Origin of the sequence: Cytobacillus sp. Hz8, assembly GCF_042263505.1 — a bacterium.
Classification (GTDB): domain Bacteria; phylum Bacillota; class Bacilli; order Bacillales; family Cytobacillaceae; genus Bacillus_BE.
Window position 1 is genome coordinate 57,672 of record NZ_JBHKFI010000018.1, and the last position, 44,968, is coordinate 102,639.

A 44,968-nucleotide genomic window follows, 5' to 3' on the forward strand; every position below is an offset into this window, starting at 1 on the left:
TTCAGTATGATGGGCGATAAATTCAATTTCAACTGTTTCATATTTTGTCCGCAAGAAGCGGGTCATCCAGAAGAAAAAGCTTCTCGCCATATATTTCTCCCATATTCCCATACTGCCACTTGTGTCCATCATCGCAAGGACGACCGCTTTTGAATCAGGCTTTACCACTTCGTTCCATGTTTTAAATTTCAAATCCTCCCGATAGATTGGATGGAAGGTGGGCTTTCCATTCATCGCATTTCGTTTAAATGCCGTCATCATCGTTCTTTTCTTATCAATATTTCCCATTAATCCGGTCTTGCGGATATCATTAAATTCTATGTTTTCAACAAGGTTTTCATCCAATTCTTTTCGTTTCAAGTTAGGAAGCTCTAACTCTTTAAACAGAGCCTCTTCAATTTCCATGAGGGACACCTCTGCTTCAAAATAGTCTTCCCCCGCTTGATCTCCTGCTCCTTGACCCTTTCCAGGTCCTTTTGCTCCACTATTTCCATCACGAGCGACAACATCACCAATTTGACTATCTCCATTTCCTTGGCCAACATGTTTGTTTTTATCATAGTTATATCGAATTTTGTACTCATCAAGTGATCGGATTGGAATTTTGACCACATCCCGACCATTTGACAGAATAATATTTTCCTCTGTTATTAAATCTGGCAAATTATTTCGGATCGCTTCTTGAACCTTTTCTTGATGGCGCTGTTGGTCATCCTGGCCTTTTCGATGGAGGGACCAATCTTCTTGTGAAATGACAAACTGATTATTATTTTTTTCGGTCATTCAAACCCCTCCTTAATTTTTTTGTCACACATTTCTTCTTATTTTCATAAGATATCCCGAGTGTCAATATAGAAGTATCAATTTTTTGATTACTCTATCTTATGCAAGCCTCTTAAAATAATTTACTAATTATTACGACAATTGGTTATTTGCCTAGTCATAAGACAAGCCCGATTTCCCTCCATCATTGGATTTTGAAGAGCAGAATATGCACACAATCCAAACGATTGGGTAAATACCTTAGATTTAAAAAGAGCTGACTCATTGAATCAGCTCTCTTTAATGGACAATCATCGATTTAACAAACTACCAACATAACGTAACAGCTCATTAGCTGATGTGGAATTATAACCATGCTCATCGATTAATCGAGCCACAACTTCATTCACCTTCTTAAGCTGCTGCTCATCTGGCGTCTTGGTTGAGGTTGTAATCTTAACGACATCTTTTAAATCGGCGAACAGTTTCTTCTGAATAGCCTCACGAAGACGATCATGGGAATTATAATCAAATCGTTTTCCCTTTCTTGCATACGCCGAGATGCGAATCAGAATCTCTTCACGGAATGCCTTCTTAGCATTTTCTGATATGCCAATTTGCTCTTCAATGGAACGCATTAATTTTTCATCTGGATTAATTTCTTCCCCTGTTAACGGATCACGAAGCTTCACTTTATTGCAATATGCCTCAACATTGTCAAGGTAATTATCCATTAACGTTTTAGCTGACTCCTCATAAGAATAGACAAATGCCTTTTGAACCTCATTTTTCGCAATGTCATCGTATTCCTTTCGGGCAAGAGAAATAAAATTTAAATAACGCTCCCGCTGCTCGTTCGTAATCGATGGATGTTGATCCAGTCCTTCTTTTAAAGAAAGCAATACATCTAAAGCATTAATAGATTTCATTTCTTTACGAATAATGGTAGAGGAAATACGATTGATGACATAGCGCGGATCAATCCCACTCATCCCTTCATCGACAAATTCTTTTTTCAATTCCTTAACATCTGCTGAATTATAACCTTCTACATTCTCACCATCATAAAGACGAAGCTTTTTCACTAAATCAATATCGCCCTTTTTTGGTTCCTTTAATCGTGTTAAAATCGTGAACATCGCCGCAACTCGCAGCGTGTGAGGGGCGATATGAACCTCAGCCACATCGCTTTCATTAATCATTTTTTCATAGATTTTCTCCTCTTCCGTCACTTTTAAATTATACGGAATCGGCATCACGATGATTCTAGAATGGAGGGCTTCATTTTTCTTATTTGAAATAAAAGAGCGATATTCTGTTTCATTAGTATGAGCAACAATGAGCTCATCTGCACTGATTAGCGCGAAACGCCCTGCTTTAAAATTCCCCTCCTGCGTTAAGGAAAGTAAATGCCAGAGAAACTTTTCATCACATTTCAACATTTCTTGAAATTCCATCATCCCACGATTGGCCTTATTTAATTCACCATCAAAACGATAGGCCCGAGGATCTGACTCTGATCCATATTCGGCAATTGTCGAAAAATCAATACTTCCCGTTAAATCAGCAATATCTTGGGATTTTGGATCTGATGGACTGAACGTTCCAATCCCCACCCTTCGATCTTCTGAGAAAAAGATTCTTTCCACAATCACATCTTCAATCCGCCCTCCGTATTCCTGTTCAAGGCGCATCATATTTAATGGAGATAAGTTTCCTTCAATGCGGATACCATACTCAGTATAGAAATCTTCACGTAAATTTTGGGGAATGAGATGAAGGGGATCCTCATGCATCGGGCAGCCTTTAATGGCATAAATGGCTCCCCGATCCGTTCGTGAATAGGCTTCTAATCCCCGTTTTAACATCGTCACTAATGTCGACTTTCCTCCACTTACAGGACCCATCAACAGCAAAATTCTTTTTCTTACATCCAAGCGTTTAGCGGAAGGGTGAAAATATTCTTCGACCAGCCTTTCCAATGCTTCCTCTAATCCAAACAACTGATTATTAAAAAATCGATACTGCTTTCTACTATTAACCTCTTCTACTCCCGCGTCTTTAATCATATTGTAAACACGTGAATGCGCTGACTGACCAATCCAAGGTTTTTCTTTGATAATCTCTAAATACTCACCAAATGTTCCTTCCCACTTAAGCTTTTCTTCTTCTCTGCGAAACATCGCTATTTTCTTTAAAATGTCCATATAGACCTCCCCCTGTGCTTGCTTGATCAGAGACGATTAATATAATCTATGCGGTTTTGTATATGAACATGCGTATTTTCATAAAGTGAAACTTCCATCAGTGGGGGTTTTCGACGCACAGGACGTGCTAGTGCAGACGTTGTGATTGACGTCGCGCTTTTAGTCTGCCATTCATCCCCCACTGATGGTTAGTTGAACTTATCGGACCTTTACGGACAGTTGATCTCCCACTTACCTTCTTCGTATTCTCAGATTCTTGAAGTGGGAGTTCTACTGTCCGTTAAGAGTGGGATAAAAGGAAGAGAGGTTGTCTCGCTTATCTTTCATGAAAAAAGAAGTAATTTGAATTGTCAGTCAGTTGTTCGAAAAAACTTCATACTTTTCATTCACAGTTTTTTATGGATAGGCTATAATAAGCATAGGATTCTATTTCTTGGGATTTAATGCTAAAAGGGGGTTTACATAAGCATGAAATTAATACTTATTTTAGGGGTTATGATTGCTTTCTTATCAGCTATTTTCACTGCTGGATATGAAGATAAACCAGATCTTAAATAAAATGTGCAAAAGAAAAGCTGCCTGATCAGGCAGCTTTTCTTTATTTGAACTATTTTTCTTTTATTATTTCAGCCTGAGTTTCTTTTCGCATACAAACATGCGGGAGCCCTAACATCTCGATTTGCCCCATGAGTCCAGATGGATGCAGGCTGATCAGTTTTTTGGCAAAAAGAACATATTTTAATGCAAATCCATTTTGATTTGCTGTAAAAAATCCTTCATATATATTCTTACATGCTGCTCAAGCATATTTCCCATCTGACTGGTCCAAGTATCCTTTCTTGCCCCATTGGTTCTTTCTTCATAATATTGAGCGATCAAGCGATTATATTCCTCAAGCTGAGTCTTTAATTTGACTTCATCTTGTTCATACTTATTCTCATGATAGATATGTTCAAATGGCAGGCGTGGCTTCTGTTCATTCAAATCTTTCGGGTAACCAATTGCCATGCCAAAAAGTGGGATGACATGCTCCGGTGTATGTAAAACCTCTCTGACTTCATTGAGTTGATTACGGATGCCGCCAATATAGCAAATTCCGAGCCCCATGGATTCTGCTGCAATGGCAGCATTTTGTGCAGCGAGAGCTGTATCAATTAAAGAAACCATAAATTTCTCCGTACTTTCAATCGAATACAGTACCTCTTTATTTTCCATTTTCCCTATCATTTCATGGCGATGCAAGTCTGCACAAAAGACAAAGAAATGACCATTATGTTCAACATAAGGCTGATTTCCTGCTAATTCAGCCAATTGTTTCTTCATTTTTGGATCAGTTACCCCAATAATCGAATAAGCTTGGATAAAGCTTGAAGTAGAAGCTGCTTGAGCACTTCTCACGATTATTTCAATTTGTTCTTTGGTTAATTTCTTTTCCTCAAAGCTTCTAACGGAGCGATGGTTTAGAATAGTTTCAATGATCGAATTCATCTCTTTTGATGACCTCCGTAATATAGCAAATATTAGGATTACTCCTGTTTCATGCGTAGGTTTGGATAATTTTGCTGACGTAATGCCTCATAGACTAAAATGGCAGCTGTATTAGATAAATTTAAAGATCGCACATTTCCATTCATCGGGATTCTTAAGCTCCGATCTTTATTATTATGGATGACATCCTTTGGAAGACCTGTTGTTTCTCTGCCAAATATAAAATAATAATCCTGCCCAGCGTCACTATAATCAAAATCAGAATAAGCCTGTTCGCCAAACTTGGTAATGTAGTAGAAGTTTCCACCTTGATTCTTCTCATAAAACTCATCTAATGAATCATAGTAAACAATGTTGACAAATTGCCAATAATCTAAGCCTGCGCGTTTTAACATTTTGTCATCTGTTGAAAAACCCAAAGGTCGTATTAAATGTAAAACGGTATCAGTCGCTGCACATGTCCGTGCAATATTGCCTGTATTCGACGGAATCTCTGGTTGATATAAAACAACGTGCACTGCCACTTTTTTCACCTCTATTAGTTTGTTTATTATGGATTAAATCACATGTTAGAAATGATAGCTCATCAAAAGGATGAGCGTTTTTTTACTCCAGATGTTATTATACCACTGTCTTCGTGAATTGGATAAGTGGAATCACCCATCGACAATCGTAAAGAATTTATATTTGATATTTGGTGTATACGCAGTTGAGTCTTCATATGCCCAATATCGCTGTCGGCTATTGGTTGTGTGGGCATTCACGAGCGGCATACCAAGCGCATCCATTCCTGTGATAATCGTGTTATGGTCAAATCGTCCATTGCCTTGAAAATCATAACAAATGACATCGCCTTGCAGTAATTCTTCCGGACTTGATACCTCTCTTGCTCGAAGTCCTTGTTTTGAGTTTGATAAATATAGGCGAAGTGCATTGGCAATGGCCCAGCTATAACTCCAATTATTTCCTCTAATCCACCAGCCCGTCCCTCGGTTTGGATAACCTCTCATTGGAGCTTCTCCAGCACGCAGGCATTGTGAAATAAAGTTTGTACAATCATTTTCAAATTTTTTATAGGCAGGATTATAACTATTCCACCATCTTTCTGCATACTGAATGGCCTTTCTACGATCATATTGATAGGATAATCGCTCAGATAATTCATCATCTTTTTTTAAAAAAAAGTCACGATCATTATCATCCTCTGAAGTAGGGGTTTCCCATTTTTCTTCCTGTTCAAAGGGATCGATTTCCCATTCTTTTAGAAGAATATTTTGCTGAAAGTTAGCCGCTCGGTTTTCAATCTCTTCCTCTAGGTACAGCTCTCCTTTTTGTTTAATCAAATATTGAAAATGAACTTGATAATACACGCTAGTTAAATCCTTTGTTACGTCACGATTTAAAATCTTCCCGACCGCTTTTGCCTTGACAATTTCTGCTTTTCGCTTTACCAAGCTTTCTTTTTTTCTTTCTATTTTAGGACAAAGCTCAGAAGTTTTTCTTATATGAGAAACACATTGCTGTACACGAATTTCTAATAGCTTCTGTAATTGGCTTTTCATAAAAAAAACCTCCTTTCATATTCATATGTATGAAGGAGGCTTTCATTTCATTTTATAAATAGGAAATTTGCTTATGATTTCGATGTTTTATTCTTCAAAATCATTTCTAATGCATGCTGAATCTCTTGTTGCACATTGGGATCCTGTTCAAATTCCGTTGCTTGTTCCAATCCTTCTTTTGCCCGTTGTCCACCAATTTTTCCAATCGCCCAGGCGCTTGTCCCTCTTATGACTGATCTTGTATCCTCTTTTAATAGATTGATTAAATCCTCTAAAGCAGATTCATCCTTAAAATGGGCTAAAGCGATAATGGCATTTCTTTGAATTGGCTTCTTTCCGCGCCAAGCACCAGCTAAATAGCCAAATTTTGTTTTAAATTCACGGTTACTTAAAGCAAGTACAGGCTTTAACAATGGCTTTATCTCCTCTGGATTAGGTTCCATCTCCTCGTGAAAATGGAAATCCTTCCCTTTATTTTCCGGACAAGCCGTTTGGCAAGAATCACAACCATAAAGCCGATTTCCGATTTTATCTCGATATTCCACCGGAATCAAATCCTTCGTTTGTGTTAAAAAGGAGATACATTTTTGAGCATTGATTTGCCCCCCCTGCACTAAAGCACCTGTTGGACAAGCCTCTAAGCATTTCGTACAAGAGCCGCAGCGGTCTTCCATCGGCTCGTCAGCTGGGAATGGTAAATTCGTAATCATTTCACCTAAATAAACATAGGAGCCAAATTCTGGGGTAATGATGGCACAGTTCTTTCCGCTCCAGCCAATTCCGGCTCTTTCTGCAACCGCCCTATCTGATAATTCTCCTGTGTCCACCATTGATTTTACCCTTGCCTCAGGTATTTTCGATTGAATAAACTGTTCCAGCTTCAAAAGGCGATCTCGTAAAATCACATGATAATCGATTCCCCAAGATGCTCGAGAAAAAATTCCGCGTCGCTCCCCTTTTTTGCTTTCCACCCGAATTCTCATTTTGGAGGGATAGGCAAGTGCAATGGCAATAATGGAACGTGCTTCGTCTAATAACAACGCTGGATTCACTCTTTTTTCGATATCAGGCTCTTCAAATCCTGATTGATACCCAAGCTCTTGTTGACGAAGCAAGCGATTTTTCAATTCATCAAAGGTACTTGTTGATGCAAAACCAATTTTATCAATTCCAATGGTTTTACTGTATTCGATGATTTCATCCTTTAATTTTTGATAATCCATGTCCTCACCCCTCTCTTTTTCGGATATGATTTATGAAAAATGTGAATATTTTAGGAAACATCGTTCAATATGATAAACTATTTTCAAGATAAAGTGGAGGTGGAAAGATTGGAAATCCATGTTTCAAGTGAATTATGTTCCATGATTCCTCATTTTCAAGTGGGAATTATTCATTACAAAGATATTATTGTCGAGGAATCTCCTCAAATGCTGCAAGGGAAAATACAAACCTTTCAAGAATCCTTATACTTTGATTTAGAAGATAAAAATGTAACGGATTATGAAGGCATTAAAGAGTGGCGTCATGTATTTAAATTAACAGGAAAGGATCCAAATCGCTACCGTCATTCGGCAGAATCCCTTTTTCGCAGAATCAAAAAACACAACTTCCTGACGCCCGTTCATAGTGCCATTGACATCAATAACTTCTTTTCGTTGAGATATCAAATACCAATTGGAATTTATGATGCAGATAAAATCTCTGGAGATGTTCTCATTCGGACTGGGGCTGAAACAGAAGAATACTTTGGTTTAAATGGTCGCATCAATTCATTACACCATTTAATTCTTTCATCTGATGATCTATCCCCTTTTGGAAGTCCCTTTGTTGATTCTGAAAGAACCTCCGTCACTCGCACAACCAAAAATGCCTTACAAATTATTTATTTACGTCCCTCTCTCATCAAGGAAGAAGCAGACAAATTGATTCAATCGTTAATGAACATGTTTCTTCAAGTTCATGGCGGAAACGGAGTGTATCAGTTCATCAAATGTTAAACACCGATTTCCATCCTAAATGTACATAATAAAAAACGCAATGCCACGTTCTTTTTGAACGGAACACTGCGTTAATAACTATGTATGGAGCGGGTGATGGGAATCGAACCCACGACAACAGCTTGGAAGGCTGTAGTTTTACCACTAAACTACACCCGCACTGCTTTAATAAAATCGACCTTTTAATTATACTAAGATAGAGAATGAATATCAAGGGTTTTGTGAAAAAAAATGTAGAATGATGTCTAATTCTTAAATCATATTGCCAATCTAAAAGGCCTCCTATAAGAAGAGGCCTTTAAATTTTACTTCCATTCAATTGTTTTAGCCATCGCAACAAAAGGTTCAATCGCCTGTTGATTCTTTTTCCCAAAGATCGTGAGAATGGATTTAGTCTCTGGTAAATAAAGAATATTGACGACATCTTCTCCGTGTACTGCTTGATATTGGATAGCGCCTTCAAAGTCTGTTCCAGTCGTATCCTTACGTGTAATTTCATTAGAAACAGCCAAGGCTCTCATTTTAATTTCCTTTGTCAATTCGGCAGCCGATTCATCTGATGCCTTTTCAATTCTTAGCATCGTCCCGTTTTCCTCGTTCATTACCAAGTAAATCCCCGGTTCTTCCTGATCCAAACTATAATTTGGCAAGACCTTGATGGATAAATCTGTTTTGGACTTTGAATCTGCCTTTTGTTCGATTGTTTTCCCATTTTCCTGATAAGAAATGGTTTGCTTAGAGCTTCCTTTTTGTTCTTGATTATTTGACGATTGCTCTTTTTCCGTATTCTTTGTTGTAGAATTACCTGTCTGTGAATCCTTTACAGTGGTCTCCGCACTTTTCGATTCCGTGCCTTGATTTGAAGATGCAGTATCTTCACTTGCCTTCTGCTCTTCTTTCGGCTGTTTTTCATCCTTCTTAGCCTTTCCTTCCTCATCATGTCCACATGCAGCGATGAAAAATACACTCACTATTCCTACAATCAACCAAAATTTTCTTTTCATCTTCTAGCCTCCCTAAACCTTCCACTACCATTCTACAATAATTGACGACATTTTTATTAGATAAGTTGCAAAAGCTTTTCCATTATTCTCCTAATATAATTAAAATCTGAATTCAAACAGTTCCGATCAATCAGGCTTGACCTCTTTTACGATCGGCAAAATTAGTTGAGGATCGACGAAACGATCCATTGTCCTATAGTAAAATAACACTCTTTTGCCAACTCACAAGCCCATCATTCACCTATATCTACCATTTTCATTTATTTGACTATCCTTTAAGAATGAATCAAGCTCTTCAAGAATATCGTTATGATAAAACGTTCTGATTGGGGATTTTTTCGAGGAGGACCTTTGCATGGGATACTATATTAGCGTGGAACCAGGTGTCAATATTTTTGTGGAAGATATCAATCCTTCAGGAAGAAAGGCCATTTTATTTATCCACGGCTGGCCTGCTAATCATAAATTATATGAGTACCAATTTAATATCCTTCCTGCTAAAGGCTATCGCTGTATTGGCATTGATATCCGAGGGTTTGGAAAATCAGATAAACCGTATGGCGGTTATTTCTATGACCGTTTAGCGGATGATGTTCGATATATCATCGAAGGACTTCGGTTACAGAATATTACTCTTGCAGGGCACTCTGTCGGTGGTGCAATTTCTACTAGATATATGGGGCGCCATCTAGGCTACGGAGTTGAAAGGTTAGTCTTAATAGGAGCTGCTGCCCCAAGTCTCACTGAGCGACCCGATTTTCCTTATGGATTACCAAAGGATTCTGTCACAGATCTAATCAAACAGGTGTATGTGGATCGCCCCAAAATGCTAACTGAATTTACAGATATGTTTTTTTATCAAAAAATTTCAGAGCCCTTCTCTGAGTGGTTTCTTCAATTAGGGTTTGAGGCAGCTGGCTATGCAACTGCCAGTGTAGCAGCAGCATTCCGAGATGAATCCTTATTCTCGGACATAGGAAAAATCCAAGTCCCTACCTTAATCATGCATGGTGCACACGATCGAATTTGTTTACCACCTCTTGCAAAAGCACTTAACAAGGGAATTGCAAACTCTAAGCTAGTATGGTTTGAAAATAGTGGGCACGGCTTGTTTTGGGAAGAACGGAACAAATTTAATAAAGAACTTGTATCTTTTATTGAATAAAATAGGCGTTCATCACTCTTATGAACAACCTTTTTCCCTCTCAAGTTCTTAAAAGAGGGCTGTCCAAAAAGTCAGTGAAAGCTGATTATTTGGCCCCCCCTTTTTCATTTTTTTTGAAAAAATGCAAAAAAATCGTCCTCTTTAGTAAAATGAAGTTACCACACCACATTTTAGAAAGGACGATTTTTTATGAGCAATCAAATGATTACTACTGAAGGTTACAACACTCAAATGACATAAGGTTTATTCCTATCGTGGAATCGAAAAAACACATTGCGGGGGATCGAAAAAGTCCATGTCGAGCTTGGAACCGTGACATTAGCCCTCAACATAAGTGACAGGCATCCGCGATAACAATCCTAGAAATACAAAAAGCAAGTGGAGAAAAACGATGCGTTTTTCTCCACTTGCTTTATTTTTGGGACTTATTAGACAGCCCCTCTACTTTTTAACAATTTAAGCTAAAAAAAGATTCTTTTCGGACAGCTCCTTAAATCCTTCTTCACTTAAAAGTCAAAGTTATCCGGATCTGGACCTACACGTTTATTTTCATTTAATCCACTAATTAATTTCATATCTTCCCCGGATAACTCAAAATCAAAAATAGAAGAATTCTCTATTATGCGATGTTCCTTTGTAGATTTCGGTATGGTAATAATTCCTTTTTGTAAATCCCAGCGGATTATTATTTGTGCGACAGATTTTTGATACCGCTCCGCAATTTCTTTTAACAATGGATGATCAAGTATCTGCCCCTGCATAAGTGGAGACCAAGCCTCAAGCTGAATGCCATTCTCTTTACAAAATGCATACAATTCCTCTTGGGTGAGACATGGATGGTGCTCAACCTGATTCACCATTGGTTTAATCTCCGCCACCTTCAATAAATCCTCAAGATGATGAATTTGGAAATTACTTACTCCGATGGCTTTCACTTTTCCTTCCTTATAAAGAGTTTCTAACGCTCTCCATGCATCTATATATTTTCCTTCAACTGGCCAATGAATAAGATAGAGGTCCAAATAGTCTAAACCAAGCTTCTTAAGGCTTGTTTCATAAGCGGCAATCGTTTCCTCATATCCTAAATCACTATTCCATACTTTTGAGGTTACAAATAATTCTTCTCTTTGAATCCCAGTTTCTTTTAAACCTTGGCGAATTCCTTCGCCAACCCCTTCCTCATTCGCATAAATAGCAGCCGTATCAACGCTGCGGTAATCATGTTTGATAGCGTTTTTCACTGCATTGACTAATTCCGACCCTTCTTCTACCTGAAATACCCCTATTCCTAATCTAGGCATTTTAACTCCATTAGCTAAAGTAACTGTATCAAAAATATTTTTAATCATTATGAATCTCCTCCAAATTTTTTATTCATGAAAAAGTAACTTACATTGAGATGGCTTGATCTTTACTTTCTAACGCACGGCTCCATGAGGTGAGAAGCACAGCAATTAATACCATGATTCCGCCAATCCAAGCCGTATGGATAAGTCCTATTGACTCTGTTATCATTCCGCCTAGATAAGAACCTAGAGCAATTCCTGCATTAAATGCTGCAATATTGATGGCAGATGCCACATCAACGGCGCTCGGAACAAATCGTTCAGCCAAAATAACAACATATACCTGCAAGCCAGGCACATTCATAAAAGCAAATAGCCCCATGAATATGATAGTGATTAAACCAATCCCTTTAAATGGTGCGGTAAATGTTAAAACAAAAAGGACAATGGCCTGAACAATAAACATATAAAACAGTGCCTTAATAGGCTGATGATTAGCAAACTTCCCACCCAGCATATTTCCTATGGCAATAGCTACTCCATAGATTAGTAGAATAACCGCAACCATTTTTTCACTAAATCCTGTTATGTCCTCCAGTAATGGAGATAAATATGTAAAGACGACAAATGTACCACCATAACCAAGGGCAGTAATAATAAATAAAAGCAATAAACGACCATTTGTGATTAACTTGAGCTGATCTTGCAGCTTCGTGCGGGTCCCTTTCGGTAAATCAGAAGGAATCAGAAGGAAATTGGCCACAAAAGCAATCAAACCTACGACAACGATCGCCATAAATGTAAATCTCCATCCATATTGCTGACCGATAAACGTCCCAAATGGAACACCTGTAATCGTTGCAACCGTTAGTCCGGTAAACATAATCGAAATAGCACTGGCGCGACGATTTTCAGGTACCAAATTAGCTGCAATGGTTGAACCTATTGACATAAAAATCCCGTGTGCAAAAGCAGATAATACACGAGCAACGAGTAACACTCCAATACTTGTGGCACTAGCTGCAAGACTGTTTCCCACAATAAAAATTATCATGACCAAAAGTAAAAGAGTTTTCCTTGACATCCCCGATGTAAAGGAAGTCAGAATCGGAGCGCCAAATGTTACGCCTAAAGCATATATGGAAACGGTCAATCCCGCAGTCGTTACAGAAACATGTAAATCATTCGAAATCAATGGTAATAATCCTACACTGATAAATTCAGTTGTACCTATGGAAAAAGCACTAACTGCTAATGCTAAAAGAGCTAACGTGCTTTGTCTTTTATTTAAATTCATTTCTTCTCTTTCTCCTCCCTTTTGAAGTAAGTAATATATGATTCTGATAGCAGACAATTGTATTAAAAATAATGGAGTTTTTTTACCGGCAAATGTTATTATGTAATATATAAATACAAATAGAAAGTACGCACTTTTTTGTGATATAGTTACCAGAAAGTATCCTAGGCTCTTATAAGTTCCTATCAAAAACAAGGAGGCCATTATGCAAAAGAAAAAGTACAATATCGCTGTGGAAGCCACATTAGAAGTCATCGGGGGAAAATGGAAATGTGTCATCCTCTGCCATCTCACGCACGGAAAGAAACGAACAAGTGAATTAAAGCGATTAATGCCCAATATTACCCAAAAAATGCTTACGCAACAGTTAAGAGAACTGGAGGAAGATGGTGTTATCAATCGCATTGTCTATAATCAAGTTCCTCCTAAAGTGGAATACGAACTCAGTGAATATGGAATAAGCTTAAAATCGATCCTTGATTCTTTGTGTGCATGGGGCGAAAAGCATATAACAAAAATTTATGGCGATAAATTTGAGGTTTTGGAAGATAACATCCTGAATAACTAACCCGAATGAATAGAAAAGTACCATTTTCTTAATAGAAATGGTACTTTTCTCTATATTTACTTTTATAACATTCGAAGCAAAATCCTTCGTAGGATGATTCCAATGATTAATCCTGGAATCATAAAAAGCATCGGCAAAAAAACTGGACCTATTAAAACCCCAAATAATTTGAGCTTTGAGGAATAAATTAGTCCCAGTGTCACAAAGTAAGCCGCCATCACAAAAGGGAAAAACAAATAAGGGCAATCATCCGTTCTTGCATCCTTATATGCATCCCACATGGAGAAGAAATATAAACAAGGGTAAAACATGAGCCATTGATAATTCGCATTTAAGATAGCTTTTTCAATTTCTCCAATAAAGCTATAAATAATAATCTGATTAAAATGGGCCAGCACATTAACAATAATTTCCAAAAAGATAAAAACGATTCCCTTTATATACCTTCCATTTAAAAGTTGACCAAAACCAGGGAAGGCGATAGACCAAAGTAATTTTTCAATCGCACCCTTATTCACATTGCGACGTCCTCCTACCGTTTATTTATCTTTAAAATAATCCTGAAATACATCCATCATCCTATCTGTATCCCCTCTTTTCACTCAGTAATGATTCAAAAATAGTTTTATCGATAGTCTGTGCTAAAACAGGTGTAGTTATCCTTTATTTTGTTAAAAATTTACAAATAACAAATTATTCTACATATCTCTTGAAATAAGGGAAATGATAAACATTATATAGGCTAAGTGGAGGTTAATATAGTGAAAAATGCCTAAAACCAAATCAAGATTAACAGCAGCAGAAATTGCATCACTTTGGACAAATTATATAAATGATAGTGGAAGTATTTGTATCCTATCTTATTTTCGTGAAAAAACAGAAGATCATGAAGTGAAAAAGAGTATAGATTTTGTCTTACAACTTTCGATTGCTCATATAAATAAATTAGAACTCATACTTACAGAGGAAAAGCATGCAGTCTCAATTGGTTTTAGTTTTGCTATAACATAGAAAATCAGGAATTAGGGATTTGGAAATCCTTTATCATAAGAGCCTGTAATGCCAATCCGTTGTCAGATTTTACTTACACAAGATTTTACGCTCACCCTTTTAATTAACGCTAATTACTCCGTACCTTTTTTGCCAAATCCTTCACCAAACTTTATTGAATGTAACTCACCGCTTGATGCCCAATTTTCCCTGTCGTATTCATCGAAAATGACCGTTACCCATTCCTTTTTCACATTTAAGGTTTTAACTGCTTCTTTTGTGATTGCTTCAACAAACTGCTGTTTTTGTTCAACAGTTCTACCTTTTGCAAGTTTCACAGTAATGACTGGCATAACTTATCCCCCTTATAATCTACTATGGTTTCCCTAACCTTATAATCCATTTTTTTCTTAATACCTTGCACTTGTCGATGGAATGAATTTTATTTTGTATTCATAGCCAAGTTCCTGTTTCACCTTTTTTTGTTAAAATTACTCCAATTTGATTAAAATTATCCTCCAGTTCAATCCCATTAGGAAGCAATTTATCTATATCCCAATCAATCCATTCTCCATTTTTCATCACCCAAGAAGACAATTCATCTTTTCATTCATCTGATATAGGAACGTCTTCAATGTCCAGATTACAACCGCATCGATTGCACCAAATCGGGTCTCTCTGGCATCCCCTTCTATTTTTAAATCATTTGTTTCCCCACTTTCACAAAAACAATCCATATTATCCTCTTCTAAAATTACTGTTTCAATCGCACACTATAAAATCTCATTGCCTCAAGACTGCCTTCCACCTCAAAGACTCCTACTGTTATCAATTTTTTAAGTCGATATTCCAAGAAGGCATCACCTACAAATTGGTCTAAATGCCCCAGCACTTCACCAATTAATCTTGCAGATTTCATAAAGCCATTTAGCTTTGGTTTTCTATGTAGATATTTCGCTCTTTTGATCATAAATTCATCAAAATAGTCTTCAGGAACACTCTGTATTCTTCCATTTCGCCAAATCCTTAATGTATCTTGACTTTCCGAAAGAGATAGCCATTCTTTTTCTAAATCCATACGCTCATGCTGTGAAAGAGGCGGTTCATTCTTACTCTGTTCATAAATAACTTGAAGTTTTTCAGGCGGAATTTCACCCGCATGTAAAACGGTATATTCAATATTCTTTTTCTCAAAAAATTTGCTGTATGCCTTAGTCGTATTGATAACGATAATATCGTTGTCTTTTTCTTTTAACAGATGGAGAACGTAACGCAGTGCGGTCTGCTCATGTGCGTTATCAGTAATCCAAATGGTTATCGGTACACCTTTTGGAATAGAGTTTATTTGATTGACTGCCTTAAGAAACTCTTGTTTATAATCTAGAAAATCTTCATTTTCTTCATTCATTACATTTTTCATCCAATCAAATCTTGCTCCCACTCCAACTTCTTCATGTAACCGCCAGATAGGTCCAATAGAGAACATATCCCAAAAAGAAATGACCTTTTCCACTTGATATACTCCCATTTTCTTTAAAGCTACCGACAAACTTCCTGCAGGAGAAGCACCAAAAAGAATATGGATCATCTGAAAATTCCTTTCTTGTTTCATTTCTGACCGTTCGTGAGATAAGTTGTGAATCATTTCGTATATTTCTTCAACATCATGTACAAAATCTTTCTCCGAGCAATTTGTATCTTTCAGAAAATTCAATCTTAATAAGATGTGAAATAGCAGTGACTTCGCTTCGCCATCAGGAAGTTCTCAAATAACCTTTTTTAATTCTTCTATTTTCATTTCATTGCTCATAAGCATCCCTTTCATTTTTATCACTCTACCTAAGAACCCTACTTCATTTGAACCGCCTTCTACAAATGTCAATTCTATTTTTACCCACCATATACCCTTATTTTACCATAAGTTTTTAATGAATCCCTGTTCCATTTAATTAATCCTGAACTTGAATAAGAAATTCAGCCACTCATTTAATCGCAAAAAAAATAAAATACAGTCCTCCATAAAGAACTGTATTTTTACCACAAGAACATATACATACTGAAACTCAAAAATAAATGGATATACTATGTCATCCTTCTTGCTTTCTCTTAATTAAATCAAGAATCCCAACTACCAAACAAAGAATAATTACTATTTTAATACCACCAAGATGCTAAAAACTTTTCATAAAAGCCATTAAAAAATGAAACACATCAACTACTCCACTCTTCAAAAGATAAATTGGCAGGTTCATCTAAAAGGTCAGCAGAAACATCAATATTAGTTGTTGGCGTTTGTTTATCAACTTCCTCAAATTTAAGTTCATCAATCCATACTTTCCCAGTCCCCGAAGGTAAAACACCAAAGGCAATGACTGCACTATTTTCAGGTACATCTAAAACAATATAATAATGATTCCATTCATTATTCCCTACAATTGGGCGGTCACCCATATTATCGAATTGCAATACATCATGAAGTGCATCATCAACTCGCACCTTCTTTATATGATCTTTTAATCGATAGATTCTCCAACAATGGTACACCAGCTTTTGAATCCCTATGATACATTTGCCTTTTCATACTCTAGTGCGGCAAGTTTTTTGGTACGTTTTTTTAAACTATAGGTGGAGCACCAGATGCTTGCTTCGAAGAGTATGAGTAAAGGAATGGATACGGAGATATCTGAGACAAAATCGGGTGGTGTTAAGGAGACTCCGAGCACTAGTAAAATTAAATAGGCAGCTTTCCTGCTTTTACGCAGGTAATTTGGATGAAGAAGCCCTATACTTGTTAAAAACATCACGACGACAGGCAATTCAAATACGACAGCGATGGGAAGAACCACATTAAACATCAAGGTAAAATAATGGGCAAGTCCATACGTTTCTACCGCACCAATTGATCGATTGATGGAGGTCATAAAGCGGATCGTCATCGGAAAGACAACAAAGTAACTAAACAGAGTTCCAAATAAAAACAAAAAGAAGGATAACGGTATATAAAACACAGTCGTTTTTGCTTCCTCCTCTTTCAGTCCAGGTTTTACAAACAACCAAATTTGCAGTAAAAGAATTGGCAAGGTGACAAGGAGTGAGACAAGGAAGGCACATTTAAAATAAATAATGATGCCATCGGTAAAGCTAAATACATTCCAATCAACCCCTCTGGCCGCCGGCTGGTGTTTAAACCATTTTAAAAGAGAAGAAGATAGAAAAAAGCCCGCAATTAAGCTTGCTAAAAAAAAGGATAACACAATAATAATTCGCTTCCGAAGTTCTGCCAAATGCTCAACTAAGGGCATATCATTCATTGAAATCCTCCTCGTAAAGGAAAAAAATCTTTTACACTATCATCCGAACTTTTCATAACCATTACATATATTTAAATTAAATGGGCAGCTTCTGCCATGTTTCATGCTACCAAGGCGAAGCCACCCAAAAGAATCTATGCATTTTAAAACAACTCAGGACCATTTATTCCTATATTTTTCTATAAAGAGAACTGCTTTAAAACTACTCTTTATCAATCTCCTTTTTCGCTTCGGATGCTTCGTCTGCCCCAAATACATCTTCACGAATCTCCTTGGCAGAAGTACGGAACTCACGGAGTGTTTGGCCAACTGCTTTCCCGAGTTGCGGAAGCTTGGATGGGCCGAACAGCAATAACGCCACAACTAGAATGATAATTAACCCTGGTATGCCGATTGAATTAAATCCCATTATTATATCCTCCCCATTTAAACTAGACTTCCACCTGCTTTTAAGTATTTATCAATTCCCTCTGCTGTGCGGTAGGATAGGGCTCCAACTGTTCCCGTCGGATTATAGCCCGAATTATGTGCAAAGGCACTGGCCCCTGGGATGAAAACGTTTTCAAAATCCCACATTTGCAGATAATTATTGATTGCACTAGTTTTTGGATCTGCTCCCATGATGACGCCACCTGTATTATGAGTAGACTGGTAAGGAACAATATTATAGGGTCCAAGCTTCGTACTAGCAAAAACCTGATCTGCTCCCATCTCTTTCATAATCGTTTCTGCTTGTTTGCCCATATATTCAACCAAATTCCGATCCTGATCTTCAAAATCAAACGTAATCCGGAGCAGCGGGTTTCCAAAAGCGTCTTTATAGGTTGGATCCAAATCCAAATAATGGTGTTTGAATGGCATGGAGGAGCCCTGTGCCGATACACCCAGCACACTATTGGCATATTTCACGGACTGTGCCTTAAATTCCTTTCCCCATGATGGGGTACCTGGGAGGGTAGAATTAGTGGCAATCGGACGTTTGCCAGTTTGTGAGGTTGACATACTCCCTCCGTGTAAGAAGCCTAGATTGGAGTGGTCAAAATTATCACCGTTAAAATCATCCAAACTGGCTCCGAGTGCACCGGCACCGGCAAACAAATTAAATTCTTTTTTAAAAAAACCCGATGCGGAACCGCCATTGGTCTGATAGGCATAATTTTTCCCAATCACGCCGCGTCCGGTATTCGGATCATATGGGGTACCCATTTTTGAAATCAACAGCAATCTGACATTATTCATCACATAGCTGGTGACGCCGACAACCTCGGCAGGTTGGAAAAATTCCTCCCCCGTTTGGGTATCAATATAGGTGACCCCCGTTGCTTTTGTTCCATCATGCTCGATTCGTATTACGTTTGAATGAGTCCGTAATTCAAAATTCCCTGTCTTTTGTGCTACCGGCAAAACCGTAACAACGGGGTCAGCCTTGGCGCCATATTCACAGCCAAACCGTTCGCAAAATCCGCAATATTGGCAAGCTGGCCGGCTGATATTATCTGGGTTTGTATAGTTTTCTGATAGATTCGCCGATGGAGACATATAAGGATGTAAATGTAATTTTTTGGTAGCATCAATAAATAGTTGCAGGGTCGGGCTTGTTTTCATCGGCCCTGTGGGATAGGGATTGGAACGCTTCCCGGCTAACGGATTTTCCTCACCGGAAATGCCGCATGTTTTCTCAAACATATCATAATATTTTTCCATTTCATCATAAGTAATGCCCCAGTCCTGCAAGGTCATATCTTTGGGGATCTTATTCGCCCCATACCGTTCAATCGTTTTGGAGCGGATTTCAAAATCATAGGGAAGAAAACGATAGGTTTGCCCATTCCAATGCATTCCTGCTCCACCGAGATTATCCCCTAACAGAAAGGAACCATATTGCCTCATCGGTAGTGCGCGCATCCCTGAATTATTTCTAAACGTAACCGTTTCTTTTGAAAGGTCTTGCATCAACTCGAAGCGGGAGGCGTAGCGGAGTTCATCATGGACCATGGAAAAGTCCGCAGTCTTTTGAGGTTTTCCTCTTTCCAATCCCACAACTTTATAGCCTTTTTTCCCCAACTCGGAAGCGAGAATGCCCCCGGTCCAGCCTACACCGATTAACACTACATCAGCCTTTTTCATTTGTTTTGCCATATGATCCCCTCCTTTAGTTATGAGCTATGTTGGGAGTTTAAACTCTTGGGCTTTATCTTGACAAAGTCTTTCTCAATAATGTTGGCATAGGTTCCTTGGTGACCAGGGAAGTTTTTCATTTTCCAGCCTTCCATATTCCGGTTTCCACCGTATAGAGGGTCAGAATAGGCCCCTTCCAAGGTCGCCCCTCTTAATATCGAGAAAAAGTGGGATGCTGAAATTCCTTTTAATTGAACCTCTCCTTTTTCAAATGAAGTCAGAATGGTATCCTGTTCCTCCTCTGTTAACTCATAAAACGCTTTTTTAGATTTGGCTTGTGCTTGATCCTGAAGTCCCTGAATTCCAATTTGGAAAATTTCCTGCCGATTCAGCCGACCTTGATACCCTTGCGTTGCTTCCCCTGGAAAAAATGGACCATGGGTATACTCCTTTGCTCCGTTTCCCCAGGTACCAGCCAATTGATGATCAATGAAGTAGGCAACTAATAAATCCTTTGCCCCCGGCCCGTTTTCATCTTTAGGAAAAATTCGTTCAGATGCTGCATCAATTACTTGAAATTGTTCCGGTGTAAAAAACATCAATGCTTTGTTTGGTTCAGGGGAAGCCATTTCGTGCTGATCCTGTTTCACAGGACCGGGCTCTGGCTTTGTCGATTTTCCCATATATAGACTGCCGACTATGCCCCCTCCTACTACCACTCCACCAACAGCAAAGCCGGCATTCTTAATAAAACTGCGGCGGGAAATATCCTTTTTCTGATCTTCACTCATGACAGTACCTCCATTTCTAGATAATCAAAGAATAAGGATTTATTTTATTAAGCAGGCTGCTATACCTGTTTCTCTATTACAAAGAATAGAGAAACAAAAGGAATCAGGACAAACATCCCCTTTAATAGAAGTAGTTCATCGATCATTTTTTCTTGGAATACTTAGGTTTGGATTTTGTGAATCTTTCAGAGAACGTTGATAAAGTTATTCGTTCATAAAAGGAGGATTGTTAAAAGAAAGGTAGGAATTTCGACTATTTCAATAGTAATAGCGCAAAAAAGAGGAGGTTTCTTTGTTTTACTAACTTTTTATATAAAACTATTCATTCGATTTTAGAAATATGCTAATAACATTTTTACTGTAAAAATATAGCTAATTCCTAAAATATTTAAAGAGCTTGGGATTAAGGAGATATGGATACGTTTCAGCAGTCAAGCTAATCGAAGGAAACTTTGATTTTCCTGATTGAATAACATTGAAACGAAAACTGGGGCTGTCCAAAAAGCAAAGGTGTCAGATACCACAAAAGGATATCTAGTATTAAAAAGCATGTGAGATGGGATATGAAGTCCGTTTCTTCCGAGTGGCTGATTTGGGGGTAAGACAGTTAGAAGATGCCTTGAAAGAAGGCACACTACACCGATTAAAACGCCAAATTGAGAAGTGCGATTTACTTATTTTGGATGAATTGGGCTACGTTCCTATACAAAAACAAGGATTGGAATTATTGTTTCACACTATAGCAGACTGTTGTGAACACAAAAGCGTGATTGTTGCTTCTAACTTGGAATTTGGTCAATGGAATCAGGTTTTTGGGGATAACCGTCTAACCTCTGCCCTTGGGGATAGATTAGTGTATCATGCACATGTCATAGCGCTCACAGGGGAAAGTTACCGGTTGAAAAATGCCCTGATTACAGCCAATAAAGTGTACCACCTCTGCCGTGTTTTTCACCAGCAGTTGCCATGAAATGTACCGCTTGCTGCCAACACGTTTACCAATAGGATAAATTCAATGATTTTAAAATATAAAAAAGCCTAATCCCTCCATGTTTTTATCGAGGAATTAGGCTTATGATCATCTATAAACGCGCCGATTGCTGAACAGTTGATAATACGAAATAGCTGCAAAAATGACCCTAAAGTCTTTTAATAGAGCACCAGTTACTCGAGCAAGATTTTTAATATGATGTATTTTTAATTATGTCGTTTTCTTATAATATTTATAAGATGTATTAGGTCATCCTCGAATCTTTGCTTGCTTTTGGGGTTAATTAAAACTTTATCCAATTTAACTGCTCCGATGATATAACGGAGCTCTTTATTTTCTAAGAAAAGCTCCGTGTGTTCTGAAAACAAACGTTGAAACCATTCTTCATTTCTAAGTAGTTTTAAATTCTGGTTAGTTTTTTCGTCTGATGGATAACTATCCTTTCCTGCCCAAAGTATAAACAGGCTTTCTAATATTTCACTAATCATCCAATCATCTCCTTAAAAAGATAAACGATTGACAGATAAAAAGGTTCCATTTTATCTCATTTAACAAAGTCCTTTCCTTTAATTACATAATTTCACAATTTGGCCCTTAAATGAAAAATGAGCGCTTATCCTTGTTCGAGGATAGCGCCCGATTGCGAAATATTGTTCTAAGGCCTTTTTAAAGTAGTCGAGTAGAAGGGAGCCTTTCTACCTTGCGGTAAATTGTACTCCTCCCCCCTCACAGAACCGTGCTTGCGCTATTAACGCACACGGCTCCTCCTAGTCATCATTTACAAAATATAGCTAATTTCTTTTCTTAAGTCGTATATATTAACCTTAACTCTTGCGTAAGGTAATGGATATTTATTAAGAAAGAGTCTGAATTTATCCCAAGTAAATGATTTCCTTTGACTTCTTCTATTGAGCCATTTAAACAGTAAGTACCCGATTTTGTCTCTGAATTTGTTTACACTTTGGGTATTATCTGTGATGCAATAATAGTTGTAATAACCTACTAGTGAGCGTTTAAATCTATCCATAATCATATGAATGTCTTTATTTCTGTTAATTTTCAACCATTCTTTAGTTTCTTTTAGTTTAGCTTGGACTTTCTTTTTGCTTGTTCTCCGTTTTACTCGAAATTTTCCTTGTTTACTCCTACCGCAATAGTGTGTAAATCCAAGGAAATCAAAAGTTGCCGGTTTACTTCTTCCCTGTTGATTTGCATTTTGCTCTGCAAACCGCCCGAAGGGTATGATTTTGGTTTTATCCTCAGCTATTTCTAGATTAAATTTCTTTAATCTCAATCTTAATGAATGGAAGAATTGCTCGGCTTCACATTTATATTGAAAACAACAAACAAAATCGTCTGCATATCTCACTATGTATGCTTGTCCCTTGCACTGTTTCCTAACCCTTTTCTCGAACCATAGGTCAAGGACATAATGGAGGTATACATTGGCTAATATCGGAGATATTACTCCACCTTGCGGTGTGCCTTTGTCTGTTTTATATTTCTTACCTTCTTCCATGTATCCACCTTTAAGGAATCTACCAATGATTCTTAGTAGGTTAGGGTCAGCAATTCTCAGTTTTAAGAAATTCATCATCCATGTGTGGTCAACGTTGTCAAAGAATCCTTTAATATCTACATCTACTACATAATTTACTGTTCTCTTTTCAATATAGTGGTTCAGTATTTTCAAAGCATCGTGGCAGTTACGATTTGGACGGAATCCAAATGAACAGTCTAGAAAATCATTTTCATAGATGGTATTTAGTATTTTCGTAATGCCTCTTTGAACAATCTTATCTTCATGTTCCGGAATTCCCAATGGTCTTTTCTTGTTTGAGTTGAGCTTTGGAATATACATTCTCCTTACTGGAACAGGACGATAACTTTTGCTTTTAAGCCTATTTACTAAATTCTCTATGTTTTCTTTTAGATTTTCACTGTATTGATCTTTAGTTGTACCATTAACCCCAGTTGCTTTCTTGTTAGGTAGCTCCTGGTGACATTGAATTAGTGATTGCTCCTTTAATAAATGTGCAAGAGATGTAAATTTCATTTTAGGATTTGATTTTGCTAATTCTGCTATCCTTAGTAGTTTTGTTTCCATTTATTATCCCTACCTCTGTGTGTAGTAAATGTGTCCCTAGTATGGGTGATAACTGGTAGCTAGCCTTTCCTCCGTCGGCATTACCCAACTTCATTGGTACTACGCTGCTATCCGACTCCCTACATCGGCATTTGGTTTCCTTGCTTGTTATCGCTTGTACACCATACTCTTCTAAAAAAAAAGAAAAGACCGGTAGGGCCTCCCGAGTTGCCGTATCATATCAATGTATAACGTGCCAAGGTCTCTGACTCCAGAGAGGTTTTATCCTTCTTGCCTTTAACGAAAGATAAAATGTAGCTTTCTGCTGTGCTTAAGGCATCAGCCCTCTCGATTTACTAACATTATGGAGCTCAATCCCTTCAACCATTTGGCTTTCGGCCCGTCACCTAACTGTCTACGCTTAAAGACTATAGTTACCTTTAGCCCTCCAAGACTCGCTACGAGCGAATGGCTAGTTCTTACTCGACGGGAATCCCACCCGCTATATGATACGACCTATGCTCGGCCGCACAAGCACCCATTAGTTCAAAAATACTTTTTAACGTAACGAACTATTTAGTTCTTTGTTTCCGTTCGAGAGCTTTTGCTCTACGCTCCTTAATTTCCATTATGGTAATTTCATTTACGTTAGCTTTTTCTGACCGTATACGTTCAATCGCTTCATCAATAATTGCAACTTCATTATCGTAATCTTTAAGTTTTCGATATGCCATTGCATACGACTTATATAATGATGGTGCATTGTAGCCGTTGTATCGCGCTCTATCAAATAATTCAATAGATTGCTCTAGGTTACCAGCTTTTCTTTCCTTTTCGCCTTTATCCCAATATGGCTTCCCTTCGTCAAAGCCTTTTTCCCAGTCGTACAAGTTCTTTATATCTTTTAGTGGAATTCAATTGTGGATTGGATTAATCGGTAGTTTTTCTGTTGAAACAGTATCTACTTCACCAAACTTTTCTTTTAAAAACTTCCATACATCTATTAAATGATAGGTGGGTATGTTTCTCCCGATCCTCTCTAATGCTTTTTCTTGGTCTATTTCATAATTCGTTACGTAATCATCACCAATAAATATCCATGCTGTAGCCGATTTTGCATATTGACTTTTAAGTATTTTGTTTCCATTTGTTGATAATAGAGTTTTTGTTTCACTTAGATATTTGTCTGGATTTCCACCATAAATGATGTCAATTTCTTCTCTTATACTTCGGGTAATAAAAACAACTACTTTAAAATTTTCGTACTTAACTTCATCAAACTGTCGAGCTTTTATTCCAAAATAATGTTCTTCTATCTCACTTGCAAAAAGATGCGGAGCTGCTTCAAATTTCAGTTCAGGCGTACTTGGGCCGCGATCGTATCCGTTACCTCTTTTAGTGAAGAGTGGGGTTATGCGGTTCGTTACTCTATTATTCGTTTCATTTAGTACTCTGATCATTTCTTGAGTCTCTAACTCTATTGCTTGTTCTTCGGTTAACCCAATTCCAACAAAACGAACGTCGGTATCGTACATTTTACGAATTTTTTCAGCTTCATATGCTCTTTCGTGAAACTCTTTATAGCGATTGCCATGTCCTTTTCCGACATAGAATATTTCGCCAGTATTTTTGATAAACCATTCATAAACATAAAAATCTGTTGCTATACTACCAGTCGAAACACCCACAGGAGATGAAGAAATAGTGATTCCATTGTTTTCATCAGATGAAATCTCGAAAGATAAACCCATAGGTTGTTTATTCTTTTTACTCATATCTTCGAGATCTTTATGGTTTACTTTTTGATTTTCTGGCTTTATTTTTCCAAAAAGTTTGCTTAACAATCCCATTTTGATATTTCCCTTTTTGACTTAATAAGTAAAAAACTTCACTGATGTCTTACCAAAAATGAAAAACCATAGCTGATAATACAAGAGTATTTATTTCGTAACTACAATTTTTTAATGCCTGCTATACGAAATAATAAACCCCTACGTTTCACTATATTCTAATTATCTATATTCATCTATCCTGCCTCGATAGTATAGTAACTTCACAAGCTGGATAATTTTTTATCCTTATTCACCTTAATTTTTGTCCCAATTTTTAACTCTTCAATATTTTTCAGCATATTATATTGGGTGATTATCTAATAAGGGAGTGAAATCATATGGCATTTTATCCACCACAGAGTTCAATGAGACAACAACCACAATCCCCTCCGCCACCATACGTTCCACCAAAACCTTTTCCTTCACACTATATAATCGACTGTTTAAATCAATTCACGTATATTTGGCTCATAAATGGAGAAGGATTCTAGTTTTACCCAACTAGCGTTGAGTATGGTGCAGTGTCTGGATATAGATGGACTGGTACATTCTGGACGTTTCATGGTTTCGATGGAAGATTTATCGAAACCGTTGCCTGTTATCCAGTCCCTACTTTGTACTAAAAACAAAGGCCCCTTGTGGAATTTAAAACGAGTAAAAACTCAATAGTCTTTGTGATTTACTGATATTACCTTGTCTTTAATACTTTTAAAGGAGAAAATTCTTTGTGTCTGTCTCTAACGTCATTACCAAAAAGATTAACATACGTTTTTACTATTTCCATGCTAGAATGTCCTAATATAGATTGTAATTCAAATATGTTTGCACCTTGTTGAACACTTAACTTTGCAAATGTATGTCTAAAGGTATGACAATTACACCGAACATCCTTTAATTTAGCCATTTCGCCATATTGAAATTCTTTGTTGTACGCCCCTTTTAGTTAACCTAGTACCGTCCATAGTAACAAATAAAGCATCACTTTCAACATATCCACGGACAGCAATATATTTTTTTAATTGGTCTTTCATAACTTCTGAATAGGTACTAATCGTTCCCTATAACTTTTAGCATTTCGAACACATAAAAGATTATCTTCCAAACGTATATCCGATAACGACACTCCTACAAATTCATTTACTCGTATTCCTGTTTCAAGCATTAACATCATAATCGTTTAGTCACGAACACCTGTAAAGGTTCTTAGATCAGGTTGATTAAATAATTTATTTAACTGTACTTTTGTAAAGGTCGCAATAACAGTTTTTCTGTCCTTTAGTAACTTGATATTTTCCATAGGATTTTTAGGAATATGCTTAAACTTAAAAAGAAAGTTATAGAAAGCACGTAAGGCACGTAAACGAGTGTTGATAGAAACTACTTTAATCCCTTTATAATTTCTCATATAAAGTACGTTTTCTTTAATGTGTTCCTCAGTTATGTTGTAAGGCTTTAAAGCCGTAATATCAATTTCCTGTTCTATTAGGGAGTTTAAAAACGCTTGTAATTCATTCATATAATACTTAATAGTATGAGGACGAAGGTTCCTTAACTCGCAATTCTTAACAAATAAGTAAATTTAATCCTTAAATGTTTCAACATATGATTTACTTTTTTTCTCAATAATTGCTAATTCACTATCATCTAATAATTTTTTTCTTCTTGCCATAAACTGAACACCCTTTCTTTACATATGCACACGATTGTATGTACACGATTTGATAAACTTTCAATAAGTTAAAATCATGTAAAAAGAAAAAAAAAACGCCCCTACAATAACTGTAGAGACGTTTTATAAACGTTGATATTACTCATTCTTCCGTAATTAACGATAAGAAAAAGTAATAAAGATTGATACCGGTGGTCGGGGTCGAACCGACACTCCAGAAGGAACACGATTTTGAGTCGTGCGCGTCTGTCAACTCCTCCACACCGCTGATAAATCAGTATTTATTGTAATGCAAGTCAATGTACATGTGTTATTGTCCATTCGATTATTAGATACCTTAATACAATATTACCATGTAAAAAGAGTCTTTTTTATGACGCGTTTCATTTTTTATGCTACCTGTGCAGATTTATTTATGATTGTCATCACACGTTTCATTTGTTCACTATCAAAAATTTCATCAAATTCTAAACGTTTAACACCATACTGTATGGATATTCCTTTCTCCAAAATTCCATCTTTAGAAGGTATCACATGTTTTATAGTTTGGTAGCGAAATTTTTGTATTAACATACCATTTAATGAAATGAATAACACTCTCTTATTTGTAACTATCAAATAACCCTTGATTTCCTGTTTGCTAGATTTATCAAATTCACATTGAAGAAAAGTAACCCCTTTTTCATCTCCCTCAAAATATTGGTTACATATTGAGTTAAAAAAGGAAGCGTTCCGTTTTACTTCGTTATATTCATATGTAGTATAATCTAACTGCTCAATATCAACCACATGAGCTAAAGTTTTTAATACGCGTTTCTTTTCTTCTTCTCTTTTTTGTTCCGCTACTCTCTTTTTTTCCTGAATACGTTCAAGTTGTTCCTTTTTCTTACGACTTTTGTATTCTTCTACTCTCTCTCTATAAACCCTTACTTTTTCTTGAACATCATCATTATTTTGATTTTTAGCAATTATTTTAACAAACATATCCTCCACAACATAACAGATTTTTTGATAAACACCCATTAATTATCCCCCTATTTAACCATTTTCCTAGCTACATAATATCGTCGACCTAGCCAGCCAAAAACAATTGCACCCATCATCCCACCAGCAGTTTTAGCATTGTCTTTTCTTTCTTCTTCTCCAAGTTTATATCCATATTCATAGATTGCTTTAGCATGTGCATATTTAATAGGTACTTGGTATTTCTCCCCATCTAAGGCAGCTTGGTATCCAGCCTCTTGAATTTTCTTTCTTTCCTTATTTGATTTAAATCCTTCTTTGTACCACTCGATATACTTCTCTTTTTCTAACTTAGGTGTTTTATAGTATACGATTTGGAAAGCTGCTTTATATCCCTTTTTTATGTATGTCTGTTTTAGCTCATCCTGCCCCTTTTTATAGCCTTCTTTATAAGCTTCTAGATAAATAAGTTTTACATTTTTAGGTTCGTTCAGAATATCTGTTTTCCCATCTTTTGTTCCCAATAACAAATATTCTTTTTTCTTGGCTTCTTCTTTTTCTTTTATTGCTTTATTAAATCCATCTTCAAATGCCGTTTTTAGGGCTTTAACGCCTTGATATTGTTTAGGTATCATTAGTTTGTCTTGCTTTTTTCCTAAGGCATATCCTGTTTTCTGAGCAGCGGATTTTTTCTTATTTAATTGATTAAGTCCTTTTTCGTATCCTTTCTTATATCCTTCTTCGTATCCTCTTTTAAAAGCGTCAGAGCCTTTAGTAGATGAATTATTATTTGCTCCTTTTTGTCCAGCTGCTAGTCCATCTTTGTAACCATCTATCTCTCCTTCTTTGGCATCTTGTACCGCTTTTTTCTTTGCTAATTGTTCAGGGCTTCCATTTATTACTGAGGTATCGTACCCACTTGGAGGTTCACAAGGTACTCCGTCATCAACCTTGTTACCCCAGCCATCTAATTTTTCTGGGTCATAATACTTGGTGTAGCCTTTGCTGTTCCAATATTCCACAACTTCTTCATAACTTGAGAAATCTGAACAGTCATTATCCCATGAATCATTAGAACTTCCTGTGTTATCTGATGATGAATCTGAACTAGAGCCTCCATTATGGTAATGATATTCACCGTATGACAATCCCCACTCTTCACAATTAGTCCGACAGGTGTGACCACCACTTGAGTCGGTTCTTCCAGGATGCGCATAAACCACTTGCTGGCTAATAAAAAAAAACATTAGTAATAGTAAAGAAAATACTTTTTTCATCGATCAATCCCCTTTTGTATTATTTTACTAGTTAATGCTTCTTTATGTAAATGTCTAAATTATTTGAATTTACACCAACACTTGATATGTTGGTACTTCAAAAAACATATTTCTTTATATCCTTCTTACAAATTTCCATCATTGGAATTCATTTCACCTATCTTTATTTCAAAATAATTAGAAATTATAAAATATAAAAATATTTTACCAATAAATATATTGAAGAAATTAAAGAGGTTTTACATATGATTATTAATCATAATGCGTTAGCTCTAAACACATTTAACAATTTACAAAGGAGTAACAAATTACATTCTATTCATTAAAATAACTATCTCTGGATTGAGATTCAACCAAGCAAGTGATGATTTTAGCAGGATTAGCAATTAGTGAAAAGATGAGAGCATAAAGAAATAATCATGATGGTATTTCACTTATTCAAACAACAGAAGGTTGCCTATGCTCTGTTCAAGAACTTAACTTACTATTTCTATGTTCTACAAAGCCACATTCCCTTAAATTAGGCTTTTAATTAACTTCTTTATCTCTTGCTCTGAATATGGTTCTTTTTGTTCCTTATCAACTTTTATTGTATTTGATAATTTAATATTGAGCCACTTTTCAAAGATTCGATCACATTAAAAATGAGCCACGTGATTTCCAATTTTGAAAACCTCTCTTATGATTGAAAGTGACGAAACTATCAATTGGAGAGAGGCAAAAAGGATGATCAACATAGCTCAATTTCATAGTATCAAATTCTTACATGAGGTAGAAGGTCTATCTCAAAGGGAAATTACTAAAAAACTGAGTATTTCTAGGAATACGGTAAGCAAGTATTTGAAAACAACAGAAATGCCAAATACACTACACCTTCAAAAAGCCTATGGCAGAACAAAAGAATACTCTGACGAAACCAAACGGGTATTACCCTTCATCGATCAATGGCTTGAAGAGGATCTTAAACGTTGGGATAAACAACAACATACAGCTGCCAATATTTATCGAAGATTAGTAGAAGAGCAGCAATTTAAGGGTTCCGAATCCAATATCCGTAAGTTAGTGAGAAAACGTAGAAAAAAGCTCCAGGAAGTCTTCATTCCTCTGGAATTTCAACTCGGCCACCGATTCCAATTTGACTGGGGAGAGACAGACATTTATCTACAGGGTCGAAAACACCGAATCTACCTCTTTTGTATGCAGTTATCGGCAAGTTGTTTACGATTTGTTAGAGCGTACCTGCACGAAAAACAGGAGGCTTTCTTGGATGGATTTGTCCATGAATTTGAATTCTTTGGAGGTGTACCAACTGAAGAACTTTTCGATAATTTAAAAACAGCAGTAGTCAAAATTCTTCAAGGAAGGGATCGGCTGGAACAGGAATCTTTTCTTGCCTTACAAGCTCATTATCTCTTTAAAGCAGAATTTTGCAATATCCGGTCTGGTAACGAAAAAGGCCGTATTGAAGGAACCGTCGGATACGTCAGGAGAAATTCCTTTTATAATTCATGCTTAGATAATGAAAAGGAAATGCGTTTAGAAGAAATGGTAAAAAATATTTAATAAAAATAAAAAATCACCTTGACTTAGAATATCAAGGTGACTTCTTATAAAGAATTAAATAAATTTCATAATAATTTTAAGTCACTATGGAGTGGGTGATGGGAATCGAACCCATGACAACAACTTGGAAAGCTATGATTTTACCACTAAACTACACCCGCAAAAAAAGAGTTTTCATAATCTCAATTGTCTTTATAACATTTATTAAGTTCTATAGAAAATATAAAATTCTCATAATGACTAATTCTTTATTAACTACTATATACTTGGCGGTTACAAATTAAAAAATAATTTTCAAACTATCCATAGTTCTACATCAATAATAGGATGAATGAACTTAATGCCAATATTCATAAGTGTTTTTTCTTTTTTCCATCCCCAAAAAGCTATGTGTAATCCGTTTTTAGAAAACACATAGCTTTGATTTTTTTACATGAAAATCATACGAATAATTCTATATTCGAAAAAGAATAAGCTTGAGATTAATAGTTAGATAATTGACCTGCAGTGATTATAAAGACAAAATTTTATCCTCATACTTCGAATTTTCTGCAATACTTGTATCTGGTACAAAAATACAAAGTGCAATGGAAAGAAGAATACCTGTCATCATAAATCCACCAAATATCCACGGAGATGGACCAAAAGACTCAGCCATCGATGTCCAGAGCATAGGGCCAAATCCTACAATAGCCGCAGCCACTTGATAACCAACAGATAACCCAGTATAACGGACTTTTGCCGGGAATAACTCTGAGAACAAAGTGCCTTGTGTTGAAAAAACGGCGCCCCAAACTACTCCTAATACAACTGCCTGCATGAAATAGAGCCACCCTGCCCCTTTTTCAATCATAATAAAATAAGGAATAGCAAGTAAGAAGAGAAGAACTAAACCGCCCATATAGATTTTTTTCCGTCCAATAAAATCAGATAGATACCCAACAATCGGAATGGTAAGTAACATTGTTGCACAACCAATGGTTAGAGAAGTTAAAGCTGTGTCGCGGGTATAGCCTAAATAAACAGTACTAAAAACTAAAACGAAGGACATTGTAAAAACATTTACAAATCCGTCTCCTATCTTTAATCCAATGGCACGCAACACATTTATCCAGTCTTTTCTAAATGTCTCTATTATAGGAACCTTGGCTAGATTGCCAGTTTCCTTTTGCTGCTTAAATTCCGGAGTCTCCTCAATACCACTTCTAACCCAAACTGCAAGTGCGATCAGAACACCACTTGCAATAAAAGGAATGCGCCAACCCCAAGATAAAAATTGACTGTCAGTAGTTAACGCACTAATCATAGTCAAACTGAATGAACCTGCCACCAAACCGATTGGAACACCTAATTGTGGGATAGAACCGTAAAGTCCTCGCACTCCTTTTGGCGCATATTCTGTTGCTAACAGGATAGCTCCTCCCCATTCTCCACCAAGTGCGATCCCTTGAATTAATCTTAATATAACCAATAAAATTGGAGCGATTAATCCCACTTGTGCATACGTTGGAAGAAAACCAATGAGCATTGAGCATCCTCCCATGCCGATTAGTGTAAATATAAGTGATGCCTTCCTTCCAATTTTATCCCCCATGTGTCCAAATATAATACTTCCAATTGGTCGTGCTGCATAGCCGGCTCCAAATGTCACAAAGGCAAGTAGCAGTGATACTGCAGGATCATGAGCAGGAAAAAACAAAGTTGAAAAGACCAAACCTGTTGCTGTACCATATAAATAAAAATCATACCATTCGATAACTGACCCGGAAAGACTTGCAAATAACACACGGCTTTTTTTCATATTTTGTTCTCCCTTCAATATTATCTTTAACCTAGGACACTTTAAAAATAGCAACATCCTCTTTCCATTCTTTTAATTCAACCATAGCCCCAATTGTGACTTTTTCCATATCCTCTTTTTCGATTCTTCCTAATAATCTTAGTCCGTCATCGCTATGAATCACAGCTACAACGTAAGGAATTTCCGATTGAAATCGTTCCTCTGCAACAAAGATTTTCGTAAAAGAGAAAATAGTTCCTCTCCCATTAAATTTAACCTCTTGAAAACTTTCTTTTTCTCTACAGTTTGCACAGTATTCATAGGCAATAAGTGAGTTAGCACCGCAAATCTTGCATTGAAAACCATGAAGAAGTTTTCCCAATTCTAAAACCTCCTTTTATAGATATGAACAGCACACGTCCCGCCAGATCCTCCAAGATTATGAGTTAACCCAATTTTTGCTCCCTCTACCTGACGGTTGCCCGCTTGCCCTCTCAATTGCAGAACTGCTTCATACCCTTGACCAATCCCTGTCGATCCTATTGGATGCCCCTTTGACTTAAGTCCTCCGCTCGTATTAATCGGAATCTTTCCACCAATTTTAGTTAAACCTTCAAGTGCTGCTGCTCCACCTTGACCTGGTTCAAAAAAGCCAAGATCTTCCGTTGCCACAATTTCAGCCATTGTAAAACAATCATGTACTTCTGCAAAATCAATTTCCTCTGGCCCGACACCTGCCGTTTCATAAGCCCTTGAAGCAGCTAATTTAGCAGATGAAAGCGATGTCAAATCTTCGTTCAAAAAGATTTCAAATGGTCCAGATGCTTGACCCGAACCAATAATATCGACCACTTCATTACGGTAATCAGATGCTATTTCTGGAGCACATATTACCATAGCTGAGGCTCCATCAGAAATTAGTGAGCAATCATATCGGTTTAATGGTTCCGCGACCATATTTGTTGAAGAACAAACATCCTCGATCGTTATTTTTTTTCTCATATGAGCCAACGGATTTAATAATCCGTGTTCATGATTTTTCACTGCAACGGCTGCTAGTTGTTCTCTTGTTGTTCCATATTGGTACATATGGCGATTTGTCATTAATCCAAAAACTCCAGGAAAAGTTAACCCTGTGTTAACCTCTAACTTTTGGTTGCTTGCTTGTGCTAGAATTCTAGTTACCTCTGCTGTTTTTAAAGTTGTCATTTTTTCGGCACCTATTACTAGAACACGTTTACACATTCCACTTTTTATTGCAAAAATCGCCTGCCTAATTGCGAGACTTCCAGACGCGCATGCTCCCTCTACTCTTGTAGCAGGCACCCCATTTAATCCAACGGCTGAGGCTACATACGATGCCAAGTGATTTTGGTCAATAAATTGATCACCTGCAAAATTCCCTAAATATAATGCATCAATATCATCAGGTCTAACACCAGCATCTTCCAAAGCCTTTCCTGCAGCTTCCTTTGATAACTCAATGAAACTTTTTTCCAAAGCACCATAACATGTACTTCCAATCCCTATAACAGAAGCTAATGCCAATTTTATTCCCCCCAAATTGTTCAAGAGTGAGATGTTAACTCCTCTGTGTATGTTTGTCTTAGGATATGTTTTTGAATTTTACCAACTGAGGTCCGTGGAAATTCAGTAACAAATTTGATTGAATCAGGTACTTTAAATTTAGCCAGTCTTTCTCGGCAGTGTGATAAAAGTTCTTCTTCTGTAATGGCAGAATTTTCATGTAGGTTTACAAAAGCAATAATCGATTCATCTCGAATCTGATCGGGAACGCCAATTACTGCCGCTTCAAAAACAGCTGGATGTTCTGAAAGAGCACTTTCTACCTCATTTGCAGCAACGTTTTCTCCAGCTCGTTTCATCATATCTTTAATACGATCCACAAAATAAAAATAACCGTCTTCTGAAATTCTTGCATTATCACCGGTGTAAAGCCATCCATCTCTTAAGGCTTCTTCAGTGTCAGCAGGATTTTTAAAATACCCTTTCATCAATGTACGCCCTGGGATTCCTTTTACAATAATTTGTCCTGACTGACCGGTTGGAACCTCCTTTCCGTTTCCATCAACCACTTTTACCTCATATCCAATTGTCGGTTTTCCAATGCTCATATTTTTACGCATCCCATCAATTGGGTTCATTAGTGGAATCCCTATCGTCTCAGTCATACCGTACATTTGCATCAATGAGGCATCATATCTTTCCTCAAACAAATTTAATTGGTCAGATGTAACAGATTGGGCAAACCAAATCAGCCTTAATTGATTATCTTTGTCTTCTCGATCATATTGTTGAGCAAGAATCATTCGAATTGGTGCTGCAAATAGCGAACCAACTGTTGCCCCAAGACTTTTTGCCTGTTTAAAATATCGTGAAGCACTAAACTTTTCAGTCATAGCAATACTGCCTCCAACTGTCAATGCGGACATTGTTGAATAATACTGGGCATTCCCATGGAACAATGGTAGGACCATAAATTGTCTATCTTCTGGCGACATCCGAATAGACTTTGACATAAGCTCGCCAACATAAATATAGTTGGCATGAGTTATTTGAACTCCTTTTGGTTTTGAAGTAGTTCCTGAAGTATAGATCATTCCAGCAATATCCTCCGAATTTAAAGGAACATTGGAGGCTATTGGCTCTGCTTTTTCAACTAAACGATTTAAATGTAAATGATCATATTCTAACCCTTCATATCGGGCTAAAAGGATCTCTCGGAGAAAGGGTAAATTTTTTCTTATCCCTTGAAATTTATCTAAATACATTTCTTCCGTTATAAGTAAAACCGATTCAGAATGATTTAGGATATACTCCATTTCATCAGCAGTTGATAACGGATTGGTTGGAACAATAATTGCTCCAATACTTGCTAATGCAAACCATGAAGTCATAAACTCAAGACAATTAGGGAGATGTACCGCAACATGATCCCCTTTCTCTACATCAAAGTCCTTAAACACTTTACTAAGACGATTTACTTGATCCTCAAATCCTCGATAAGATAGTTCAAATCTCCTTTGATGGACATCCTCAAATAATAGAAATGTCTTATCACCGTGTAATAATACCTTCTCTCTCAACAAATCACGCAAAGTTCTATTTCCTATAATATCCACCTAAATCCTCCTTTTCTACATAGTACCCACCCCAGAAAAAAAGCGCTTTCGAAATTCACAGACTGAAGTCACAGACTGCAGTCTTTTAAATTATTGTAATCATTCATATAAATTCCTGTCAATACTTTTTTGAAATTTTCTGAATATTTTTAATGTATTATATCCCTTTCTTTCTGCATTCCTTCTTCTTTCAAAAAATAAAATACTAGATGAATAATAAGTTTTATATTACTATTTTCTTAAAGTCTATCAATAATTAGACGTGTAGATTCTACGTAGGAGGTAACTTCATGACACGACTTACTCCCAGACAAATCAAAGCACAGGAAACAAAGAAAAGAATTCTTGAAACGGCTTTAAAACTGTTTAGTGAAAAAGGTTTTGATAATGTGACGGTTGACGAAATAGTCAATACAAGTAACGATTCAAAAGGTGCCTTTTATGTTCATTTCAAATCAAAATATGAAATTTTTCTAGAAAAGTTTAAAGAAATAGATGAATTTTACGCGGCTTTTATTCAATCATTACCAGATGATTTAACTCCAAGTGAGAAAATATTTAGCCTATTAGAATCTCAAATGATTTATCTTCGGGATGAATTAGGGAGAGACCTGATTCGAACCGTCTATATGAACGCCTTAATCCCAAATCCAGATAACTACTTTGCAAATACCAATAGAACTTTATATAAAATTGTTCGTTCATTTGTCATTGAAGGTAAAGATCAAGGAGAATTCAAGGCCAATTTATCAACAAATGAAATGACCATGTTAATCACCCGATCCATGAGAGGAACACTATATGACTGGTGTTTATTCGATGAAAGTTATGATCTAATAGAAGAATCGAAAAAGTTTATTACTATAGTATTAACTGGTATAAAAACAAATAATGATGGTTAATTGCACATAAATATTGCTAATTGCTTTTTAAATAATCAATCTATTTATTCAAATAAATTTGTAGTAAATAGAAGAATGACTACTCTTCTTAATTACTGATTTATTTCTATCTAAATAATAATAATAAAACACTTGAATTAGCACATAATTGCCATAAAAATTACTCATAGCATAGCGGTGAGCATTTATTTATATCTCTACTTATTTTTAAGTAATAAACCTCCCGTTCCGTTTTAATATAAACGTTCACAACCTCTTCTATACCTTAAAAATAAATACAAAAAAATGCCTCTACAATTATCTGTAAAGACGTATGAACGTTGATATTACTTAATTCTTCTGTAATAGACGTTTTTAAAACATACACAAAATTTATTCCGTTGGTCGGGATATAAGATACTCCAGAAATCCTTATTTTATAAGGGTTTTTGGAGCGCTTGTATAAAATTTGTGTAAAATGATTTTTTTGGCTATAAATAATTATTTTAGATGACTTTATCGCCTTATAGAATAATAAAACAATTGAGATATTTACATCTTGCCGCCCGTAAGCTGAGAGTGTGTAATATCTTTAACGATGGGTGCAAAAAATGCGGTATACCAGGGTTTGACTAAATCTGAGGTGTTATGTTTTTAACGGGGTTATACTATTTTTTTCTTGATTGCATTAGCAAAATGTTAGCATTTTTGTTAGTACATATATATTCCACTTCTAGGAATAGGTCAATATAACTGATTATTAAGTATTCGTAAAATTATGTTAAAATATAGATATCAATTGATTAGGGGGGTAAATATGAAAAGAAATAAGTTAGTTGTTGTAGGTGTAGGCCATGTTGGCTCTTATGTTCTAGCAGATGCTATGAAATTAGGACTTTTTTCGGAAATTGCTGTCATTGATATAGATAAGGATCTTGCTTATGGTGAAGCTCTTGACCAAGAACATGCAACCGCTCTTACATATATGTCAAATACTACGGTACATGCTGGGGATTATTCCGAATGTGCGAATGCAGATGTGATTATTTGTGCTGCAGGTCCCAGCGTCATAAAAAGTGATGAAGATACGATGCCAGACAGGACACAATTAGCAGTTGTCAATTCAGAGGTAATTCGTGAAGTGATGACTGGAATTACTCAATATACGAAAGACGCAATCATTATTATCATAACCAATCCGTTAGATACCATGTTATACATAGCAGAAAATGAATTCGGCTATCCGAAGGGACGCATTTTCGGAACTGGAACCATGCTTGATTCTGCACGTCTTCGTAAAATAATTGCTGCTAATTATGACATCGATGCAAAAAGTGTAACAGGCTATATGATGGGTGAACACGGACATACAGCTTTCCCAGTATTAAGCCGCTTAAATGTGCAAGGGTTTGGTGAAGAAGAATTAGACCAAGTTTTTCAAGGAAAAGAACGATTAAATCGGGACACTATTAAAAAACAAGTTGTAAAGGCAGCTTTCGATGTGTTAAATGGGAAAGGGTGGACAAACGCAGGTGTTGCCCAAGCTGCTGTTACACTAGCAAAGGCAGTTATGCTGGATGAACGCAGTGTTTATCCGGTGTCCACAACATTACACGGACAATATGGATACGATGGGGATGTTGCACTAAGTATGCCATGTATTATTGGGAGGAATGGCGTAGAAAAACAATTAGAAATTGTTCTCGACTCCCAAGAACTTAAATGGCTACATCAATCAGCGGAATATATTAAAGAAACAATACAAGTTTCAAAGACAGGTAGAACTCATCATCTACAATCCTAGTTTAATGTTTTCAACCTGCATTTTAGGCGAACGGAATTTGTACTGTTCGTCTTTTTATTGGTAAATATCGGGCAAGCATAACGCAAGCCCGTTTTATTTACTCCTTAACTAGCGTACCCTTATCAAGTTGATATTCATAAGTGTTGAATAAGAACGTTACAACAGTTTTAGCCGAATTAATAACTACTAACGCATGGTGCATATTTACTTCGTATCTTCTATGGTGAGCATCTCCGTTTTCGTTCCTTATTTCAGCAAGTCCGTTAACAATGTTAATTAACCCGCTTAATACCTGCTTTAACGGTTTCTCTAAATTAGGGTATCAGTATTTAAGTATAATTCCTTCCGTACCCTCGTAAATTGTTCACTATATTTAGCCATTAAAAAACACTCCGAAAGTTAGATTTCACTCAAACTTTTAGGATGCAGTACAAAATCAACTTTTCAAGGGGCTTTTCGATATCGGTGGTCAGACGTATCATGATATTTTAAAGTAAAGAAAAGAATGGAAATCCCTATAATATCAAGGGTCTTTGATACTTGGTGATACCTGTTTTTAGTTTCAATTAGCACATTTTTGGCACAATCATGTCATATCATTACCTATCATGCATTCAGAAATTCAGTAGCTTTACGATAAAAAATTTTTCCATATAGTCCAATTGCAACTTATAAAGGGCACATTGAACAAATTCAGCCAATTTCTCTTCTACAAAATCATATTTATTTTGAATTTCTTCATTTTCATAAGCATATTCTTCAAGTCTGTTTCTACAGGCATCAAACATAACTTCAATTTTTTCGAACAGTAAATCTAAAGCCTCTTCTTTACTATCATCATAATATTTATCTGTATATGAAACCCCATCAGTAATATCTACAATATAGCGGCTTCCAAGTTGGTAAAATCCAACAAAATCATATTTGTTACCTACTCCAATATTAAATAGGTTGTCTGCTTCTCCAGTCTAACAGTTTTCATATGAATCTTCTACATTTGTACCTTCTACAATAGTTTTTTGAATTTTTTCCATACTATCACCTTTCCTTTCTGCTGCGTTTTTTTATGAGGGCTTCACGGCTCCCCTTTGTTCTTATAGGATACTTTAGGCATATCAGTAACAGTTTTTTAGCAATTTAACATGAAAATATTACTACATAATAGATGACCCTTTTCTATGTTTATAGATTATTTACTTTTTTTCATGATTTCACCTTCCTTCTTTTTCTAAATACATATTCCATTTATTAGAGAATACACGTTCTTAAACTACAATTAAAGCATTGATTAATATAACTGTAAAATCGCTATTTTTATTGATACACCGGTAATTTCAACTTTAAAATACAGGTAATTCATGTCCTAATATCTTTTTTTGGATAAGATTTAATGTCGTTGACTAACAGAAAAAGGTAAGAATCTAAAGACTCTTACCTTTTTCAATATTTCAGTAAAAATTTATAATTTCATTTTTTTATTTCAATACATACGTGATTCTCTAGGTTCTTTTTTTTCATTTCCTCAAACAACATCTTAATTTGAATTTGCATTGAATCAAAAAGTGTATAAACTTTTTCTTCATTATCCTTTAAATTATTACAAACCTGATAAACCCATTTTCATTTTCTAATATATAATCAGAAATTTCACTTAATGCAAAAATAGAGTTAATCGTTCCTATAAATATTTGAGAAAAGGCTGCATTGTAAATATCATGTCCGGGTGGGCCAAGATTAAGATACCCGGCTACTTTAAAACCAAAGATTTTCCCCGCTTGATCTTCATAAATTATAATTTCCAAACCATTCGAAGATTTTAGATTTTTTAAAGGTTTACTAATCTTTTTTCCCTTCTGCTGCACTGCTACAAAAGGATTTTTAATACCAATGATAACCATAAACAAAAAATCTATTTCCATTGTCGAATCCTTTAACATATTGCTTAATAACTTCTTATCATCATTTGAAGGTGTTGGGGTATCCTCCGGATGAGTATGCCACTCACCTAAATAAATCCTTTCCCCGTTAGATTCTTTCCATGCCTCTTCAATTATTCTTTGAGCCTTTTGAACATTCCTCACAAAATAGTAGCGCCCTGAACAATCCTCATTAGACGGTTCAGATATGCTATCAATTATTATCAAATCTTTATATACTTTTCCTAACAGAATCCCACCAGATTCATTCTGATCTTTCTTCGTTTGCTTATAGGAATCAAATATTTTAGCAACAGGATTAGTAAAAACAACATGTTTATCACCAAATTTATATATCATTTAAATCAACACTTTCTATTTTATTGAGCCTAATAGAAAAATCAGATGCACCTACCCATTTTGGTGCTAACAGTCGCTTATTTTCCTTTTGTTCTGTTAAGTTTCCTAGCCAAGTAAAGACCTTATTTTTTTTCACTTCACGATTTAACTGTTGTTGAATAAACATTATAACTTCAACAATAAATTTTTTTAATTCTAAAACTCCGTAAGGAACATAAGATGTGCTGCACCCAAGTTCTTTTTTGGAGTATAAATTTCCATTTTTTAATATTTGATATTTGTATTCACCACTGTTAAAAAGCATTTTCATAGAAGTTTTGCTATTAGGTTCAATCCATACCGCATGTCCACCTGCTAGATAAGGTTCCACCCATAAGTATACTATTGGTTTTTTAATCACATTTGCCATTTGTAGTTCATTAAGTCTTAACTCCGCCGGAGTGTTACTTATTGCCACAATTATTAAATCAAAGGGATTTAGTGTGTTGGGGTTAGCCTTAAGCAATGACAAGACATTATCGCTATAAACATGAATTTGACTTGTTGGATAGTGTTTCCTTAGTCTATTTCTAACTGCTTCAGTTTTCTTTTCTCCAACCTGATCTGCACCACATAAATGCCTATTTATATTCTCAAAACTTAAATTATCAGAATCAATTAGCAACAAATGCTGTATTCCTATATCAATAAGTCCCTGTGCCATATGACTACCAACAGACCCACAGCCTACAACCGCAACTCTTAATCCAAGATTATCAACCTTTCCATCCCCGCCCCTACGCTTTAACCGAACTGCGCTAACATCTGTCACATAATACTTATCTATTTCCATCATTGGAAATTCCTTTATTAATTCTATTAATCCGTTACGGCTGTTGGCCCTGAATCCTTTAAGATTTGTTTGTATTTTTTTCCTTCCTCTATAATTTTCTATAACTCTCTTAAAAGGTTTGAGGTGTTCCCATATGCCCCATGTATAATCATTATTTATGTGTATCGAAAACAATATCTTTGTGGGTCTTTTATTATTTGTAAGAAACTTAAAATAATCATTTAAATTACATTTATTGTCTTTTAGAATGTGATATATATCTTTATTATTTTTAGGAAATGGAAACTTGATTGGTTCATGTAAAGGTACATAAAAGACAGGAATTACGTCTTCTTCATTAAAACTACCGCCAACATTTTTTATCCACTGGATAGCCTCGTTTTTGTGGTCAGAGATAATCCCATGTTCTGACCAATTCTTATATTTAAATGGAACTAGATATACAACTTTAGAAATTTCAGATGGTGCTACTGTAGAAAGATACCTCCCCTTAGTTTCCTGCAACCAATATGTTTCAAATTCTTCGGTATAATCTGTAAGGTTTTGTTCTAAAATTCCTTTTGTAAGTACTTCTTTAGATTTATCGATGGTTGCGTCCAAAACCCCTTTTGGATTATCAGGGTTCGGACTAGCAACTACATCATCAAAAATACAAAGAGTTCTAAATATATCAAGGTGGGGCAAAGGATATAACTTTTGAAAACTTTGATCGTCTAATTTTATTTGCGGAAATGAATCAGGAAAATTAAAAGGTAGATTAATTAGTAAATTAATATCATGCTCTGCGACTAACATATTTACCTTTAAAGTTACGGGATACTTGATGGGGTTTTCAGATTCTACTTGAATAGCCCCATAAGCATTTTCAAGATATTCCACTGATTCGTTTCTTTTATTTGAATATATTTCTGTTAAACTAAGAAGATCGTCCATAATTTCCTATTACTGCTGCTGATGCTGTTTGTAAAGCATATCCTTTATTCACTCTATCCTCTGGAGGATTATATTCAGGAAATCTATCTCCAAAAATTTTTATCCAAATATCTGCGGATTCACTTTTTTTCTCTTTTTCTAGTGCCTTTTGCCCATTAGTAACAAGGGTAGACAATTTGCTTAAAAAATTGGTTTTTGCCGTCTCAGACCATTCGTCAAATAACTCCTCTTCAGGGAATACTGGTCGTTTTAAACTGAAAGATTCATTTAACTCGTCATAAATTTCTTTTGCAATTGCAATGAAGACAGAATCATCATCTTCTTCATAGCCTTCAACAAAGTGATTTGAAGCCAGTATTGTAAAAATCATTCCGCTTGGAAATTTGTCTTCACCTTTTTTATTATCTTTCCACGCTTTAAAGTACCTGACAATTCGTTTTAATTGATCCCCTTTGCTTGTCACTTCATTGCTAAACCAGTTTGTTAATTCTTTCGGGTCGCTATCAATCCAACCCTTAGTTTTATGAGCCAACTTCGGATGATCAGCATTATCCCCTAATATATAAATTGGAAAATCAATATGATAGTCATTTTTAAAGATAACACGTACACAGGTATTTTTATTAACAGGAGGAGTTGTTGTATGACCATCAACTGCTTTTAAAATCCAATTATGTACAGTTGTTGCCGCTGGCCATTCTTCTTCATCCTTTCCAGCCAAGTGTATTAGATACACACCGTCGTCTATATCATACTCACCTTCGATGGGCTTTATGATAGTGTTCATCATATAAGAACCTTGCCCCCAGAAGTTAGGTTTCGTGACTTTTAAAGTATTTTCAAAGTAGTTTTGAATCTTTACCCTTAGTGCATTTCTTGATGTACGCAAAGATTGCTTTTTAGTAGAGTCAAGTTTAATTTTTCCATCAAATTCCATGAACAAATCATTACATTGTGCCAACTTTCTCACCTCTAAATTTATAATTTTGATTCCCTTTTTCAAAAAAGAATTGCAAATTTGGATCATTAATCCATTTACTACTTGCCTTGTGACCTTTTTCTACTAATAAATCGATAGATTCCTTAGAGGCTTTATCCAAACCAATCAATTTACTCTCTTCTTTATTTAAAGGTTCATTATTAATCCTTAAGTAGTGACCTTTAAGTGACTTATTTAAGTATTCAATATGATAATGAGTAGATATAGATTGTAAATCCATCATTAAAGGAATTAATGTTTTACTCCAAAGTGCAATTGAACGACGATGAACTTTAAGTGGCTTTTCAAAAGAAAAATTTTGATGAAGAGTTGATATTGACAATAAACTAAACTTTTCAAAGCCCCGATTATTATTTCCAATAAAATAACGATAGGCTTCTTGAATTCCATGTAATGATGGATTATTTGCAAATAATCCCCCATCAGCAAATTGGTCATTTGAATTTTCCATTGTATAAATTTCCTGTATAGGGAAGTAAGTTGGTGCAGCAGCGGTTGCTAAAGCAACATCAACTAATCTATGGTTACTATCCCTTCCCAAATCATCATGATGATCAGTTTTAATTATACATGGTGTTCCTTTTGTTATATTTGAGGTAGGTATTAAAACATTTGTCTCACAATCACTAATTGTTTTATCCTTAAAAACATTTTCAAGGGCATCCCTTAGATCCTTATCACTATATTTTGAAGTAATTATAAGTTGTTTTAATTTCCTAAATGCATTTTTAAATTTATTCCTATATGGAAAAATTATTGGACCATTTTCTTCATAGAGACTTACAACTTCTTTTGCTGGAATACCTGCTGCTAATGCAAGTGCAATAATCCCACCTGTAGATGTACCACAAATTAAGTCAAAATAATTATTTAACTTGCCGTATTGCTCCTCAAAATCAGCCAAGATTACCGCAGAATATAACCCCTTTATTCCTCCTCCATCAATTGATAATATTCGAAATGTGTTTAGTTCACTCATTCCACCAAACTCCTAACGCAGCATAAATTAAATTACTCATTTTATGTATTAGTAAGAATATTTATAGTTTTAGAATCTTAAAGTGTACTCAAACCGAGAGCAATCGATTAAATGAGATTTTTATGAATTTTATAATATTATATAAACCAATTGTACCATAATTTGTCTGAAATAATACCCAAAAGCAGAACGTATTTTCGCTTTTTATTTGTATATTTTTTGAAAGTCTATAATAGAACATAAAAAAGAAGACCTAATTTTAGGTCTCAATCATCAGAAATTAGGGCTTGTCAATTAAAGTGTGTAAGTTATTCTAAGTACCTTAACACACGATCTTTAAGATGGTCATGAAGGAGTAGTTGATTCATCACCATAGCCCATTGTTGAATATGGCCACCATTCCATTTGTT

At 35.9% G+C, this 44,968-nt stretch carries 40 protein-coding genes, 3 tRNA genes and 4 pseudogenes (1 of these 47 running past the window's edge); 8 read left to right on the forward strand and 39 right to left on the reverse strand.

What is annotated here, in order from left to right:
* The 6 genes from yhbH to queG all read right to left on the reverse strand — a co-directional run.
* A protein-coding gene (yhbH, locus tag ACE38V_RS18290) for a sporulation protein YhbH (protein ID WP_375843500.1) crosses the window boundary here: on the reverse strand, window positions 1-783 show its 5' portion. It extends 387 nt beyond the left edge of the window; 783 of the gene's 1,170 nt are visible here — the first part of the coding sequence; it begins with the start codon at window positions 781-783; its stop codon lies beyond the left edge, outside the window.
* A 290-nt stretch (window positions 784-1,073) separates the two neighbouring features.
* Window positions 1,074-2,969, reverse strand: a complete 1,896-nt coding sequence (locus ACE38V_RS18295) for a PrkA family serine protein kinase (RefSeq protein ID WP_375843501.1) — start codon at window positions 2,967-2,969, stop codon at window positions 1,074-1,076.
* A 738-nt stretch (window positions 2,970-3,707) separates the two neighbouring features.
* Complete coding sequence (nfsA, locus tag ACE38V_RS18300) at window positions 3,708-4,457, reverse strand: oxygen-insensitive NADPH nitroreductase (protein WP_375843502.1); 750 nt, start codon at window positions 4,455-4,457, stop codon at window positions 3,708-3,710.
* 38 nt (window positions 4,458-4,495) lie between these two features.
* Window positions 4,496-4,981 (reverse strand): tRNA (uridine(34)/cytosine(34)/5-carboxymethylaminomethyluridine(34)-2'-O)-methyltransferase TrmL, encoded by a 486-nt coding sequence (gene trmL / locus ACE38V_RS18305; protein WP_375843503.1) that lies wholly within the window; start codon window positions 4,979-4,981, stop codon window positions 4,496-4,498.
* 132 nt (window positions 4,982-5,113) lie between these two features.
* Window positions 5,114-6,019, reverse strand: coding sequence for an amidase domain-containing protein (locus ACE38V_RS18310; RefSeq protein WP_375843505.1), 906 nt, complete (start codon window positions 6,017-6,019; stop codon window positions 5,114-5,116).
* Between the two features lie 71 nt (window positions 6,020-6,090).
* Window positions 6,091-7,242, reverse strand: coding sequence for a tRNA epoxyqueuosine(34) reductase QueG (queG, locus tag ACE38V_RS18315; RefSeq protein ID WP_375843507.1), 1,152 nt, complete (start codon window positions 7,240-7,242; stop codon window positions 6,091-6,093).
* Window positions 7,243-7,350: 108 nt separating this feature from the next.
* Between queG and ACE38V_RS18320 the strand changes: the two genes are divergently transcribed.
* Window positions 7,351-8,019 (forward strand): B3/B4 domain-containing protein, encoded by a 669-nt coding sequence (locus ACE38V_RS18320; protein WP_375843509.1) that lies wholly within the window; start codon window positions 7,351-7,353, stop codon window positions 8,017-8,019.
* An 85-nt stretch (window positions 8,020-8,104) separates the two neighbouring features.
* On the opposite strand, the gene ACE38V_RS18325 is transcribed toward ACE38V_RS18320, so the two are convergent.
* A tRNA-Gly gene (locus ACE38V_RS18325) sits at window positions 8,105-8,178 on the reverse strand.
* 146 nt (window positions 8,179-8,324) lie between these two features.
* Window positions 8,325-9,023, reverse strand: a complete 699-nt coding sequence (locus ACE38V_RS18330; protein WP_375843511.1) for a hypothetical protein — start codon at window positions 9,021-9,023, stop codon at window positions 8,325-8,327.
* 355 nt (window positions 9,024-9,378) lie between these two features.
* Here ACE38V_RS18330 and ACE38V_RS18335 point away from each other — a divergent pair, with 355 nt between their 5' ends.
* Window positions 9,379-10,188 (forward strand): alpha/beta fold hydrolase, encoded by an 810-nt coding sequence (locus ACE38V_RS18335; protein ID WP_375843513.1) that lies wholly within the window; start codon window positions 9,379-9,381, stop codon window positions 10,186-10,188.
* 506 nt (window positions 10,189-10,694) lie between these two features.
* On the opposite strand, the gene ACE38V_RS18340 is transcribed toward ACE38V_RS18335, so the two are convergent.
* Window positions 10,695-11,537, reverse strand: a complete 843-nt coding sequence (locus ACE38V_RS18340) for an aldo/keto reductase (RefSeq protein WP_375843514.1) — start codon at window positions 11,535-11,537, stop codon at window positions 10,695-10,697.
* Window positions 11,538-11,577: 40 nt separating this feature from the next.
* Window positions 11,578-12,771 carry an MFS transporter gene (locus ACE38V_RS18345; protein ID WP_375843517.1) on the reverse strand — a complete coding sequence of 398 codons (1,194 nt, stop codon included), beginning with the start codon at window positions 12,769-12,771 and terminating at the stop codon, window positions 11,578-11,580.
* A gap of 205 nt (window positions 12,772-12,976) precedes the next feature.
* Between ACE38V_RS18345 and ACE38V_RS18350 the strand changes: the two genes are divergently transcribed.
* Window positions 12,977-13,339, forward strand: a complete 363-nt coding sequence (locus tag ACE38V_RS18350; protein ID WP_375843518.1) for a winged helix-turn-helix transcriptional regulator — start codon at window positions 12,977-12,979, stop codon at window positions 13,337-13,339.
* Between the two features lie 62 nt (window positions 13,340-13,401).
* Here ACE38V_RS18350 and ACE38V_RS18355 read toward each other — a convergent pair whose 3' ends face one another.
* The gene (locus ACE38V_RS18355) at window positions 13,402-13,857 is read right to left on the reverse strand and encodes a hypothetical protein (protein WP_375843520.1); all 456 of its coding nucleotides are present in this window, start codon (window positions 13,855-13,857) and stop codon (window positions 13,402-13,404) included.
* A gap of 250 nt (window positions 13,858-14,107) precedes the next feature.
* On the opposite strand from ACE38V_RS18355, the gene ACE38V_RS18360 reads away from it, so the two are divergent.
* Window positions 14,108-14,350 (forward strand): DUF3231 family protein, encoded by a 243-nt coding sequence (locus tag ACE38V_RS18360; RefSeq protein WP_375843522.1) that lies wholly within the window; start codon window positions 14,108-14,110, stop codon window positions 14,348-14,350.
* A gap of 113 nt (window positions 14,351-14,463) precedes the next feature.
* Here ACE38V_RS18360 and ACE38V_RS18365 read toward each other — a convergent pair whose 3' ends face one another.
* From ACE38V_RS18365 to ACE38V_RS18405, 9 genes and pseudogenes are all read right to left on the reverse strand, one after another.
* Entirely contained in the window at window positions 14,464-14,682 is a 219-nt protein-coding gene (locus ACE38V_RS18365) for a tautomerase family protein (protein ID WP_375843524.1), read from the reverse strand.
* A 100-nt stretch (window positions 14,683-14,782) separates the two neighbouring features.
* A complete protein-coding gene (locus tag ACE38V_RS18370) occupies window positions 14,783-14,911 on the reverse strand; it encodes a hypothetical protein (protein ID WP_375843526.1) in 129 nt (42 codons plus the stop codon).
* Window positions 14,911-15,066, reverse strand: a complete 156-nt coding sequence (locus ACE38V_RS18375) for a hypothetical protein (protein ID WP_375843527.1) — start codon at window positions 15,064-15,066, stop codon at window positions 14,911-14,913. The genes ACE38V_RS18370 and ACE38V_RS18375 overlap by 1 nt, the downstream gene beginning before the upstream one ends.
* A 17-nt stretch (window positions 15,067-15,083) precedes the next feature.
* The gene (locus ACE38V_RS18380) at window positions 15,084-15,917 is read right to left on the reverse strand and encodes a DUF1835 domain-containing protein (RefSeq protein ID WP_375843529.1); all 834 of its coding nucleotides are present in this window, start codon (window positions 15,915-15,917) and stop codon (window positions 15,084-15,086) included.
* Between the two features lie 623 nt (window positions 15,918-16,540).
* A pseudogene (locus ACE38V_RS18385) lies at window positions 16,541-16,825 on the reverse strand (AraC family transcriptional regulator); the annotation flags it as partial.
* Between the two features lie 62 nt (window positions 16,826-16,887).
* Window positions 16,888-17,640 carry a twin-arginine translocase subunit TatC gene (gene tatC, locus ACE38V_RS18390; RefSeq protein WP_375843531.1) on the reverse strand — a complete coding sequence of 251 codons (753 nt, stop codon included), beginning with the start codon at window positions 17,638-17,640 and terminating at the stop codon, window positions 16,888-16,890.
* Window positions 17,641-17,842: 202 nt separating this feature from the next.
* Window positions 17,843-18,049, reverse strand: coding sequence for a twin-arginine translocase TatA/TatE family subunit (gene tatA / locus ACE38V_RS18395; protein ID WP_375843532.1), 207 nt, complete (start codon window positions 18,047-18,049; stop codon window positions 17,843-17,845).
* A 17-nt stretch (window positions 18,050-18,066) separates the two neighbouring features.
* Window positions 18,067-19,779, reverse strand: coding sequence for a GMC family oxidoreductase (locus ACE38V_RS18400; RefSeq protein ID WP_375843534.1), 1,713 nt, complete (start codon window positions 19,777-19,779; stop codon window positions 18,067-18,069).
* A gap of 17 nt (window positions 19,780-19,796) precedes the next feature.
* Window positions 19,797-20,549, reverse strand: a complete 753-nt coding sequence (locus tag ACE38V_RS18405) for a gluconate 2-dehydrogenase subunit 3 family protein (protein WP_375843536.1) — start codon at window positions 20,547-20,549, stop codon at window positions 19,797-19,799.
* A gap of 544 nt (window positions 20,550-21,093) precedes the next feature.
* Here ACE38V_RS18405 and ACE38V_RS18410 point away from each other — a divergent pair.
* A pseudogene (locus ACE38V_RS18410) lies at window positions 21,094-21,519 on the forward strand (ATP-binding protein); the annotation flags it as partial.
* A gap of 227 nt (window positions 21,520-21,746) precedes the next feature.
* Here ACE38V_RS18410 and ACE38V_RS18415 read toward each other — a convergent pair.
* The 9 genes and pseudogenes from ACE38V_RS18415 to ACE38V_RS18455 all read right to left on the reverse strand — a co-directional run bounded on the left by ACE38V_RS18415 (window position 21,747) and on the right by ACE38V_RS18455 (window position 29,367).
* Window positions 21,747-22,028, reverse strand: coding sequence for a hypothetical protein (locus tag ACE38V_RS18415; protein ID WP_375843538.1), 282 nt, complete (start codon window positions 22,026-22,028; stop codon window positions 21,747-21,749).
* Window positions 22,029-22,318: 290 nt separating this feature from the next.
* Entirely contained in the window at window positions 22,319-23,647 is a 1,329-nt protein-coding gene (gene ltrA, locus ACE38V_RS18420) for a group II intron reverse transcriptase/maturase (RefSeq protein ID WP_375843540.1), read from the reverse strand.
* Window positions 23,648-24,198: 551 nt separating this feature from the next.
* Window positions 24,199-24,516, reverse strand: a complete 318-nt coding sequence (locus ACE38V_RS18425; RefSeq protein WP_375843542.1) for a hypothetical protein — start codon at window positions 24,514-24,516, stop codon at window positions 24,199-24,201.
* Window positions 24,517-24,540: 24 nt separating this feature from the next.
* Window positions 24,541-25,476 carry a GIY-YIG nuclease family protein gene (locus ACE38V_RS18430; protein WP_375843543.1) on the reverse strand — a complete coding sequence of 312 codons (936 nt, stop codon included), beginning with the start codon at window positions 25,474-25,476 and terminating at the stop codon, window positions 24,541-24,543.
* A gap of 670 nt (window positions 25,477-26,146) precedes the next feature.
* Window positions 26,147-26,629, reverse strand: a pseudogene (locus ACE38V_RS18435) (tyrosine-type recombinase/integrase).
* Between the two features lie 6 nt (window positions 26,630-26,635).
* Window positions 26,636-27,037 carry a tyrosine-type recombinase/integrase gene (locus tag ACE38V_RS18440; RefSeq protein ID WP_375843572.1) on the reverse strand — a complete coding sequence of 134 codons (402 nt, stop codon included), beginning with the start codon at window positions 27,035-27,037 and terminating at the stop codon, window positions 26,636-26,638.
* Window positions 27,038-27,313: 276 nt separating this feature from the next.
* Window positions 27,314-27,395, reverse strand: a tRNA-Leu gene (locus ACE38V_RS18445).
* A 122-nt stretch (window positions 27,396-27,517) separates the two neighbouring features.
* Window positions 27,518-28,150: a PH domain-containing protein gene (locus ACE38V_RS18450; protein ID WP_375843544.1), complete on the reverse strand. Its 633-nt coding sequence runs from the start codon at window positions 28,148-28,150 to the stop codon at window positions 27,518-27,520.
* A gap of 11 nt (window positions 28,151-28,161) precedes the next feature.
* A complete protein-coding gene (locus ACE38V_RS18455; protein ID WP_375843546.1) occupies window positions 28,162-29,367 on the reverse strand; it encodes a YHYH domain-containing protein in 1,206 nt (401 codons plus the stop codon).
* A gap of 726 nt (window positions 29,368-30,093) precedes the next feature.
* Between ACE38V_RS18455 and istA the strand changes: the two genes are divergently transcribed.
* Complete coding sequence (istA, locus tag ACE38V_RS18460) at window positions 30,094-30,930, forward strand: IS21 family transposase (protein ID WP_375843547.1); 837 nt, start codon at window positions 30,094-30,096, stop codon at window positions 30,928-30,930.
* A gap of 87 nt (window positions 30,931-31,017) precedes the next feature.
* Here istA and ACE38V_RS18465 read toward each other — a convergent pair.
* From ACE38V_RS18465 to ACE38V_RS18485, 5 genes are all read right to left on the reverse strand, one after another.
* Window positions 31,018-31,091 (reverse strand) — tRNA-Gly (locus tag ACE38V_RS18465).
* 350 nt (window positions 31,092-31,441) lie between these two features.
* Complete coding sequence (locus tag ACE38V_RS18470; RefSeq protein ID WP_375843548.1) at window positions 31,442-32,731, reverse strand: MFS transporter; 1,290 nt, start codon at window positions 32,729-32,731, stop codon at window positions 31,442-31,444.
* 31 nt (window positions 32,732-32,762) lie between these two features.
* Entirely contained in the window at window positions 32,763-33,092 is a 330-nt protein-coding gene (locus ACE38V_RS18475) for a Zn-ribbon domain-containing OB-fold protein (protein WP_375843549.1), read from the reverse strand.
* 2 nt (window positions 33,093-33,094) lie between these two features.
* Window positions 33,095-34,258 carry a thiolase domain-containing protein gene (locus ACE38V_RS18480; protein ID WP_375843551.1) on the reverse strand — a complete coding sequence of 388 codons (1,164 nt, stop codon included), beginning with the start codon at window positions 34,256-34,258 and terminating at the stop codon, window positions 33,095-33,097.
* 20 nt (window positions 34,259-34,278) lie between these two features.
* Entirely contained in the window at window positions 34,279-35,853 is a 1,575-nt protein-coding gene (locus tag ACE38V_RS18485) for an AMP-binding protein (protein WP_375843553.1), read from the reverse strand.
* A gap of 290 nt (window positions 35,854-36,143) precedes the next feature.
* Here ACE38V_RS18485 and ACE38V_RS18490 point away from each other — a divergent pair, with 290 nt between their 5' ends.
* Both ACE38V_RS18490 and ACE38V_RS18495 read left to right on the forward strand, forming a co-directional pair.
* Window positions 36,144-36,755 carry a TetR/AcrR family transcriptional regulator gene (locus ACE38V_RS18490; RefSeq protein ID WP_375843555.1) on the forward strand — a complete coding sequence of 204 codons (612 nt, stop codon included), beginning with the start codon at window positions 36,144-36,146 and terminating at the stop codon, window positions 36,753-36,755.
* A 796-nt stretch (window positions 36,756-37,551) separates the two neighbouring features.
* Entirely contained in the window at window positions 37,552-38,538 is a 987-nt protein-coding gene (locus ACE38V_RS18495; RefSeq protein ID WP_375843557.1) for an L-lactate dehydrogenase, read from the forward strand.
* 97 nt (window positions 38,539-38,635) lie between these two features.
* Here the strand turns inward: ACE38V_RS18495 and ACE38V_RS18500 are convergent.
* The 5 genes and pseudogenes from ACE38V_RS18500 to ACE38V_RS18520 all read right to left on the reverse strand — a co-directional run.
* A pseudogene (locus ACE38V_RS18500) lies at window positions 38,636-38,842 on the reverse strand (abortive infection family protein); the annotation flags it as partial.
* A 1,285-nt stretch (window positions 38,843-40,127) separates the two neighbouring features.
* Window positions 40,128-40,814: a Mov34/MPN/PAD-1 family protein gene (locus ACE38V_RS18505; RefSeq protein ID WP_375843559.1), complete on the reverse strand. Its 687-nt coding sequence runs from the start codon at window positions 40,812-40,814 to the stop codon at window positions 40,128-40,130.
* Window positions 40,804-42,579 (reverse strand): ThiF family adenylyltransferase, encoded by a 1,776-nt coding sequence (locus ACE38V_RS18510; RefSeq protein WP_375843561.1) that lies wholly within the window; start codon window positions 42,577-42,579, stop codon window positions 40,804-40,806. Before ACE38V_RS18510 ends, ACE38V_RS18505 begins: the two co-directional genes overlap by 11 nt.
* A complete protein-coding gene (locus ACE38V_RS18515) occupies window positions 42,563-43,540 on the reverse strand; it encodes a cyclic GMP-AMP synthase DncV-like nucleotidyltransferase (RefSeq protein WP_375843563.1) in 978 nt (325 codons plus the stop codon). Before ACE38V_RS18515 ends, ACE38V_RS18510 begins: the two co-directional genes overlap by 17 nt.
* Window positions 43,527-44,558: a CBASS cGAMP-activated phospholipase gene (locus ACE38V_RS18520; protein ID WP_375843564.1), complete on the reverse strand. Its 1,032-nt coding sequence runs from the start codon at window positions 44,556-44,558 to the stop codon at window positions 43,527-43,529. Before ACE38V_RS18520 ends, ACE38V_RS18515 begins: the two co-directional genes overlap by 14 nt.
* Between the last annotated feature and the right edge of the window lie 410 nt (window positions 44,559-44,968).

Coding starts and splice junctions, on each gene's coding strand:
- ltrA (WP_375843540.1), bottom strand. CDS start 23,647: ATGGAAACAAAACTACTAAGGATAGCAGAATTAGCAAAATCAAATCCT.
- ACE38V_RS18490 (WP_375843555.1), top strand. CDS start 36,144: ATGACACGACTTACTCCCAGACAAATCAAAGCACAGGAAACAAAGAAA.
- ACE38V_RS18405 (WP_375843536.1), bottom strand. CDS start 20,549: ATGAGTGAAGATCAGAAAAAGGATATTTCCCGCCGCAGTTTTATTAAG.
- ACE38V_RS18450 (WP_375843544.1), bottom strand. CDS start 28,150: ATGGGTGTTTATCAAAAAATCTGTTATGTTGTGGAGGATATGTTTGTT.
- ACE38V_RS18380 (WP_375843529.1), bottom strand. CDS start 15,917: ATGATCCATATTCTTTTTGGTGCTTCTCCTGCAGGAAGTTTGTCGGTA.
- ACE38V_RS18455 (WP_375843546.1), bottom strand. CDS start 29,367: ATGAAAAAAGTATTTTCTTTACTATTACTAATGTTTTTTTTTATTAGC.
- ACE38V_RS18495 (WP_375843557.1), top strand. CDS start 37,552: ATGAAAAGAAATAAGTTAGTTGTTGTAGGTGTAGGCCATGTTGGCTCT.
- ACE38V_RS18345 (WP_375843517.1), bottom strand. CDS start 12,771: ATGAATTTAAATAAAAGACAAAGCACGTTAGCTCTTTTAGCATTAGCA.
- tatC (WP_375843531.1), bottom strand. CDS start 17,640: ATGAATGATATGCCCTTAGTTGAGCATTTGGCAGAACTTCGGAAGCGA.
- ACE38V_RS18370 (WP_375843526.1), bottom strand. CDS start 14,911: ATGAAAAATGGAGAATGGATTGATTGGGATATAGATAAATTGCTTCCT.
- ACE38V_RS18375 (WP_375843527.1), bottom strand. CDS start 15,066: ATGGATTGTTTTTGTGAAAGTGGGGAAACAAATGATTTAAAAATAGAA.
- istA (WP_375843547.1), top strand. CDS start 30,094: ATGATCAACATAGCTCAATTTCATAGTATCAAATTCTTACATGAGGTA.
- ACE38V_RS18520 (WP_375843564.1), bottom strand. CDS start 44,558: ATGAGTGAACTAAACACATTTCGAATATTATCAATTGATGGAGGAGGA.
- ACE38V_RS18400 (WP_375843534.1), bottom strand. CDS start 19,779: ATGGCAAAACAAATGAAAAAGGCTGATGTAGTGTTAATCGGTGTAGGC.
- ACE38V_RS18350 (WP_375843518.1), top strand. CDS start 12,977: ATGCAAAAGAAAAAGTACAATATCGCTGTGGAAGCCACATTAGAAGTC.
- ACE38V_RS18310 (WP_375843505.1), bottom strand. CDS start 6,019: ATGAAAAGCCAATTACAGAAGCTATTAGAAATTCGTGTACAGCAATGT.
- ACE38V_RS18335 (WP_375843513.1), top strand. CDS start 9,379: ATGGGATACTATATTAGCGTGGAACCAGGTGTCAATATTTTTGTGGAA.
- ACE38V_RS18470 (WP_375843548.1), bottom strand. CDS start 32,731: ATGAAAAAAAGCCGTGTGTTATTTGCAAGTCTTTCCGGGTCAGTTATC.
- ACE38V_RS18360 (WP_375843522.1), top strand. CDS start 14,108: ATGCCTAAAACCAAATCAAGATTAACAGCAGCAGAAATTGCATCACTT.
- ACE38V_RS18505 (WP_375843559.1), bottom strand. CDS start 40,814: ATGATATATAAATTTGGTGATAAACATGTTGTTTTTACTAATCCTGTT.
- tatA (WP_375843532.1), bottom strand. CDS start 18,049: ATGGGATTTAATTCAATCGGCATACCAGGGTTAATTATCATTCTAGTT.
- ACE38V_RS18510 (WP_375843561.1), bottom strand. CDS start 42,579: ATGGACGATCTTCTTAGTTTAACAGAAATATATTCAAATAAAAGAAAC.
- ACE38V_RS18365 (WP_375843524.1), bottom strand. CDS start 14,682: ATGCCAGTCATTACTGTGAAACTTGCAAAAGGTAGAACTGTTGAACAA.
- ACE38V_RS18430 (WP_375843543.1), bottom strand. CDS start 25,476: ATGGGATTGTTAAGCAAACTTTTTGGAAAAATAAAGCCAGAAAATCAA.
- ACE38V_RS18415 (WP_375843538.1), bottom strand. CDS start 22,028: ATGATTAGTGAAATATTAGAAAGCCTGTTTATACTTTGGGCAGGAAAG.
- queG (WP_375843507.1), bottom strand. CDS start 7,242: ATGGATTATCAAAAATTAAAGGATGAAATCATCGAATACAGTAAAACC.
- ACE38V_RS18295 (WP_375843501.1), bottom strand. CDS start 2,969: ATGGACATTTTAAAGAAAATAGCGATGTTTCGCAGAGAAGAAGAAAAG.
- ACE38V_RS18330 (WP_375843511.1), bottom strand. CDS start 9,023: ATGAAAAGAAAATTTTGGTTGATTGTAGGAATAGTGAGTGTATTTTTC.
- ACE38V_RS18340 (WP_375843514.1), bottom strand. CDS start 11,537: ATGATTAAAAATATTTTTGATACAGTTACTTTAGCTAATGGAGTTAAA.
- nfsA (WP_375843502.1), bottom strand. CDS start 4,457: ATGAATTCGATCATTGAAACTATTCTAAACCATCGCTCCGTTAGAAGC.